Annotated in this window: 62 protein-coding genes, 1 pseudogene and 1 riboswitch (2 of these 64 running past the window's edge); of the genes and pseudogenes, 42 read left to right on the top strand and 21 right to left on the bottom strand. The window is 34.2% G+C overall.

Annotated elements, in window-relative coordinates; translation table 11 throughout:
* The 3 genes from mtnK to MKY90_RS20515 form a co-directional block, all read left to right on the top strand.
* Positions 1-332, top strand: the end of a protein-coding gene (gene mtnK, locus MKY90_RS20525) for an S-methyl-5-thioribose kinase (protein WP_002190558.1). The gene continues 847 nt to the left of window position 1, outside the view; only the last 332 of its 1,179 coding nucleotides appear in the window; its start codon lies off the left edge, out of view; it ends in the stop codon at positions 330-332.
* On the top strand, positions 329-1,384 hold the full coding sequence (mtnA, locus tag MKY90_RS20520; protein WP_078184382.1) for an S-methyl-5-thioribose-1-phosphate isomerase: 1,056 nt from the start codon (positions 329-331) through the stop codon (positions 1,382-1,384). The genes mtnK and mtnA overlap by 4 nt, the downstream gene beginning before the upstream one ends.
* Before the next feature lie 290 nt (positions 1,385-1,674).
* Positions 1,675-1,812 (top strand): YvrJ family protein, encoded by a 138-nt coding sequence (locus MKY90_RS20515; protein ID WP_002014881.1) that lies wholly within the window; start codon positions 1,675-1,677, stop codon positions 1,810-1,812.
* A gap of 150 nt (positions 1,813-1,962) precedes the next feature.
* Here the strand turns inward: MKY90_RS20515 and MKY90_RS20510 are convergent, their stop codons facing one another.
* Entirely contained in the window at positions 1,963-2,739 is a 777-nt protein-coding gene (locus MKY90_RS20510) for a 3-hydroxybutyrate dehydrogenase (protein ID WP_098167406.1), read from the bottom strand.
* A 196-nt stretch (positions 2,740-2,935) separates the two neighbouring features.
* Between MKY90_RS20510 and MKY90_RS20505 the strand changes: the two genes are divergently transcribed.
* From MKY90_RS20505 to MKY90_RS20490, 4 genes are read left to right on the top strand one after another with little or no spacing between them, the layout of a single operon-like run.
* On the top strand, positions 2,936-3,268 hold the full coding sequence (locus MKY90_RS20505; protein WP_002014879.1) for a PadR family transcriptional regulator: 333 nt from the start codon (positions 2,936-2,938) through the stop codon (positions 3,266-3,268).
* A complete protein-coding gene (locus MKY90_RS20500) occupies positions 3,268-4,035 on the top strand; it encodes a DUF1129 domain-containing protein (RefSeq protein ID WP_098167407.1) in 768 nt (255 codons plus the stop codon). The genes MKY90_RS20505 and MKY90_RS20500 overlap by 1 nt, the downstream gene beginning before the upstream one ends.
* 13 nt (positions 4,036-4,048) lie before the next feature.
* The gene (locus tag MKY90_RS20495) at positions 4,049-4,810 is read left to right on the top strand and encodes a DUF1129 domain-containing protein (RefSeq protein WP_341092425.1); all 762 of its coding nucleotides are present in this window, start codon (positions 4,049-4,051) and stop codon (positions 4,808-4,810) included.
* A gap of 51 nt (positions 4,811-4,861) precedes the next feature.
* The gene (locus tag MKY90_RS20490) at positions 4,862-5,161 is read left to right on the top strand and encodes a hypothetical protein (RefSeq protein ID WP_002128914.1); all 300 of its coding nucleotides are present in this window, start codon (positions 4,862-4,864) and stop codon (positions 5,159-5,161) included.
* A 15-nt stretch (positions 5,162-5,176) separates the two neighbouring features.
* On the opposite strand, the gene MKY90_RS20485 is transcribed toward MKY90_RS20490, so the two are convergent.
* Positions 5,177-5,794, bottom strand: coding sequence for an ImmA/IrrE family metallo-endopeptidase (locus MKY90_RS20485; RefSeq protein WP_002128913.1), 618 nt, complete (start codon positions 5,792-5,794; stop codon positions 5,177-5,179).
* A 177-nt stretch (positions 5,795-5,971) separates the two neighbouring features.
* Between MKY90_RS20485 and MKY90_RS20480 the strand changes: the two genes are divergently transcribed.
* The 3 genes from MKY90_RS20480 (at position 5,972) to MKY90_RS20470 (ending at position 8,291) form a co-directional block, all read left to right on the top strand.
* Positions 5,972-6,265: a DUF3928 family protein gene (locus MKY90_RS20480; RefSeq protein WP_002088390.1), complete on the top strand. Its 294-nt coding sequence runs from the start codon at positions 5,972-5,974 to the stop codon at positions 6,263-6,265.
* Positions 6,266-6,526: 261 nt separating this feature from the next.
* On the top strand, positions 6,527-6,976 hold the full coding sequence (locus tag MKY90_RS20475) for an NUDIX hydrolase (RefSeq protein WP_012261633.1): 450 nt from the start codon (positions 6,527-6,529) through the stop codon (positions 6,974-6,976).
* Positions 6,977-7,115: 139 nt separating this feature from the next.
* Complete coding sequence (locus MKY90_RS20470; RefSeq protein WP_002111558.1) at positions 7,116-8,291, top strand: acetyl-CoA C-acetyltransferase; 1,176 nt, start codon at positions 7,116-7,118, stop codon at positions 8,289-8,291.
* Positions 8,292-8,320: 29 nt separating this feature from the next.
* Here the strand turns inward: MKY90_RS20470 and MKY90_RS20465 are convergent, their stop codons facing one another.
* Entirely contained in the window at positions 8,321-9,046 is a 726-nt protein-coding gene (locus MKY90_RS20465) for an AAA family ATPase (protein ID WP_003191233.1), read from the bottom strand.
* Between the two features lie 10 nt (positions 9,047-9,056).
* Positions 9,057-9,316 (bottom strand): annotated as a pseudogene (locus tag MKY90_RS20460) (hypothetical protein).
* 148 nt (positions 9,317-9,464) lie between these two features.
* Between MKY90_RS20460 and MKY90_RS20455 the strand changes: the two are divergent.
* Positions 9,465-10,193, top strand: coding sequence for a DUF4184 family protein (locus MKY90_RS20455; RefSeq protein ID WP_002111554.1), 729 nt, complete (start codon positions 9,465-9,467; stop codon positions 10,191-10,193).
* A 36-nt stretch (positions 10,194-10,229) separates the two neighbouring features.
* Entirely contained in the window at positions 10,230-10,988 is a 759-nt protein-coding gene (locus tag MKY90_RS20450) for a hypothetical protein (RefSeq protein WP_098167408.1), read from the top strand.
* 44 nt (positions 10,989-11,032) lie between these two features.
* On the opposite strand, the gene MKY90_RS20445 is transcribed toward MKY90_RS20450, so the two are convergent.
* Entirely contained in the window at positions 11,033-11,464 is a 432-nt protein-coding gene (locus MKY90_RS20445) for a DUF3997 domain-containing protein (RefSeq protein ID WP_002128907.1), read from the bottom strand.
* A 131-nt stretch (positions 11,465-11,595) separates the two neighbouring features.
* Between MKY90_RS20445 and MKY90_RS20440 the strand changes: the two genes are divergently transcribed.
* From MKY90_RS20440 to MKY90_RS20430, 3 genes are all read left to right on the top strand, one after another.
* Positions 11,596-12,051, top strand: a complete 456-nt coding sequence (locus tag MKY90_RS20440; protein WP_002138152.1) for an RDD family protein — start codon at positions 11,596-11,598, stop codon at positions 12,049-12,051.
* A 270-nt stretch (positions 12,052-12,321) separates the two neighbouring features.
* Positions 12,322-12,420 (top strand): hypothetical protein, encoded by a 99-nt coding sequence (locus MKY90_RS20435; protein WP_002142992.1) that lies wholly within the window; start codon positions 12,322-12,324, stop codon positions 12,418-12,420.
* Positions 12,421-12,485: 65 nt separating this feature from the next.
* Positions 12,486-12,995 (top strand): SDR family NAD(P)-dependent oxidoreductase, encoded by a 510-nt coding sequence (locus MKY90_RS20430; protein WP_002033807.1) that lies wholly within the window; start codon positions 12,486-12,488, stop codon positions 12,993-12,995.
* Between the two features lie 69 nt (positions 12,996-13,064).
* Here the strand turns inward: MKY90_RS20430 and MKY90_RS20425 are convergent, their stop codons facing one another.
* Entirely contained in the window at positions 13,065-14,165 is a 1,101-nt protein-coding gene (locus MKY90_RS20425) for an ABC transporter ATP-binding protein (RefSeq protein ID WP_002066938.1), read from the bottom strand.
* Between the two features lie 278 nt (positions 14,166-14,443).
* Between MKY90_RS20425 and MKY90_RS20420 the strand changes: the two genes are divergently transcribed.
* Positions 14,444-16,120: a glycoside hydrolase family 13 protein gene (locus MKY90_RS20420; protein ID WP_098167409.1), complete on the top strand. Its 1,677-nt coding sequence runs from the start codon at positions 14,444-14,446 to the stop codon at positions 16,118-16,120.
* A 38-nt stretch (positions 16,121-16,158) separates the two neighbouring features.
* Here the strand turns inward: MKY90_RS20420 and MKY90_RS20415 are convergent, their stop codons facing one another.
* Positions 16,159-17,919, bottom strand: coding sequence for an alpha-glycosidase (locus MKY90_RS20415; RefSeq protein WP_098167410.1), 1,761 nt, complete (start codon positions 17,917-17,919; stop codon positions 16,159-16,161).
* Between the two features lie 324 nt (positions 17,920-18,243).
* Here MKY90_RS20415 and MKY90_RS20410 point away from each other — a divergent pair, with 324 nt between their 5' ends.
* The 4 genes from MKY90_RS20410 (at position 18,244) to malR (ending at position 23,038) form a co-directional block, all read left to right on the top strand.
* The gene (locus MKY90_RS20410; protein WP_002128900.1) at positions 18,244-19,503 is read left to right on the top strand and encodes an extracellular solute-binding protein; all 1,260 of its coding nucleotides are present in this window, start codon (positions 18,244-18,246) and stop codon (positions 19,501-19,503) included.
* A 76-nt stretch (positions 19,504-19,579) separates the two neighbouring features.
* Entirely contained in the window at positions 19,580-20,881 is a 1,302-nt protein-coding gene (gene malC / locus MKY90_RS20405) for a maltosaccharide ABC transporter permease MalC (protein ID WP_002088367.1), read from the top strand.
* Positions 20,882-21,724 (top strand): maltosaccharide ABC transporter permease MalD, encoded by an 843-nt coding sequence (gene malD / locus MKY90_RS20400; protein ID WP_002088365.1) that lies wholly within the window; start codon positions 20,882-20,884, stop codon positions 21,722-21,724.
* A gap of 282 nt (positions 21,725-22,006) precedes the next feature.
* Positions 22,007-23,038, top strand: a complete 1,032-nt coding sequence (gene malR, locus MKY90_RS20395; protein ID WP_002014809.1) for a maltose operon transcriptional repressor MalR — start codon at positions 22,007-22,009, stop codon at positions 23,036-23,038.
* Between the two features lie 4 nt (positions 23,039-23,042).
* On the opposite strand, the gene MKY90_RS20390 is transcribed toward malR, so the two are convergent.
* Positions 23,043-24,206, bottom strand: a complete 1,164-nt coding sequence (locus tag MKY90_RS20390) for an aminotransferase A (protein WP_002128899.1) — start codon at positions 24,204-24,206, stop codon at positions 23,043-23,045.
* Between the two features lie 234 nt (positions 24,207-24,440).
* The gene (locus tag MKY90_RS20385; RefSeq protein WP_000929276.1) at positions 24,441-24,641 is read right to left on the bottom strand and encodes a hypothetical protein; all 201 of its coding nucleotides are present in this window, start codon (positions 24,639-24,641) and stop codon (positions 24,441-24,443) included.
* A gap of 309 nt (positions 24,642-24,950) precedes the next feature.
* On the opposite strand from MKY90_RS20385, the gene MKY90_RS20380 reads away from it, so the two are divergent.
* The gene (locus MKY90_RS20380; RefSeq protein ID WP_002014814.1) at positions 24,951-26,225 is read left to right on the top strand and encodes a sensor histidine kinase; all 1,275 of its coding nucleotides are present in this window, start codon (positions 24,951-24,953) and stop codon (positions 26,223-26,225) included.
* 59 nt (positions 26,226-26,284) lie between these two features.
* Here MKY90_RS20380 and MKY90_RS20375 read toward each other — a convergent pair whose 3' ends face one another.
* Complete coding sequence (locus MKY90_RS20375; protein ID WP_002014816.1) at positions 26,285-27,028, bottom strand: DUF3967 domain-containing protein; 744 nt, start codon at positions 27,026-27,028, stop codon at positions 26,285-26,287.
* Between the two features lie 236 nt (positions 27,029-27,264).
* On the opposite strand from MKY90_RS20375, the gene nucA reads away from it, so the two are divergent.
* A complete protein-coding gene (gene nucA, locus MKY90_RS20370) occupies positions 27,265-27,699 on the top strand; it encodes a DNA-entry nuclease (RefSeq protein ID WP_002014817.1) in 435 nt (144 codons plus the stop codon).
* Between the two features lie 38 nt (positions 27,700-27,737).
* Positions 27,738-28,127: a competence protein ComJ gene (gene comJ, locus MKY90_RS20365; RefSeq protein WP_002088359.1), complete on the top strand. Its 390-nt coding sequence runs from the start codon at positions 27,738-27,740 to the stop codon at positions 28,125-28,127.
* A 41-nt stretch (positions 28,128-28,168) separates the two neighbouring features.
* Here comJ and metE read toward each other — a convergent pair whose 3' ends face one another.
* From metE to MKY90_RS20350, 3 genes are all read right to left on the bottom strand, one after another.
* A complete protein-coding gene (gene metE, locus MKY90_RS20360) occupies positions 28,169-30,457 on the bottom strand; it encodes a 5-methyltetrahydropteroyltriglutamate--homocysteine S-methyltransferase (RefSeq protein ID WP_341092421.1) in 2,289 nt (762 codons plus the stop codon).
* A 130-nt stretch (positions 30,458-30,587) separates the two neighbouring features.
* Positions 30,588-30,775: riboswitch (cobalamin riboswitch) on the bottom strand.
* A 223-nt stretch (positions 30,776-30,998) separates the two neighbouring features.
* Positions 30,999-31,556 (bottom strand): PadR family transcriptional regulator, encoded by a 558-nt coding sequence (locus tag MKY90_RS20355; protein WP_002128898.1) that lies wholly within the window; start codon positions 31,554-31,556, stop codon positions 30,999-31,001.
* Positions 31,557-31,647: 91 nt separating this feature from the next.
* Entirely contained in the window at positions 31,648-33,189 is a 1,542-nt protein-coding gene (locus tag MKY90_RS20350; RefSeq protein WP_002014821.1) for an MDR family MFS transporter, read from the bottom strand.
* Positions 33,190-33,741: 552 nt separating this feature from the next.
* Here MKY90_RS20350 and MKY90_RS20345 point away from each other — a divergent pair.
* The gene (locus MKY90_RS20345; protein WP_002033821.1) at positions 33,742-34,242 is read left to right on the top strand and encodes a hypothetical protein; all 501 of its coding nucleotides are present in this window, start codon (positions 33,742-33,744) and stop codon (positions 34,240-34,242) included.
* A gap of 31 nt (positions 34,243-34,273) precedes the next feature.
* Here MKY90_RS20345 and MKY90_RS20340 read toward each other — a convergent pair whose 3' ends face one another.
* Positions 34,274-34,507 (bottom strand): phage holin, encoded by a 234-nt coding sequence (locus MKY90_RS20340; protein WP_002014824.1) that lies wholly within the window; start codon positions 34,505-34,507, stop codon positions 34,274-34,276.
* Positions 34,508-34,669: 162 nt separating this feature from the next.
* Here MKY90_RS20340 and MKY90_RS20335 point away from each other — a divergent pair, with 162 nt between their 5' ends.
* Positions 34,670-35,323, top strand: a complete 654-nt coding sequence (locus tag MKY90_RS20335) for a diguanylate cyclase domain-containing protein (protein WP_002033822.1) — start codon at positions 34,670-34,672, stop codon at positions 35,321-35,323.
* Positions 35,324-35,873: 550 nt separating this feature from the next.
* Positions 35,874-36,536, top strand: coding sequence for a YkyA family protein (locus MKY90_RS20330; RefSeq protein WP_002014826.1), 663 nt, complete (start codon positions 35,874-35,876; stop codon positions 36,534-36,536).
* Between the two features lie 32 nt (positions 36,537-36,568).
* On the opposite strand, the gene MKY90_RS20325 is transcribed toward MKY90_RS20330, so the two are convergent.
* Complete coding sequence (locus MKY90_RS20325) at positions 36,569-37,027, bottom strand: YkyB family protein (RefSeq protein ID WP_002014827.1); 459 nt, start codon at positions 37,025-37,027, stop codon at positions 36,569-36,571.
* A 141-nt stretch (positions 37,028-37,168) separates the two neighbouring features.
* Between MKY90_RS20325 and MKY90_RS20320 the strand changes: the two genes are divergently transcribed.
* Positions 37,169-38,743 (top strand): Ppx/GppA family phosphatase, encoded by a 1,575-nt coding sequence (locus MKY90_RS20320; RefSeq protein ID WP_078421720.1) that lies wholly within the window; start codon positions 37,169-37,171, stop codon positions 38,741-38,743.
* 108 nt (positions 38,744-38,851) lie between these two features.
* The gene (locus MKY90_RS20315) at positions 38,852-40,960 is read left to right on the top strand and encodes a polyphosphate kinase (protein ID WP_002014829.1); all 2,109 of its coding nucleotides are present in this window, start codon (positions 38,852-38,854) and stop codon (positions 40,958-40,960) included.
* A gap of 166 nt (positions 40,961-41,126) precedes the next feature.
* On the opposite strand, the gene MKY90_RS20310 is transcribed toward MKY90_RS20315, so the two are convergent.
* The gene (locus tag MKY90_RS20310; protein WP_002014830.1) at positions 41,127-41,363 is read right to left on the bottom strand and encodes a hypothetical protein; all 237 of its coding nucleotides are present in this window, start codon (positions 41,361-41,363) and stop codon (positions 41,127-41,129) included.
* A 97-nt stretch (positions 41,364-41,460) separates the two neighbouring features.
* Positions 41,461-42,318 (bottom strand): metallophosphoesterase, encoded by an 858-nt coding sequence (locus MKY90_RS20305; protein ID WP_215599378.1) that lies wholly within the window; start codon positions 42,316-42,318, stop codon positions 41,461-41,463.
* A gap of 195 nt (positions 42,319-42,513) precedes the next feature.
* Here MKY90_RS20305 and fadH point away from each other — a divergent pair, with 195 nt between their 5' ends.
* The 3 genes from fadH (at position 42,514) to MKY90_RS20290 (ending at position 45,424) form a co-directional block, all read left to right on the top strand.
* On the top strand, positions 42,514-43,278 hold the full coding sequence (fadH, locus tag MKY90_RS20300) for a 2,4-dienoyl-CoA reductase (RefSeq protein ID WP_002142976.1): 765 nt from the start codon (positions 42,514-42,516) through the stop codon (positions 43,276-43,278).
* A gap of 256 nt (positions 43,279-43,534) precedes the next feature.
* On the top strand, positions 43,535-44,752 hold the full coding sequence (locus MKY90_RS20295) for an EAL domain-containing protein (protein WP_002033827.1): 1,218 nt from the start codon (positions 43,535-43,537) through the stop codon (positions 44,750-44,752).
* Positions 44,753-44,935: 183 nt separating this feature from the next.
* On the top strand, positions 44,936-45,424 hold the full coding sequence (locus tag MKY90_RS20290) for a DUF3993 domain-containing protein (protein WP_341092419.1): 489 nt from the start codon (positions 44,936-44,938) through the stop codon (positions 45,422-45,424).
* A 25-nt stretch (positions 45,425-45,449) separates the two neighbouring features.
* Here the strand turns inward: MKY90_RS20290 and MKY90_RS20285 are convergent, their stop codons facing one another.
* Positions 45,450-45,686: a glutaredoxin domain-containing protein gene (locus tag MKY90_RS20285; protein ID WP_002014835.1), complete on the bottom strand. Its 237-nt coding sequence runs from the start codon at positions 45,684-45,686 to the stop codon at positions 45,450-45,452.
* Positions 45,687-45,918: 232 nt separating this feature from the next.
* Here MKY90_RS20285 and MKY90_RS20280 point away from each other — a divergent pair, with 232 nt between their 5' ends.
* From MKY90_RS20280 to MKY90_RS20235, 10 genes are all read left to right on the top strand, one after another.
* Positions 45,919-46,155: a YkuJ family protein gene (locus MKY90_RS20280; protein ID WP_000055151.1), complete on the top strand. Its 237-nt coding sequence runs from the start codon at positions 45,919-45,921 to the stop codon at positions 46,153-46,155.
* Between the two features lie 185 nt (positions 46,156-46,340).
* Complete coding sequence (locus tag MKY90_RS20275; RefSeq protein ID WP_002033828.1) at positions 46,341-46,490, top strand: hypothetical protein; 150 nt, start codon at positions 46,341-46,343, stop codon at positions 46,488-46,490.
* A gap of 74 nt (positions 46,491-46,564) precedes the next feature.
* Complete coding sequence (locus MKY90_RS20270) at positions 46,565-47,083, top strand: ribonuclease H-like YkuK family protein (RefSeq protein ID WP_002033829.1); 519 nt, start codon at positions 46,565-46,567, stop codon at positions 47,081-47,083.
* Between the two features lie 127 nt (positions 47,084-47,210).
* Positions 47,211-47,402, top strand: coding sequence for an antirepressor AbbA (gene abbA / locus MKY90_RS20265; RefSeq protein ID WP_088040066.1), 192 nt, complete (start codon positions 47,211-47,213; stop codon positions 47,400-47,402).
* A 169-nt stretch (positions 47,403-47,571) separates the two neighbouring features.
* Positions 47,572-48,015 carry a cyclic-di-AMP-binding protein CbpB gene (gene cbpB / locus MKY90_RS20260; RefSeq protein ID WP_002066926.1) on the top strand — a complete coding sequence of 148 codons (444 nt, stop codon included), beginning with the start codon at positions 47,572-47,574 and terminating at the stop codon, positions 48,013-48,015.
* Positions 48,016-48,192: 177 nt separating this feature from the next.
* Positions 48,193-49,077, top strand: a complete 885-nt coding sequence (locus MKY90_RS20255) for a LysR family transcriptional regulator (protein WP_002014840.1) — start codon at positions 48,193-48,195, stop codon at positions 49,075-49,077.
* A gap of 71 nt (positions 49,078-49,148) precedes the next feature.
* Positions 49,149-49,871, top strand: a complete 723-nt coding sequence (gene dapD / locus MKY90_RS20250) for a 2,3,4,5-tetrahydropyridine-2,6-dicarboxylate N-acetyltransferase (protein ID WP_002014841.1) — start codon at positions 49,149-49,151, stop codon at positions 49,869-49,871.
* A 61-nt stretch (positions 49,872-49,932) separates the two neighbouring features.
* Complete coding sequence (locus MKY90_RS20245) at positions 49,933-51,063, top strand: N-acetyldiaminopimelate deacetylase (protein ID WP_002033831.1); 1,131 nt, start codon at positions 49,933-49,935, stop codon at positions 51,061-51,063.
* A 272-nt stretch (positions 51,064-51,335) separates the two neighbouring features.
* Entirely contained in the window at positions 51,336-52,202 is an 867-nt protein-coding gene (locus MKY90_RS20240; protein WP_002014843.1) for a hypothetical protein, read from the top strand.
* An 83-nt stretch (positions 52,203-52,285) separates the two neighbouring features.
* Positions 52,286-52,951: a potassium channel family protein gene (locus tag MKY90_RS20235; RefSeq protein ID WP_000504033.1), complete on the top strand. Its 666-nt coding sequence runs from the start codon at positions 52,286-52,288 to the stop codon at positions 52,949-52,951.
* 38 nt (positions 52,952-52,989) lie between these two features.
* Here MKY90_RS20235 and rnjA read toward each other — a convergent pair whose 3' ends face one another.
* Both rnjA and MKY90_RS20225 read right to left on the bottom strand, forming a co-directional pair.
* Positions 52,990-54,657 carry a ribonuclease J1 gene (gene rnjA / locus MKY90_RS20230; protein ID WP_002033834.1) on the bottom strand — a complete coding sequence of 556 codons (1,668 nt, stop codon included), beginning with the start codon at positions 54,655-54,657 and terminating at the stop codon, positions 52,990-52,992.
* A 4-nt stretch (positions 54,658-54,661) separates the two neighbouring features.
* Complete coding sequence (locus tag MKY90_RS20225; protein ID WP_000576436.1) at positions 54,662-54,874, bottom strand: DNA-dependent RNA polymerase subunit epsilon; 213 nt, start codon at positions 54,872-54,874, stop codon at positions 54,662-54,664.
* Between the two features lie 548 nt (positions 54,875-55,422).
* On the opposite strand from MKY90_RS20225, the gene MKY90_RS20220 reads away from it, so the two are divergent.
* Positions 55,423-56,196 carry a Cof-type HAD-IIB family hydrolase gene (locus MKY90_RS20220; protein WP_002033835.1) on the top strand — a complete coding sequence of 258 codons (774 nt, stop codon included), beginning with the start codon at positions 55,423-55,425 and terminating at the stop codon, positions 56,194-56,196.
* A gap of 62 nt (positions 56,197-56,258) precedes the next feature.
* On the opposite strand, the gene def is transcribed toward MKY90_RS20220, so the two are convergent.
* Positions 56,259-56,579: the 3' portion of a peptide deformylase gene (gene def, locus MKY90_RS20215; RefSeq protein ID WP_002014846.1), read on the bottom strand. 234 nt of this gene lie beyond the right edge of the window; the window shows 321 of its 555 coding nt (coding positions 235-555); its start codon lies beyond the right edge, outside the window; the stop codon is at positions 56,259-56,261.

The raw sequence follows: 56,579 nt of genomic DNA, 5'->3' as shown, positions 1-56,579 counted from the left end.
AGACATGGAGTTATTTTGTAGAAAACTTTACGAAGTTATGGATTGGAGAAGGTGTAGAAGCATATACGAAAGAAAAACAATGGTTACCAATTATTTTGCAAAATATCTTTACTGATGCCGTCGGATTTGCCGGATGTGAACTGATTCGTAGAACAATTGGCTTAGCTCATGTAGCGGATTTAGATGGGATAGCAAATAAAGAAAATAGAATTCAAGCTAAAAAACAAGCGTTATCCTTAGGTAGAGAACTAATAAAATATGAAGCCAAGTGTGCTGATATTCAACTGTTTCGAACATTATTTCAACAGACAGTTGGAGGCGTAAAAGCATGAGTACAATTATTACTATTCCGAGATCTGTAAGTTGGAAAGGCGATGCAATTGCAGTATTAAATCAAACAAAGTTGCCGCATGTCACTGAATACAAAACATTAACGAATATTGAAGAGGTATGGAAAAGTATCATTATGTTAGAAGTACGAGGAGCGCCTGCAATTGGAATTGTAGCTGCGTTTGGTTTGGCGCTTGCGGCAAAGAAATATGATGCTATAAATATCTATGAGTTTCAGAAGAAGTTTAATAGAGATTGTAACTATTTAGGAACATCACGCCCGACAGCAGTCAATTTATTTTGGGCAATCGATCGTATGAGAGCATCTATTCGAGAGATTACTACAATAAAAGAAGCTCAAAAAATATTAGAAGAAGAAGCGCTCCATATTCAGCAAGAGGATGAAATGGTGTGCCGAAGTATTGGAGAACATGCTTTAACATGTTTTAAAGACGGTGATAAAATTTTAACAATTTGTAACGCTGGAAGTATTGCAACTGCTAGATATGGAACAGCATTAGCCCCATTTTATATTGGGAAAGAGAAGGGTGTGCGTTTACATGCGTATGCGTGTGAAACGAGGCCGGTTTTACAAGGTGGTCGTTTAACGACATGGGAATTGAAACAAGCAGACATTGATGTAACGCTTATTACGGATAATACTGCAGCACATGCAATTCGAACGAAAGAAATTAATGCGATTATCGTAGGGGCAGATCGAATCGTTGAAAACGGTGATACTGCCAATAAAATAGGAACATTAAATTTAGCTATATTAGCAAAGTATTTCGGTATCCCATTTTACGTTGCAGCACCGTTATCTACATTTGATACTACGAAACAAACAGGCGCTGAAATTGTCATTGAAGAAAGAGATGAAACAGAAGTTACGAAAATTTTTGGGAAACAAGTGGCGCCACTTGGAACGCCTGTATTTAACCCTGCATTTGATGTAACACCGCATGAATTAATTACGGGGATTATTACTGAGAAAGGTATTTTACGTGGAGATTATAAGCAAGAAATTACATCATTATTTGAAAAAATAAGCTAACTGCTCAGTCGCTATATAAAAAAACGGTAGAAAAGCATGTTTTTAAATGGTCGAGAGGGACTGGCTATGTATAGGAGCGGTAAGTGCCTGTTCCTACCACGCGCAACGTTTTAAAACAAAGAAAGGTAGCAAGGTGTAGGACCATTTGTATCTTCATGGTAGCAATCTATATGCTGAAAAATGAAATGTATGGCTGAGTAGTTAAAAAACAAGCTAATAAAAAATAGCTTGTTTTTTATGCCTTAAGTCTTCGTTTCCTCTTATTTATGTAATGAAGGGAGGAGAGAAAGATGGAAGAGTGGATCGGGATGATAGGTAATGTGGGCTTTCCAATTGTTGTAACGCTATATTTACTCCATCGGATTGAAAGTAAATTAGACGGAGTGATTGTTGCAATTGAGAAACTCCCTAAACAATTACTAAAGTAGAAAGATCCTCGCGATAGAAAGTAAAATAAAGTTTGCTCGCGAAGAGCAAACTTTATTTTTTATCCCGCATTAACTGCCCGTAAAAGCCCGATTGGTGAAGGCTAATAATTAGTGGGGATGAACAAAACCCCCACTGATTAAAGTTTCACTTTATTGAGCAGTATAACCACCATCGATAACGACGGCTTGACCAGTTATACCTTTTGCTTTTTCACTCGCTAAAAACATAGCATAATCAGCAATTTCTTGTACTTGTAGCAAACGTTTCTGTGGTACAAGAGGATAAATGACATCTTCTAAAACATTTTCAAGTGGTACATTTCGCGTAGTTGCTAAGTCTTGTAGTTGATTTCGTACAAGAGGGGTATCAACATATCCGGGACAAAGAGCATTTACAGTAATTCCATGAGTTGCTCCCTCTAAAGCAGCAACTTTTGTTAATCCAATTACACCATGTTTCGCACTATTATAGGCAGCTTTTCCAGCGAATCCAACAAGTCCGTTAATCGAAGCAACATTAATAATACGACCATATTTTTGCTTTTTCATAATCGGAAAGGCATGTTTGATGGCGATAAATGGAGCGATTTGCATAATTTTAATAAGAAGCTCAAATTTATCAGTTGGAAAATCTTCAATCGGTGAAACATGTTGCATTCCTGCGTTGTTAATTAATACATCTAATGAACCGAAGTGAGTAACTGTTTGAGAAAGTGCTGCTGTAATTTCTTCTTCAGATGTAACGTCACATTTTAAACCAATGGCTTGATAGCCTTCTTTTTGCAATTGTTCAGCAGCTTCTTTTGCACGATCTTCAAGGCGATCACTAATCACAACTTTAGCACCCTCTTTGGCAAAAGCACTTCCCATTTCATAACCAATACCGCTCGCAGCACCTGTTAAAAAGACAACTCGATTTGTAACCATGATGAAAAACACTCCTTCATAATAAAAGTTCTCTTATTGCTCTATTTAGAGAGGTGATAATAAAATTCCTGCAAACATTTGGAAAAATATTGCTAGCTATCTTGTTTTGCAAAGTAGCGTTTGCTATACTATTTTGTAAAGCAAGATACTTACGCTTATCTATCTTGTAAAACAAGATAGTGGGAGGATTTGAAATATGTCGACAAGTCAAATGCTGAAAGGGATTTTAGAAGGATGCTTACTTGCTATTATTTCTGAAGGTGAAATATACGGTTATGAAATGAGTGAAAGATTAGCGAAGTATGGTTTCACAATGGCGAGTGAGGGAAGTATTTATCCGTTATTAATACGAATGCAAAAGGAAGGATTAATAACAAGTGTAATGAAGGAATCTCCATCTGGTCCAAAGCGAAAATATTATACATTAACAGAAAAAGGCGAGGAAGCACTGGATGAATTTATGGATCGCTGGGAAGCGATGCAAAGTAGTGTAGAGCGTCTACTTGAAGGGAAGGGGAGAAAAAAATAATGTTATCAAATGAAGCGCGAAATTTTTTATTAGAAATGAGATTATTTTTAGCGGCAAAGAGTGTGAAAGAAAGCGATATTGAAAATTTTATAGAAGATGCGGAACTCCATTTAATTGAGGGTGAGAGTGATGGGAAAAGTGTAGAAGATATTTTCGGAAGCTCACCGAAAGAGTATGCAAATGAACTTGTAAAAGTAATGGAAAGAGATAGACAGGAAACGTGGAAGCAAATTGGTTTTACAGTAATGAATATTGTATCGTTTTGGATTATTGCTTCTATCTTAATAGTGAATAACGGAATTCTACAGATTTCACTTATTCAGTGCATTGGCTATAGCTTTACATTGATCGTAGCTGTAATGGGTCCAAATTTTCTGCTTCGTAAAATGACATTTGTAACAAGTTTTACAAAAACGTGGTTTTCCATGTGGTTTTTAGTCATGATTGCGCCAATGTTTTTATTAGGAGCAGTTCCGATATTAGATATGATATATCCTACAACGATGTTTACGTTGACTCTAGTCCAAAGTTATATATTAGCTGGAGGGATCTTTATCCTCACGGTAGCTATAAATATATATTTTGAAGGATGGTTTAAAAATTTATATTTAATTATTCCGCTTTCTATTATGTTAGTTTTTAAAACGTTCACATCGGAAGATCTCGTGCCAATGTTATTTCAAATTATATGTTTATACGGAAGTTTGTTTATTTTAATCTTCCTTGAAATTATGATGAAGGCGAATAGAAAAGAAACGGTTAATTAAGGGAGGGATTCTAATGCAAGTTTCTAAAGAAGGAGAAAAGTTTTTAATCGATACGAAAGTGTATTTAATTACGAAGGGAATTAAAGAAGAAGATGTAGATGCTTTTCTAGAGGATGCAGAGCTACATTTAATAGAAGGTGAGAAAAAAGGAAAGACGGTAAGTGATATATTTGGTGATTCGCCAAAAGAATATGCAGAAGAATTAGCGAATGAGATGGAGCAGGATAAAGGCGGGAGTATAAAGACTATTTTAGGAATGATAATTGGGATAGGTGGATATTGGTTACTTACAAATATTTTATTTGAAAGTCCGAATCATGAATTTACATTAACGAATGTACAATTGATTGGGTACCCAATTGTTTTAATGATAACTATTGTGGCTATTATTTTTGCTTTTAAGATGTCATCATTTAAAAGCAAAATAAAAGAATTTAGCATTATTTATGTAGCAGCTTTGCTACCAATTTTATTACTAGTATTATTAATGTTTATGAATAAATGGTATGGGACACCTGTATTGCAATTAACTACTATGCAAAGTTATATACTAGCTGGAATTGTCTTATTAGTGTTGTTAATTGGTGAAGCTTTTATACTTGGATGGATTGGAATATTAGCTGTTATCGTACCGCTATTAATTATGTTTGTATTTAAAGAATTAGGGAAGCAAAACCCATATTGGGGAATACTAGAGCCTTTACTTCTGTACGGAAGTTTGTATGTATTAATGCGATGGTCTTTGAAAAATGAGGAGAAAAAAACTGTAAGCTAGCTTTATATTAATAGTGCACGAACTGAATTTTTTATTAAGGGGGGAACAAATATGCAAAGTATATTTCTAGGTATATTGTCTATTATATTTTTAGGGTTAACGATTTTTGGGCTATATACTACCTTTTCGAAAAAGGTACATGATGACTATTTCGATACTTTATTAGATGACACATCGGGTTATGTTTTGTTCTTCGGTTTAATAGGAAAAGGGCTGCTCTGGATATGCAAAAAAGTATTTCCAAAGAAATATTATATAGGGATTTTTAGAGGGATTACGTTTATCTTTAGTTGTATGTTTTTATTTCTAGCAGCCGGTATTTGGTTTGTTGATTGGAATATATTGTTGTAAACAGTAACAATATCGTTACTGTTTTTTTCTTTGTAATAAAGGACTTTGTAAAGAGAGCGCTTTTTGTTCATTTGTTAATAATGAATTGATGTGAACGTTATTAGGGCTAGGGACTATAGGGTACATAAGGTTCGATGGTGAATGGTGATGTTCAGAACCGGTTGGAGAGTGGGGATCTGCGTGCGTAAGTTTTCCATGAATTCGTCTTGTAAATAAAATATGACCAATTTCGTGAGCGAGGGTGTATATATTTTTCATTGGAGCAGCTGAGTTTGTTAAAACGATGTAACCAGTAAGTTGTTGTTGTTTCGCTAGAGAGTAAGCGCAAGCGATTACTGCGGTTTCTTTGAAATAATCACTACCAATATAACAAATATAAAGGTCGCATTCAGGAGCTTCGTTAACACAAGTTTGAAAAAAAGATGATAATTTTTCCTGACTTTGAATGGAGTTTTTATAACTAATTTCCCGATTAGAAAAACGGAAAAGGTCGTTTAGTACAATTACTTCTTTAATTTTAAATGTAATGGGATGCCAAATTGATTCTGCAACTGCTAAATCTTTTGCAATACGGTCGTCAGAAATATCGGCGCCTGGAGTAATGCAAACACATATATTAACGTATGAATTCATAAGGAACACCTCAAATGAAAAAATTCTTTCTATAATATATGTGGGGGAAAGGTCCTATGTATGGATAAACGCCTTGTTTATTACACGAATATATAGACTATAAGTCGAAAAAATTTCATAGTTCTATAACGTAGTATGGTCTGCTTTTTGATATAGTAAGGAAAAGGGGGAGAATATATGTATACATTAAAAATCGTTTCAGACAGAGAAGCTCTGTATCAATTTGCGAGCTATGTAAGAGTTGTGCAAGGGGTTGAAGATGTATATGTGGAGGTGGGAGAACCTTTATATGAACATCCATTAATGAAGTTTTATGTACATATTACAATTGAAGAAACATATGATCAGCATAAAGCATTGCAAGAAATAGCTAGGTTAGTAGAATTAGGGCGTTTTACATATGTCCATTATCATAATGAGGAAATTGAAGAAGCTTTTGAAGTTGTAAAATACGAAAGCTTTAAGAAATAAAGTGAAACTTTAATCAGTGGGGGCTTTGTTCATCGCCCACTGATTATCAGCCCTCACCAATAGGGCTTTTATGGGCAGCTCGATCCCCACCTAACTTCTTTACTTTCGCTGAATTTTGAGGTAGGGGTCTTACCGCCCGCAAATAGCAGGATAACGGTAAAAAAAGGAAGTGGAAGCTTCCTTTTTTATTGAAAATTACAGCAACAAAAGAAAGAGAATTTTGTTATGATAAGGAAGGGTGAGGAAAGGGGAGTTTACATATTGGGGTATATTGAAGAGTTACGCAAAGTAGTTGGTACGAGACCACTTATTTTAGTAGGATCAGCAATTATTATATTAAATGATAATCAAGAAGTATTGCTTCAATATCGTTCAGATACATATGATTGGGGCGTACCTGGTGGGGCAATGGAACTGGGAGAAACGACAGAAGAAACTGCTCGTAGAGAATTATTCGAGGAGACGGGACTAAACGCGAAAATTATGCAATTTCTTGGCGTTCTTTCAGGAAAGGAAGTTTATTTCCGTTATCCAAATGGAGATGAAATTTTTAATGTGATTCATCTGTATCAGGCACATCATGTAAGCGGAGAATTAAAGCTCGATCATGAAGGGTTAGAACTTCAATATTTTCCAGTAGATAAGTTACCAAAATTGAATGAAACGACAGAGAAGATATTACAAAAATTCTTATACGCATTGACAGAATAGAAGGTTAATTCCTTCTATTTTTATTATATTAAATATTTTGATTTTTTGGTATGTTTATAGTATGATAATTTTAGACATACAACTTATGGAATTTCACCTACAAACTTACTAGGGTACATAAGAGAGGGGCAAGTACAAAATGCATAATGTTGTCATTACAGCTGCAGTTCGTTCACCAATTGGAACTTTCGGAGGAGCACTAAAAAATATAACACCAGTAGAATTAGCTGTTCCTGTACTTCAGGAAGCTGTAAAAAGAGGCGGAGTAGAGCCACATGAAGTTGATGAAGTAATTTTAGGTCATTGTATTCAAAGAACTGATGAAGCAAATACGGCGAGAACAGCTGCATTAGCGGCAGGATTTCCTGACACAGTTACTGGTTATACAATTCAACGTCAATGTTCTTCAGGTATGCAAGCAATTATGTCTGCTGCAATGCAAATCCAATTAGGTGTAAGTGATATTGTTGTTGCAGGTGGAGTAGAAGCAATGAGCTCGAGCCCTTATGCATTAAAACAACACCGCTGGGGACAACGTCTACAGCACGGAGAAATTCGTGATACGGTGTGGGAAGTTTTAGAAGATCCGATTCACCATATTATGATGGGTGAAACAGCGGAAAATTTAGTTGAACAATATGAAATTACAAGAGAGGAACAAGATGAAGTTGCGCTTCGTAGTCATACATTAGCGTTGCAAGCAATTGAGTCTGGACACTTTGACGATCAAATTGTTCCTATTTCGATAAAAGAACGTAGAAAAGAAGTTGTATTTTCGAAGGATGAACATCCACGTGCAGATATTACAGCGGAAAAATTAGCAGGATTAAAACCAGCTTTCCGTAAAGATGGATCAGTAACTGCAGGGAATTCATCTGGTCTTAATGATGGAAGTGCCGTTTTAGTATTAATGAGTGAAGAAAAGGCGAAAGAAAAAGGTTTACAACCGTTAGCTCGAATTGTTGGATATTCAGTAGCAGGTGTAGATCCGAAAATTATGGGTATTGGACCAGCACCAGCAATTCGCAAAGGATTAGAAAAAGTAGAGTGGTCATTAGAAGATGCAGACTTACTTGAAATTAATGAAGCTTTCGCTGCACAATACCTAGCTGTAGAGAAAGAGTTAGGGTTAGACCGTGAGAAAGTGAATGTAAACGGTAGTGGGGTAGGACTTGGACATCCAATTGGTTGTACAGGAGCTCGTATTACGGTAAGTTTAATTCACGAATTAAAAAGACGTGGATTAGAGAAAGGTATTGCCTCTCTATGCGTTGGAGGCGGTATTGGAGTAGCTTTATTTATAGAAGCATTATAAAAAAAGAGGCAGCGATTGCTGCCTCTTTTTTATGACTCAAATAAGTGATGAAATAATCGATCGCGATTTTCAAAGAAAAGTTTTGTTGTTTGGTAATGCTCCGTTTCTTCTAATGTCGATTCGTGAATCCCCTCTTGAGTTAAAGAGTATATAGTAGATTCAGGATAAGCCATTAAAATGGGAGAATGCGTCGCGATAACAAATTGTGAACCTTGTTCAGCTAGTTCGTGCATGCGAATGAGCATTGAAAGTTGTCTCATCGGGGATAAAGCTGCCTCAGGCTCATCTAAAATGTATAAACCTTTTCCTGAAAAACGATTCATAAATAATGAGAAGAATGATTCGCCGTGTGATTGTTCGTGAAGTGAAACGCCGCCGTAAGATTTTATAGCATCTATTTCATCGATATAAGAAGCAACGTTATAAAATGATTCAGCGCGAAGAAAGAAACCGTCGTTTGGTGTATTGAAACTTTTTGAAATTCGAAGGTATTCATGTAAAGATGAATGGGAATCGTTTGTGCTAAATCGGAAATTTTTTGTTCCACCTTCTGCATTAAAACCTAAAGCCACTGCAATTCCTTCGAGTAATGTTGATTTACCTGTTCCATTCTCTCCAATAATGAATGTTACATTTGGGTGGAAAGCTAGTGATTGTAAAGTTCGAATAGCGGGTAGACAGTAAGGGTATGCGGAAAAGCTAGGGATATTTTCTTTTTTTAATGTGACATTTTTTAAAAAGGGTACGTCAATCAATATATAAACCTCAATTCATAACGGATTTTGATTCTAAAAAAGCGGCAAATACTAATGTAAGACAACTTGCTAATAGTATTGTATATTGAAGTGCGCCAAAACCGAGACCTTCCCAGCCGAAAGCCATTCTCTTTCCTATAAAAAATGATAAGAACGTTCATAAATCCATATATATTTTATAATTTTGTAGTGCTTCCATATAAAGAATCCGATGTATGTACTTAAAAACAATATAAACAAAACAAGAAAAAAGACAAGTGTTAATGACACGTGAACACTTCCTTATTTTCTGAATATTTTATGTGGATTATAACACGTAAACTATCATATTCCAATGTGAAAATAAACATTGCATCAAGATTAATTCTCTCGTTATGATAGATGGTATTATATTAGAAATATGAAGAGGAGTATTAATATGCCGTTTACATTTGCACATCCAGCAGCTGTTCTCCCTTTTGCTAAGAAACATTCTAGTTATATTTCGGTGACGGCTCTTATATTGGGTAGTATGGCACCTGATTTTGAATATTTTTTATATTTTAGGCCATACGGTATTATTGGCCATACATGGGCTGGTTTCTTCTATTTGAATTTACCACTCGTTTTTTTATTAGCATATGCATATCATTTTATTTTAAAAGGACCATTTATAACACATTTACCTAAGCCTTTTGCTAGTTACTATAAATATGTAGTAGATGCGAAGTGGGGGCTATATACTTGGAAGAATTTTTTTGTATTTTGCTATTCTGCTTTATTCGGTATGGTGACGCATGTCGTTTGGGATGCTTTTACTCATAAGACAGGCTATTTTGTTATGGAAATGCCGCTGTTACAGCAAGAAGTATATAGTATTCCAATTTATAAATTTTTACAACATGGGAGTACATGTTTTGGTCTACTATTACTAATATATGTACTATGGAAATATAGGAGGGAAACTGATCAAGATACTAGTTTAACTTCGGAAAAAAAGAAATATTGGGCTTCATCTATCGTTGTGGCGGCCATTATATTTATCGTTCACGCGTTATTAGACCCCTATTTTCATATTTTCCAAATAGGAGGTATAATAGTATCTGGACTGACAAGTTCGTTTTGTGGACTTCTTATTGTTTCTATAGTTTACAAATCAAGGGACTAATTTATATTAATGAATGATAGTGTTAGGAGAAATTAAATGATGAAAGCATGGAAAAGTATTTTTGTTTTATGCAGTTTTCTTCTTATGTTAAGTGGTTGCTTCCAGCAAGAAGAAAAGAAGGCAGAACCTAAAAAGAAAGAATCTATTCCAGAAACAAAAGAGTATGGTGGGCGTGAGCTTAAAAAAGTAGGACAAAAAGTGAAAGAAAAAGGGTGGGGGACATTTGAATTAGAACAGATTCATTCTGTGAATCAGACATTTGAAGTAGCCCCAATGAAAATTCACGTACAAGATGTTAAAGTTATCTCATTATCACAAATGAGCAAAGAGGCAAAAAATACATTGAAAGTGTATACTGCATTAACTCCTGAAGAAATAAAGCGTAGATTGGGAGATAAAGTGAGTCAAGAAGATGCTGAATTATATGCATCGTTAAGTGGAACAGAGATTAGCGATACGATTCGGTATGTTGAAATTACATATAAGGTAGAGAATAGTGGAGATAAGAACATGCAATTTTTCTCTATGAATGATGTTGCTATAAATGACAAACAACATTTTAATGTAGCGACTCAAAACTTTTTATATGATGAAGATACGCTCGTTGGTACAAAGAGTGTTTCAAGGGAAGATTATAGGCCTGGTGAGACACGAGAAGGAATTATCGGTTTAATACTTGATGATGGAAAAGAAAAAGTAAAGGATATTAAGTTTACGACAGATGATTTAGCAGCAGGAGACACAAATGAAGCTGTTAAAGAACCGCAAACTTTTAATATTTCACTCTCTAAATAAAGTGTCTTTATAATAATTTAAGCAAAAACAGTCAGCATAAAAAGTTATGCTGACTGTTTTTTTAGCTCTTTCACATATGAATCTACACTTTGAAAAGGCACTGTAATTTTAAAAGCATCTTTTTGCTCGTTAAATTGTTTTTCATTATAAGGACCAAATCGTTTATTATGCTTTACATCGATAATCCAATAATGTTCAATTTTTTTATTTGTAATTGCTGCGTCAGGATTGTTTGGATCTGATTTTTCCTCAATTTGCTTTGTGATAATGTATTTATCGTCCCAAGCAATTTCTGTAATTTTTGCAGGGATGTATTGTGTAGCATATACAGCATCCTGCGATGGGAAAAGTTCAAATGCATCTCCAGAAGTATGTATGAGTTCATATTCATCGTTAATTGTATAGGTTAAATGGTTTGTATTGCCTGTGCAACCTGTTAATAAGAGTGCGGCAAATAGGATTATCCATCTTTTCAATATGGGAACCTCCTTTATAATGCTGTTGTAACACATTGTACAAGAAAAGTAAGCGAAACGCCAGTTTACAATGTTTTTTAGAAGTGGTACGATGAAACGGGTAAAGAAGGATATGAAGGAGTCGACACAAAATGAAGTTAAAGATGCATCGTCCAGCGCTTGTAATGAATCGCATAGGTGCTTCCCTTATTGACATGTTTTTAATCTCGGTTACGTACGGTGCAGTAGTAGCTATTATTACAGGAAACTATAGTGCTATTTTTAATCGTTTTAATATAAGTTTAGGTGACTATAGATATGACCTTACACTTGTTTTCGTATTAATGGCTATAAATTTTATTCTGTTACCTTTTCTTTGGAACGGTTCTACACTTGGTAAAAAGGTAACAAGAACAAAAATAATCTCGTTAACAAGTGAAAAACTAACGTTACAAACATTAATAATACGATTTTTGGTATTATTATTACCAAGCATATTATTACTTGGAGTTCCATTAATATGCAATGTATATATGATGTTATTCCGCAAAGATAATTGTGGCTTCCATGATTTAATTGCAAAGACAAAAGTGATGAGTCTTGTATAATTAATATTTAGAGTATACGTGCTACTAATGAAATAAGACTTTTTATTGTTTGTATATAAAAAGTCTTATTTTTAATTTCATGAAAAATTCCATAAATGGAATTGATATAGGGCGGATATTTCCTATATAATACCCTCCATATTATTGATGGATGTTTAAAGAAGCTGTAGCTAATTCAAACATCCTATTTTCGTTTTGAATAGATTGAAAATTGAGAGAATGATATAATGGGTATAAATAATATCGTTATATAACAAAGGGGGATTTGGAATGACTGGAGGTAGCTTAATATTTTGGGGAATTCTTATTTTTATTGGTTTAACCTTCGATCAATATAATAGTAAGAAAAAAAAAGAAACAGAAAAGTAATCGCTTACAAGTTGTGGGGTAAACTTTTCCTGCTTGCGGACTAATCTAATAAAGGAGTATACTGAATGACGGTAAGACATATAGAAGGGGTAATGAAAATGAAGCTTGCAGGAAAAGTTGCCATTGTAACTGGTGGTGGCATCGGTATTGGACGTAGTACAGCTCTTTTGTTGGCTAAGCAAGGCGCAAAAGTAATTGTGACGGACATTGATCAAGAAAGTGGACAAGCAACAGCCGAGGAAATTACGGATTTAGGCGGAGAAGCACTTTTTGTATCCTACGATATGGGGAAGCAAGGAGATTGGCAACGTGTTATTAGTTTTGCTATGGAGGCATACAGTCGTATTGATATGCTTTTTCAAAATGCTGGTCTATATAAAATAGATTCTATTTTTTCTCGCCAACAAGAGAACGATTCCAATGTACTTTGTATTAATGACGTTTGGATAGAGATAAAACAATTAACGTCATCTTTTATGAAACAGCAAGAAGAAGTGGTGCTTAGTGATTTACCTGTTTTTGGTATTATTAGCACGAGAGGACAATCATTTCATACAATAGAAGCCCTAGTATAATAATGGAAAACCGCCCCCAGTATATATGTGGACGGTTTTTTTGTATGTTCTATTATAGAACTTTATTTTTTAACGAATACGTTGTTCGGTTTGGCTATCAAAGAAATGTGCTTTATTCATATCAAAAGCAAGTTTAATTTGGTCACCAGGTGAAAAAGTATGTCTTGCATCAACACGTGCTGCAAAATCTTGATTTCCAAGTTTCATATATAAAATGGATTCAGCCCCTAACAACTCTGCAACTTCAATTTTCGTTGTGAAAGTAGTAGCTTGTGAAGCTTCTAAAAATAATAGTTCATCATGAATATCTTCTGGACGAATACCTAAAACAATTTCTTTATTTACATAGCCTTGTTCGCGTAATAACTTCATTTTTCCTTCAGATACTTTAAACTTTAGTGAACTGTCTATAACGAAATCGGTTTCAGTTAATTTTCCACGGAAGAAATTCATTGCGGGTGAACCGATAAAACCACCAACGAAAATATTTTCAGGTGTTTCATATACTTCTTTTGGAGTTCCAATTTGTTGGATTTTGCCGTCTTTCATAACAACAAGGCGTGAAGCCATTGTCATTGCCTCAGTTTGATCATGTGTTACATAAATTGTCGTTGTGCCAAGGCGGTGGTGTAATTTAGAAATTTCTGATCGCATTGCAACACGTAGTTTAGCGTCTAAGTTTGATAATGGTTCATCCATTAAGAAGACTTTTGCGTCTCGAACAATTGCTCTACCTAATGCAACACGTTGACGTTGTCCACCTGATAAAGCTTTGGGTTTTCTATCTAAATATTGTTCAAGCCCTAAAATTTGAGCTGCATGTTTCACTCGACGGTCGATTTCATCTTTCGGTATTTTTCGAAGTTTTAATCCAAATGCCATATTATCATACACACTCATATGTGGATAAAGAGCGTAGTTTTGGAAGACCATTGCGATATCTCGATCTTTTGGAGGAACATCGTTCATTAGCTTACCATCAATTGAAAATTCTCCTTTTGAAATATCTTCAAGTCCAGCTACCATTCGTAGTGTTGTAGATTTTCCGCATCCAGAAGGACCAACGAATACGATAAATTCTTTATCTTGAATGTGTAAGTTAAAATCTGTTACGGCTGTTACGTTATTATCATATATTTTATAAATATTTTCTAATTTAAGTTCTGCCATGATATTTCCCCCTAGAAAGTTTATGCAAACGTTTTCTTTGAATTTATTATAAACGAATAGATTCAAAAAAGAAATAAAAAACACTATAAAAAAATAAAACGTTTTCATTATTCCTATGAATATATAATAAGTTTCACATGTTTTATTAGAAAAAGAAAATAAATATTGTAAGCGCTATTTTAAATTTGGATAGAATCTGTTATCATTCAGTAATGAAAACGTTTGCGCCTTAAAAAAAGAACAAAGAATCAATAGTATAGATGAAATGGGGTAGCATAATGGGAAAACAATGGTGGAAAGAAAGTGTAGTATATCAAATTTATCCTCGTAGTTTTATGGATAGTAATGGTGATGGTATAGGTGACCTTCGTGGTATTCTTGCGAAGCTAGACTACTTAAAAGAATTAGGTATTGATGTAATTTGGTTATCACCAGTCTATGAATCTCCAAACGATGATAATGGTTACGATATAAGTGATTATTGTAAAATTATGAACGAGTTCGGAACAATGGAAGATTGGGATGAACTATTACATGAAATGCATAAACGTAATATGAAACTTATGATGGACTTAGTTGTTAATCATACTTCAGATGAACATAATTGGTTTATTGAATCATGTAAATCGAAAGATAATAAATATAGAGACTATTATATATGGCGCCCTGGAAAAGAAGGGAAAGAGCCGAATAACTGGGGAGCAGCATTTAGTGGATCTGCATGGCAATATGATGAGATGACAGATGAATATTATTTACATCTGTTTTCTAAAAAACAGCCAGATTTAAACTGGGATAATGAAAAGGTAAGACAAGATGTTTATGACATGATGAAGTTTTGGTTAGAAAAAGGAATTGATGGGTTCCGTATGGATGTTATTAATTTTATTTCTAAAGAAGATGACTTACCATCTGTTGAAACGGATGAAGAAGGATATGTTTCAGGGCATAAACATTTTATGAACGGTCCGAATATTCATAGGTATTTGCATGAAATGAATGAAGACGTATTGTCTCAGTATGACATTATGACGGTTGGGGAAATGCCTGGTGTAACGACAGAAGAGGCTAAATTGTATACAGGGGAAGCTAGAAAAGAACTACAAATGGTATTCCAATTTGAACATATGGATTTAGATTCCGGAGAAGGTGGGAAATGGGATGTAAAACCATGCTCACTTCTTACTTTGAAACAAAATTTAACAAAGTGGCAAAAAGCATTAGAACAAACAGGATGGAATAGCCTTTATTGGAATAACCATGACCAGCCTCGCGTTGTATCTCGTTTTGGTAATGATGGAGCTTATCATACTGAATCAGCAAAAATGTTAGCGACAGTACTTCATATGATGAAAGGGACACCATATATTTATCAAGGAGAAGAAATCGGAATGACCAATGTTCGATTTGAATCAATTGATGAATACCGAGATATTGAAACACTAAATATGTATAAAGAAAAAGTTATAGAGCGCGGCGAAGATATAGATAAAGTGATGCAGTCTATATATATAAAGGGCCGAGATAATGCTAGAACTCCGATGCAGTGGGATGATAGAGAACATGCTGGATTCACAACGGGTAAGCCTTGGATTGAGGTAAATCCTAACTACAAAGAGATTAATGTGAAACAGGCAATCCAAGATGAAGAATCGATTTTTTATTACTATAAAAAATTGATTGAATTACGTAAAAACAATGAAATAGTTGTGTATGGAACATATGATTTAATATTAGAAAATAACCCTTCTATTTTTGCTTATGTAAGAACATATGGAGAAGAAAAGCTTCTGGTGATTGCAAACTTTACTGCAGATGAATGTGTATTTGAATTGCCTGAGGACATTATTTATAGTGAAGCAGAGTTATTAATACACAATTATGATGTAGAAAATGTATTGATAGAAAACATTACATTACGACCGTATGAAGCAATGGTATTTAAATTGAAATAAGAAAAGCCTTATGCCACCCTGGCATAAGGCTTTTACTATTACCATTTTAAAATAGAGAATCCATACGGTGGAAGTGTAACTTGTAATACACTTGCTTCCGCTGAAAATTCTTCGTTTGTATAAATGTTAATTATTTTCTTCCTGGTAATATGAAGAGGGAGTGAAGTTGTAACTTCACTGTTAGTAGGATTTAAAACGAAAAAGATAGTTTCATCTTCATATGTTTTTGTATAAGAAATATAATTATGTTCATCATTTGCCTCAATGAATTGAAAAGTACCATTTCCTCCAAATGCTTTATGTTGTTTCCGTAATGAAATTAATGTTTGTATATGTGTAAATAAAAGAGTATCTTGTTCTTTTTCATCCCATATCATACATTTGCGGCAGTCAGGATCCATTCCACCATCCATACCGATTTCATCGCCGTAATAAATACAAGGAGAACCGATGAAAGAAAGGTGAAATACATAGAGTAACTTTAACTTATTTTTATCCCCGTTACATGTTGCTAAAATTCTAGGTGTGTCATGACTGTCTAATAAATGAAATGCCGCTTCATTTACATTCATAGAGTAGGAATGTAGAGAATCGGTAATTTGTTTCATAAATTCACTTGCATGAATGGATTCGTTAGCAAAGTAAGAAAGTAGAGCGTTTGTAACAGGATAGCTCATTACAGCATCAAATTGGTCACCTTGTAGCCATGGGAGTGCATCGTGCCAAATTTCACCTAAAATATATACTTCAGGATTTAATGCTTTTATTTCACTTCGGAATTCTCTCCAAAAACTGTGATCGACTTCATTTGCTACATCAAGGCGCCAACCGTCTATATTGAATTCTCTTACCCAATAACGCCCTACTTCAAGTAAATATTCTTTTACATCTGGGTGTGCTGTATTTAATTTAGGCATATACGGTGTAAATGCGAAAGTATCATAATTGGGAAGTGGATCGGTTATAATTGGAAATTCATGAATATGGAACCAATCTTTATAGGCGGAATTTTCACCTTGTTCCAGCACGTCTTGAAATTTATCAAAGAAGTACCCGCTATGATTAAAAACAGCGTCGAGCATTACTTTTATACCATGTTTATGACACTCCTGAACGAGTTCTTTGAAAGTTTCTTTCGTCCCAAATTGTGGATCGATTTCCATGTAATCAATTGTGTCATATTTATGATTCGAATGAGCTTTGAAAATAGGAGTGAAATATATTCCGGAAATTCCAAGCTTCACAAGGTAATCAAGGTTTTGAATAATACCAGCAAAATCTCCGCCGAAAAAATTAGTTGGAGTTGGTTCGGTACTTCCCCAAGGGAGGGTGTTTGCTGGATTTAATGTGTTATCCCCGTTAGCGAATCGTTCCGGGAAAATTTGATACCATACTGTGTCTTTAATCCAGGATGGTGCCCTGAAAACGTCTTTTGCATGAACAAATGGAAAGCAGAAAAAGTTACCGACATCGTCATTTGGGATATTAGAAAAAAAGCCTCGTTCTGTATAAATAAAAGTTTCTACGTCGTTTTTTAATTCGAATCCATAACGTAAGCGTTTAAATTTTGGTTTGATTGAAACGGACCAATAATCAAATAACTCAGTAGATCCAGTTTTTTTCATCGGTGTACTCGCTGTAATCCATTTCCCGTCCTGCCATTCGTACGGGTCACCGTAGATGAGAGCGGCGTTGTGAACATCATCTCTTTTTGTGTGTATTCGGATGTGAATTGTTTTTTCGTCGTAAGCGTATGCATAATTATCTTTTGGCCTATGATAGATCGCTTCTTTAAGCATATAGAAAATCCCCCTTTAATATCTCTATACATATAGTTCCCTTAAACGAAATAATAAAGATTATGTTGCAAACGATTGCCTTCCACATAACTTTAATATTGCTTATAAGAGTAGTATTCATTTTATGTAAAGTCAATGAATAAAGAGTATGATAAGATTATTTTGAAAATTAATATTTGCAAAATGAATAAAAGGATGTATAATGATAGACAAATAGCGCAAACGTTTTCATAGATTTAGATATTGTTTGCGCTTCTATTAAACAATCAAATGCAAACGTTTTCAATTAAAGAGGTACATAGACAATTTAGGGAGGTTTTTGGGATGAAGAAAGCATTATCACTATTAACGATTTCAGCATTGTCAATTGGCATGTTATCTGCATGTGGACCGAAAGATTCAGGAAAAAAAGAGGAAAGTAAAGCGAAGAAAGACTATGATCTTCTCGTTTGGGAAGATGATAAAAAAGGTGTTGGTTTAGAACCAGCAGTGAAAAGCTTTGAGGAAAAATATAAAGTAAAAGTAAAAGTTGTTGAAATGCAAATGACAGATCAAGTGAAAAAGTTACGTCTTGATGGACCAGCGGGGACGGGACCAGATGTTGTAACATTGCCACACGATCAAATCGGAAATGCAGTAACAGAAGGCTTAATTTCTGAAGTAAAAGCAGATGATGCTGTGAAGAGTAAATTTACTGACTTATCAATAAAGGCACAAACATACAACGGGAAATTATATGGTTTACCAAAAGCAATTGAAACACCAATTTTTATTTACAATAAAAAATTAATGCAAAAAGCTCCAGAAACGATGGACGAGCTATTTAACTTCTCAAAAGACTTTACGAAGGATGGCAAGTACGGATTTTTAACATTAGGAGATAACTTCTACTTTGCTAACGCGTTTATGGCAGGTATGGGCGGATATGTATTTGGTGAGAAAGACGGAAAGCCAAATGCAAGTGATGTTGGATTAAATAATAGCGGAGCAGTACAAGGTGCTGAATATCTTCAAAAATGGTACAAAGAAAAGTTATTCCCGAAAGGTATTATCGGTGAATCTGGTGGACCTGCTGCTGACGGATTATTCAATGAAGGAAAAGCAGCATCTATTATGAATGGACCGTGGGCGTTCCAAGCGATGGAAAAGAACGGAATTGATTATGGTGTTGCTCCAATGCCGAAATTACCAAATGGTCAACCGATGAAAACATTTGTTGGGGTAAAAGGATGGCATGTAACAAGCTTCTCTAAACAAAATGATTTAGCTACAAAGTTCACTGAGTGGGTAACAAATGAAGAAAATGCAAAAATTCGATTTGAGAAGACAAAAGAGATTCCTCCAGTAAAATCAGTAATGGAAGATCCAATTATTAAAGATAATGAAGCTGCAAAAGCAGTTGCAACTCAATCAGAAAATGGAATTCCAATGCCGAATATTCCAGAAATGCAAGAAGTATGGAAACCAGCTGGAGACGCTCTTCAGTTAGTTGTTACAGAAAAAGAGGCACCAAAATCCGCGCTTGATAGTGCAGTGAAACAAATTAAAGGAAATATTGAGGCAAATCATAGTAAGAAAAAATAAGGTGAAATTCGTGCCTCTAATAGGAGAGGCACGAATTCTCTCCCTTCCAAGTAGGAAGAAAAAAGGGGGAAGGAACATGCAAACATCTATGGAACCAATGAAAGATATGAATGGTTCGAAACATAGGAAAATGGCGACCATGTTATCTATTATTCCAGGCATGGGCCAAATATATAATAAACAATTTGTAAAAGGTCTTATTTTTCTAGTATTAACAGGTTCATTTATTGTAGCATTTGCTGATTTGTTAAATATGGGATTATGGGGAATTGTAACGCTCGGTACAGAAGTTCCACGTGACCATTCTGTCTTTCTATTAGTAGAAGGGATTTTGGCACTTATTGTCATAGTGTTTGGACTCGGAATATATGGATTTAACCTATATGATGCATACCAAAATGGGAAGAAACGTGATATAGGAACACCATTAAACTCAGTAAAAGAGCAATACCGTAACTTATTAGATCAAGGTTTTCCATATTTAATGGTTTCACCAGGATTTCTATTACTAATCTTTGTAGTTGTATTTCCAATCATTTTTGTAATCTTAATTGGATTTACGAACTATGACTTATATCACTCTCCTCCAGCTAAATTAGTAGATTGGGTGGGCTTTAAAAACTTTATTGATATTTTCACATTACCAATGTGGAGAGAGACATTTTTAAGTGTATTTTCTTGGACTGTCATTTGGACATTTGTTGCAACAACATTACAAGTTGCACTTGGTATTTTCTTAGCGATTATCGTAAATCAGCCTGGTATTAAAGGTAAGGCAATTATTCGAACAATCTTCATTTTACCGTGGGCTGTTCCAGCATTCGTATCTATTCTTGTCTTCTCGGGTATGTTTAATGAAACATTTGGAGCAATTAATAATCAAGTATTAGCTTTATTCGGGATTGAAAAGATTGCTTGGATGACAGATCCGTTTTGGGCGAAGATTGCTTTAATTATGATCCAAACGTGGCTCGGTTTCCCATTCGTATTTGCAATGACAACAGGTATATTGCAATCGATTCCAGGAGAATTATATGAAGCGGCTACAGTAGATGGAGCAACTGCTTGGCAACAGTTCCGCAAAATTACATTGCCACTTGTTTTATACGCAACAGCACCAATTTTAATTACACAATATACGTTTAACTTTAATAACTTTAGTATCATTTATCTATTTAACGGCGGAGGTCCTGCTGTAGCGGGGCAAGATGCAGGTGGAACGGATATTTTAATTTCATGGATTTATAAGTTAACGATGACTTCAGCGCAGTACGGAAAAGCAGCAGCTCTTACAATGATTTTATCGTTAATCGTTATTACAGTTGCGTTATGGCAATTTAAGAGAACAAAATCATTCCAAGAAGAGGATATGATGTAAATGAATATTAAACGACAAAAGATGTTACGTCTTTCATTAAGTTATTTGGTTATCTTCATAATGTGTGCGATTATTTTCTATCCATTACTATGGATTATTGGTTCATCGTTTAATCCAGGAGATAGTTTGTCTGGTTCTAGCATTATTCCAAAAAATGCTACGTTAGATCATTATCGTAAGCTACTTGATCTTGATTCAAGTAATTACTTACTTTGGTATAAAAATACGTTAAAAGTTAGTGTTATGACGATGATTTTTTCGGTGTTAGCAATTAGCTTTACTGCTTATGCATTTTCGAGATATCGTTTTGTCGGAAGAAAAAATGGTTTATTAACATTTTTAATTCTACAAATGATTCCGAACTTTGCAGCGTTAATCGCACTATATGTATTAGCGCAGTTAACAGGATTAATTGATACACATCTTGCATTAATTTTAATTTATGTAGGTGGAGCAATTCCAATGAATACTTGGCTTATGAAAGGGTATTTTGATACGATTCCGAAAGAGTTGGATGAGTCAGCCCGCATGGATGGAGCAGGACACTTCCGTATTTTTTGGCAAATCATTATGCCGCTTGCAAAGCCAATCGTAGCGGTTGTAGCATTATTCACTTTCATCGGTCCATTTACAGATTTCATTTTAGCAAGTATTATTTTACGCACGCCGGAAAATTACACTTTAGCAGTTGGACTCTATGAAATGGTAGCGAAGAAATTTGGTAATGAATTTACGACGTTTGCGGCTGGTTCCGTATTAATTGCAATCCCGATTTCGATTTTATTCTTATCATTACAAAAATACTTTATTTCTGGTTTAACAGCTGGAGGTACGAAAGGATGAGAAATGGGACATTATGTCCCATTTTTCTTTTCATCTCTCTATAAAAAAATTATAGAGAGATGAAAAGAGATTTGACATCGCATATGAAAAGAAGTGAAATAAATAGTATATTATAGTATAGGAAAAAAGAGCTATATCCCTTACAATACATGGAGAGGGAGAATATGATAAGTTTTGCAAGATAGAATAAATAAATGACAGTTTATGACTTCTCCTATGACTTGCAACGGGTGCAAGATAAAATATATGAAAATGGCAGAGAAGTGAAAGGAGGGGATTTTTATGACAGTTACAATTAAAGATGTGGCGAAGAAGGCGAACGTAGCACCATCAACTGTTTCTCGTGTAATTGCTGATAATCCAAGTATAAGTGAAAAGACAAAGCGCCGTGTTCGAAAAGTAATGAGTGAATTAGGGTATCATCCAAATTTAAATGCAAGAAACCTTGCGAACCAAACGACGAAGACACTTGGTCTTGTTATGCCGAGTTCTGCAAGTAAAGCTTTTCAAAATCCATTTTTCCCAGAAGTTATAAGAGGAATTAGTTCATTTGCACATGTGGAAGGGTATGCGCTTTATATGTCGACTGGTGAAACGGAAGATGAAATTTTTAATGGTGTTGTAAAAATGGTACAAGGGCGTCAAATCGGTGGTATTATTCTTTTATATTCAAGAGAGAACGATCGGATTATTCAATACTTGCATGACCAAAACTTCCCGTTTGTTTTAATTGGAAAACCATATGATCGAAAAGATGAAATTACATATGTAGATAATGACAATTATACAGCTGCAAGAGAAGTAGCGGAATATTTGATTTCATTAGGCCATAAACAAATCGCATTCATCGGCGGTGGATCAGATTTACTTGTAACGAGAGATCGTTTGGCGGGGATGAGTGATGCTTTGAAACTAGCAGATATTCTATTGCCGAAAGAGTATATTTTACACTTTGATTTTTCAAGAGAGAGTGGTCAACAGGCTGTTGAGGAATTAATGGGACTAAAGCAACCACCGACGGCAATTATGGCAACGGATGATTTAATTGGACTTGGCGTGTTAAGTGCGCTTTCTAAAAAAGGATTTGTTGTACCGAAAGATGTTTCGATTGTAAGCTTTAACAATGCTTTATTATCAGAAATTGCTAGTCCACCACTTTCGACAGTTGATGTGAATATTTATCAATTAGGGTATGAAGCGGCAAAAGCTTTAGTTGATAAGGTGGAGCATTCTGAATCTACTTCAAAATGCATTATTATTCCGCATAAATTATTGAAGCGTCAAACTTGTGATCATTATGCAACAAAAAGCTAAGAGTTTAACTCTTAGCTTTTTTCTTTAGAAAGGCTTCTAAACGGTCACAGCCTTCTTTTAAAGTTTCAATACTGTAAGCATAGGAAAGGCGAAGGTAGCCTTCACCGTATTCGGAAAATGCGGTTCCAGGAACAACGGCTAGCCCAGCCTCTTTTACAAGATCAAGTGCAAAATCAAATGATGAAGATGTTAAATGTCCAACATATGGGAATAAATAAAATGCACCTGTTGGCTTCTCAACCGTTAAACCCATTTGAATGAGTCTATTATATACGTAATCACAGCGTTTTTTGTATTGATAGCGCATCATCTTCGGGGCATCTTTAGCAGCTGTTAAAGCTTCGATTGCAGCATACTGAGCGATTGAAGTAGCGCATGTAACATTGTATTGATGAACTTTTAATATGTGTTTTGCTAAATATTCTGGAGCAAATAAAAGTCCGATACGCCAGCCGGTCATAGAATGTGATTTTGATAAGCCGTTAATGACAATCGTCTTATCACGCATTTCTGGGAAATGAGCGATAGATGTGTGTTTTTCTTCATATACAAGTTCACTATAAATTTCATCAGAAAGAACGAAAATATTTTTATCTTTTAAGACAGATACAATATCTTCTAATTCTTCTTTTGATAAGGTAACACCAGTTGGATTAGAAGGATACGGTAAAACGACGCATCTTGTTCGTTCTGTAATTGCATGTTGCAATGCTTCAGCTGTTAAACGAAATCCAGTTTCGCGAACATCTATAAAAATAGGAGTTGCACCACATAGTCGAATAATCGGCTCGTAACCAGGGTAAATAGGAGCAGGTAAAATTACTTCCGTTCCTGGTTCTAAAATAGTTCGGAATGCAACATCGATCGCTTCACTAGCACCGATTGTAACAATGGTTTCGTTTTCAGGTGAATAATGTAAATTGTAGTTGTCCTTTACAAAGTTACAAGCTGCCTTGCGTAATTCTAGTAAACCAGCGTTATGTGTATAGCTTGTATAATTTTCTGTAATGGCCCGTTTAGCTGCTTCTTTTACTAGAGAAGGTGTAGGGAAATCGGGTTGCCCAATTGTTAAAGAGATAAGATTATCATAGTTTTGAATCATATTAGAGAACTGACGGATTCCAGAAATTTGGATGTCCTTCACTCTAGGATTAATGAATTGTTCCATTGTATCTCCCTTTCTTCCGTTTGAAAATTAAGTTCATTTTATCATATTTTCAACTATTACGCTTTGTTTATAAAATTTCCCCCGCTATTTGTGAAAGATAAGAATCGTATCTTAAAATTCAGTGGAAGTAAGAAATTATGTGAGGGTTCAAATGTCTATAAGAGTATAAGCTGTGTGAGTTAATTAAAGTTTCACTTAAGCATAAACACAAAAAAAGCCGCTGCAAGCGACTTTTTAATAACCGTATTCCCAATCTATTTCATCTTCGTTCCAAAGTACGGAAGATACTTTGCCAAGATGGACAACGGATTCATTTACAGCACATGTACAGTCTTCGTCCCCTGCTTTATGTTGCAATTCTTCGTATACTGATTTTTCAACGTTTTCTAGCACAACCAAATTTTCTTCTTTTAAAACAAGCGTAGTACCCGCCATATTTATCTTCCTCCTACTAAAGTAATGATCACTTATTTGTAAACATAGATAGTATGGATTATATGCTGTATTTTGCGATAGTTGTCCGTCTAGTGAAGTGTTTTTTATTTTCTTTGTAATCCGTATTCATTGTATACTGCACGAAGGAAATTTGGTACAGGGTTTACAATCATTTCGGAAATTTGTAACATTTATTATTAGTTGTTAACAAATAATTAACAAAGATGTTAAGAAAAATCAAAATTTTGAAACAAATAGACTTATAAAATGATATAATCATATCAAAATACATATAGGGGATGAGAGGCTATGGAGCTGATTCGTGATTTAATGATCCAAATTGCCATCATTATTTTACCACTATTTTTATATGAAGCGATTCGTTTAAATCGTTATCAAGGAATGCTTCCGAAGCCTAATCGCTACTTTATTATGTTTTTATCTAGCGTTACACTCGTTCTCTCCATGACATACTCTATTTGTTTTGGTACCGTTTGCGGATACAATTTTCATCCAGTCCCAATTGTTAGTGGTTTTTTATATGGTGGGATTGTTGGGCTCATCCCTGCCATTATTTATGTTGCATATGAATGGATTTTTAAGGGGCTTAGTTGGTTGCCTATGGTAGAAGTTATATTTCTTTCGATAATTCCATTATTTTTGTCAAAGAAATGGTCTCTTTTTTCAAGAGATAAGAAGCTAATATTAGCTTTTATGATTGCATCATTTTATGTTCTTGTTTCATTAGTAGTCGGGATGTTGAATGTCCTTTTAGAAACAGGTTTTACACCGTACATATCTAATCTATATAGTGGGTATATATTTGCATCACTTATTATGGTTATGACAATGGTATTTCAAGTGTATTTGACTGAGTATTTAAACGAAAATGCATTATTGCGTACAGAAATGCAAAAATCAGAAAAACTTAATATTGTAAGTGAGTTAGCTGCAAGTGTTGCACATGAAGTTCGAAACCCTCTCACTGTTGTACGAGGGTTTATTCAATTGCTAGAGAGTACGGAAGACGTAAAAAACAAAGATTATATGCGTCTCGTATTAGCTGAACTGGATCGTGCTGAACAGATTATTTCAGATTATTTAAATTTAGCAAGGCCTCAAATTGAAAAAAAAGAACATATTTGTTTATCAGCACAATTAATTGAAATGACAACTCTTATGTCATCATTTGCAGCGATGCAGGGCGTTTATTTGCAAGTTGAGATTTCTGAGAGCCTTTATACTATCGGCGATAAGACGAAATTGAAGCAAGCTATTATGAATGTTGTTAAAAACGGTATTGAAGCAATTCAAGGAAACAAAGGGTATTTAAAAGTAACAGCTATTCAAAAAGATGAATTGATAATAATAAGAGTTAAAGATAGTGGTGTTGGAATGACAAAAGAACAGTTAGTAAGGCTTGGACAACCGTATTATTCTTTAAAAGAAAAAGGAACAGGATTAGGCCTTATGGTAACATTTAGTATTTTACAAGCGCATAATGGCACATTGGAATATAAAAGTGAAAGCGGAAAAGGAACTGAAGCTATTATTATATTGCCAGCTGTACGATATAAGGAATAAAAGTTACCGATAGAAGGTAACTTTTTATTTTATCGTGCATTAGAAAAAGATACAAAATTTCATTCATTTATTTTTTCTTGTTTTGTTCGAACGAATAAACTTTTAAATGATTGAAAGAAGCTTTGCTCTTTTGAGGCGGCGACTAATCTTTTTGTTTCTTGAATTTCGCGAATAACTTGCATAAGTTGTGTATCACGGTTGCTATCTTTATTGTAAATTTGATTGACAAGTTTATTCATTTTTTCTTCTTGTTTGGATTCTCGCTTATACATATGATTCATTAATAAGTCCATCTTTTCTTTTTGGAGTGCATCTGTTTGAGCGGCGTGAACAACTAGATCTTGTAACATTTTTTCTTGTGAGCCTTCTTTTACATAAACTTGTTGCATTAGTTCATCTAATTTCTCGTCTTTTAAACGATTTTGTGTAATGAGAGTAGAGTTTTGATGAATAATTGCTTCATTTAATTGAGCAAGCATTTCAAGTTTTAGCATGAACTCCTCAAAGTTACGCCCATCTTCTTTTGGTTGCACTTCTTGCTTATCTTGAATAACAGGTACAGGTGGGGCCTCTTTTTCTTTTAAAATAATAGGTATTGTTTCTGAAATGTCCTCTTGTAATGTAGCAGCTCTTTCATGTATAGATTTCAATAGTTTTAAATCATCCAATTTATAAATACGAGCATCAGCTGTTTTTGAAATGATATAACCGTGTTCCTCTAAGAGTTGGCTATATTTTCGGACTATATGTTTTGGGATACCTGTTTTATTTGTAACATCTTTCGTTTTATAAATAGCTTCCATGATAGTTCCTCCCCAAAAAGTATCGTATATATCATTTCAACCTTTTATGTGGACTTCCTTTGAAAAAGAATGTCGGAAGGTTATTAGTTTTCTACAGCATTAGTGAAAAGATGAAGAAAAATGAATGTTTTTGGCGGAATGGAGAGGAAGAGCTAAAATAATGTCTGAAAACATACATAGAAGAAGTTTGTTATAATAACTGAGGAAAAGAAATTGGTAGGAACACGGAGGTACACATGAAGCAATTTAAAGGTATTATCATTTCAATTATTGCAATTCTTTCTCTTTTGGTAGCGGTATATGAAGTACTTGTGCCAGAGGAGACAAGTACTAAAAAAACAACTACGTATGATCAAATTCTAGAGTTCCCGAAAGAACGATATCCAGAGACCGGGAAACATATAACGGATGCTATAAAAGAAGGACATTCGGAAATGTGTACAATTGATCGTAATGGTGCAGCGGATAGAAGGAAATTATCGTTAGCGCCATATCCGACGAAGAAAGGTTATGATCGTGATGAATGGCCGATGGCGATGTGTAAGGAAGGCGGAAAAGGAGCTCATATTGAATATATAAGTCCAGCAGATAACCGCGGTGCAGGTTCTTGGGTAGGGAATAAGCTAGACAAATATCCAGATGGTACGCGTGTGAAATTTGAAGTGAAATAGTAATTGGCATACATTTCATAGTGGAGAGAGGGATAGTTATGGAATTAACAATTTCATATTCGCAATTAATGATAATGAACTATGATGGTCAGCAGCCTTATGTAGATTGGACTCCTGAAGATTTTGAAAGAGGCTATGCTGAGGTGGATGGAGCTATTATTTTTGAAGCAATCTCTGACTATACTTGTGAAGTGGAAGTTACTTGTGGAAATCATATTGAGAAAGAAGAAGTGGTTAGAACGATATCAGTTCCTTTCACAGTGAAGAATGAAGAAGTATATATAACAAGTATTCTTTCTAATAAATATCATATTCCTATTCCGAACGGGGAATATATGATAGTCTTGCAGGCAACTCCTCTTGAAGAGCCATCAGACGATGAATTGTATAAAGTACAATACGACTTCTATTTTGAGAGTGTAGAATAAAAAAACGTGTTATCCTTTTTGAAGGATAACACGTTTTTTTATTATGCGTTTGTTTTTAGGAGAGAACGAGCGTCTTTTGCTGCCTGAACCATGTGCTCTAAAGCAGGTATAACTTCCTCAGTTCTTCGTGTTTTTAAACCACAGTCTGGATTAATCCAGAAATATTTAGGGTCACATACTTGTAAAGATTGTTCTACGATTGTGAACATTTCATCTTTACTTGGGACACGTGGGCTATGAATATCATATACCCCTAGACCAATTCCTTTTTCATATGTTGTATGCTTTAATGTATTAATAAATTCTCCATGACTTCTTGATGTTTCGATAGAAATAACATCTGCGTCTAACGCTCGAATTGCATCTACAATATCTTCGAAGTTACTATAACACATATGAGTATGAATTTGTGTTTCATTTTCTACAGAAGATGTTGCTAAAAGGAATGATTGAACTGCCCATGTAATGTATGCATCCCAATCTTTTTCTTTTAACGGCATACCTTCACGAAGTGCAGGTTCATCGACTTGGATTACTCTAATTCCGGAAGATTCAAGTAACTCAATTTCATGACGAAGTGCTAATGCAATTTGATATGAAACTTCTTTTCTTGAAATATCATTTCGAACGAATGACCAATTTAAAATAGTGACAGGTCCAGTTAGCATACCTTTTACTACTTTCTCTGTTAAGCTTTGTGCATATACAGTTTCTTTAATAGTCATTCCACTTATAAAGGCAACATCACCATAAATAACAGGTGGTTTTACGCAACGAGAACCGTATGATTGTACCCATCCGTTTTTAGTAAAGGAGAAACCAGCAAGTCTTTCTCCAAAATATTCCACCATGTCAGTTCTTTCGAATTCACCATGTACTAGTACATCAAGACCAATATCTTCTTGGTAACGAATCCACTTTGCAGTTTCTTTTTCAATGAATTGATTATATTGTTCATTTGTAATATCGCCGTTACGCCACTGTTTACGTGTTTGACGAACTTCAGATGTTTGCGGGAAGCTACCAATAGTTGTTGTTGGTAACAACGGTAATTGTAAAGCTACTTGCTGTAGTTCATATCGTTTTTCAAATGGAAGAGGACGTGAGAAATCATCTTCTTTAAGTGATGTACGTGCCACTTTTACATCTTCACGATTACGTGCAGCTGATGAGCGGATTGCATGATGTGCATTACGATATGTTGTTAAATCGCTACTGATGCTTTCTACACCTTTAGTAAGAGCAGAATGGATAAGGACTAGTTCTTCTAATTTTTGATTAGCAAATGCAAGTGCATCAAATAATTCACTTGTTAAGTGCGTTTCTTCCGTTTTATCAATTGGAGTATGCAATAAGCTACAAGAAGGTTGAACAATTAAACCTTTTGCTGTGATTTGATTTTGTAATGTTGTAAATAAAGAAAGTACATCATCAAGATCAGCTCTCCAAATGTTACGGCCATCTATACAACCGATAACTAAAATTTTATCAGCTGGGAATCCGTATTTTGAAATAGCATTTACATTACCTTCTTTGCCATGAACAAAGTCTAATCCAATACCAGAAACAGGGAATGCAATAATTTCTTCATAGTTCTCTTCTACACTGTCAAAATATGTTTGTAGAAGAAGATTAGCATTTGGAACCTGTTTATGAATAGCTTCGTAAAGTTCTTTCGCTTGATTAATTTCATCTTTTGTTAAAGAGGCGAAGATTGGTTCGTCAACTTGAATAATTTGTGCTCCAGCTGCGTGTAATTCAGAGAATAATTGTACATAAGGTGCAACTAGCTCTTTTAAAATAGTGGCAAATTGCTCTTCGTTATAACCTTTTGCTAGTTTTAGGAATGTATAAGGGCCTAAAATAACTGGTTTTCCATCAACGCCTAACTCTTTTTTCGCTTCTTCATATAAACGAAGAGGACGATTGTCTTTTAAAGAGATTTGTAATCCTTCTTCATATTCAGGAACAATGTAATGATAGTTTGTGTTAAACCATTTTGTCATTTCAGAAGCAACGTGATCTTTAGAGCCGCGTGCCATTGCAAAATATACATCAAGGTAAGAGGTAAACTCTGAAAAACGTGACGGGATGAATCCTAACATGTAGGCCGTATCCAGAACGTGGTCATAATATGTAAAATCGCCAACTGGAATTAATTCAATTCCCTTTTCTTGCTGTACTTTGACGTGTTGAAGGCGAATTTCTTTCATTGTCGTTAAAAATTGTTCTTCATCAATTTTATTGGACCAAAAAGCTTCCAATGTTTTTTTCCACTCTCGTTGTAGTCCGATACGTGGATAACCTAAGTTACTTGTTTGAATTGCCATTTTAAATTCCTCCCTAATTGAAAGTAAGCATTTCCGTTTACTCGGAAATACCTATAACAAAAAGCATAAAGGCATAGAAAAATAAGCCTTCCTTTTTGTTCTTAACACCTTATCATCATCCGTGAGTCTATCAGTGTTGTTAAAATAGGCAGGTATCCTGACTTATGCTTCATATAATTTCTTTCACCTTCCCGTTTTCACAGTGGCACAAAAAAGAAATCTCAGCATTTACAGTGGCGGGACCGTGTTGGAGTTTCACCAAACTTCCCTTTTAAACACGAAGTGAAATATTCGTGTACCTATTTTCCTTTTGAAAGGAATTTAACAAGCGATATGATATTGAAACAAATTCTAACACAATTTTCGGAATTTTGTCCACTGTTTTAAAATAAGAAAATTCTAAAGTTTTTCATTTCTTTTTATTCGGAAAATTAAGTTTTTTTAATGTTTATTTATTATTAAAATGAGGGTGTTTTGAGTTGCGAGGAATAATTATAGTGTTAAGTTTTTCTAGAAGAGGAGGCACCTCTTTTAGAAAAACTTAATCATTATCTACACCTATTTCTGAAAGACGACCTGCAGTTGCATCTTGTAAGAGCGTGTTTAGCCAACGTAATTCAACATTAATATGCTCAATGACGCTTTGTAGAATATATAGTTGAGCACGAGGAACTAGTTGTTTATTATGATCGTATATCGTTTGCATTGTATGTAAATAGAGCATTGTATCATCTCTCTTTTTTTTCAAAATAGGAACTAGAGCTTGTTCGTCGCTAAAGTGAGCGAAAGAGAGCGCTGAATAAATAGGTTTATATATTTGGTTTTTCGCTTCAAATTGTTTTAATAATAAGGTGTGGAAAAGGGCTTTTCCTTCCTCTGTTATATGGAAGATTGTTTTATCTGGTCTATTCGTATCTCTAACAATATTGGTAATGCTAATCGCACCTTGTTTTTCTAATTGCTCGAAGGCGTAGTATAGCGATCCCTTGGCATATTTAATATAACAATCCATTTGTCTTTCTTTCATTATGTGCTGCACTTCATAGGGATGTTTATCTCCTTCGAGTAACAAGCCGAGAATGACTAACTTCATGCTCATGCTGTCTCAACTCCTGTATATAGAAACTTTATATATATTATAAACGGTATATCCTCTTTCATAAAGGGATATACCGTTTCGTTTTTCTATATTAGCTTACTTGTTTTTGTTTTTGCTTTGTTTTTGGTCCTGTTAAAAGACGTTCATTTCCCATAAGTAAAATACAAATTATACTTAGCGTAGCTGGGATAAGTGCCCAGAAAAATGTATTAGCAATAGATGTTGCAAGAGCCTCTTTAATTCCGCTCAGTACTTCAGGAGGTAGCTTTTCAGTAGCATTTGGTGATAATAAAAAGCTTGTGTCTCCACCTTTAGGAGCCATTTTTTCTAGTTCAGGAGGGAAGACTGCTTTTAATTTATCAGTGAAAACATGATTTTGAATCGTACCGAAAATCGTGACGCCAAGGGTCATTCCAAGTGAACGGAAGAATGAGTTCGTGGATGTAGCAGAACCGCGATCTCTCATTTCTAATTTGTGGATAGATGCCATACTTAAAACTGAGAAGGAGAATCCAACTCCAAGTCCAGCAAGCACCATAAACATTGTTACGAGTGTACGAGGTGTTTCCATAGTTAAAGTACTTAGTAAATAAATACCAAGAACGAAGAAAACTCCAGATACTGTCATGATGTTACGATAACTTGTTCGTGAAGCTAATTGTCCACCAGTTTGACTTCCGATTACAGATCCTACCATCATAGGTGTCAAAATTAACCCAGCATTTGAGGCTGAACCACCGAGAACACCTTGAACGAAGATTGGAATATAAACTGTACAGATGATAAAAGCTGCGCCATAGAAAAAGGCAACACCTTGGCTAGCTGCAAATAAAGGTTTTTTAAATAAATGGAAAGAAATAATAGGCTCGGTTGCGTTTCTTTCTACGAAGAAGAAAATAATAAGCAGAATAACAACAGTTGAAAATAAACCAATAATCACATTAGAGTCCCATGCATATTCTTTACCACCAAGTTCTAAAGCAAACATTAAGCAAACGATACTAATGACAAGCGTAATAGCACCAGCCCAGTCAATTTTTTGTTTTCGATATTCTAGAGACTCGCTATAGTATTTAGTAATGAAGAAGAAGGAAATAAGTCCTAACGGAATATTAATATAGAAGACCCAGTGCCAACTTATATAATCTGTAATGTAAGCACCTAATAAAGGTCCGAAAACACTAGATGTTCCGAAAACAGCACCAAATAGTCCGGTCATTTTTCCTCGTTTTTCAGGCGGGAATATATCATACATAATTGTAAATGCGATAGGCATAAGAGCGCCGCCACCAATTCCTTGAATGGCTCTATAAATACTTAGTTGTTCAATACTTGATGCTGTCCCGCAAAGTGCAGAACCAAATAAGAAGAGAATTAATCCGCCAATAAAAAAGCGTTTCCGTCCGTACATATCAGACAGCTTACCGAAAATAGGCATTCCGGCCATTGTTGCTACCATGTAGGCGGATGTGACCCAAACGAATTTGTCGAACCCTCCTAAGTCTCCGACAATCGTTGCCATCGCAGTTGCGACGATTGTGTTATCCATTGCTGCCATTAGAATACCAAGTAGTAAACCAGCAACAACAAATTTTGTTTTACTTGAATCGTTTTTTGATAGTTGTGCTTCCAAAAGTAGCCCTCCTTTAATAAAAATTAAACTAACTTAAGTTTTTTAGTGCAATGCATAAAAAAACTTTATGTACAGTTTGTATAGTTCCTCTTCATTTTATAAAAAATTGCACTGACATGATATAAAGGATGGAAATCATAAATTATATTATAGTCAAATTTGACTAAAAGGCAAATGTTTTCTACCGCCAAATTATTTTATCCCGCTTTAACTGCCCGTTAAAGCCTGATTGGTAAAAGCTAATAATCAGTGGGGGATGGACAAAACCCCCACTGATTAAAGTTTCACTTTATTATATTGACCAAAAGAGAGTAAGAATTTATTTTGTTATGTAGTCAAGGAAGGAAATTGTAAAAAAATATTTAATAAAGTATAACCTGTGTCAACCTATTAAAAATGGTTTTTTCTTTATATTGTCGAATAGGATAAAAGGAAAAGAAAAATTTAATATGATTTGTAACAAGCTAAATATTTTTTCTAAGTGTAGTTCATTGCATCGAGAGGCAGAATACAGTTGTATAGATGATATATCTGGAATGAGGTGAATATATTATGAAAATATGGAAACGAATTTCGGATCAAGGAAGGTATTCTATACCGTTACAGCCGGTTTTGTGGATTGATGGTTCTAAAAAGGACACGGAAGCATCCGATGTAGCAGTCACATTGCAAATCCGTAGTATGTATAAAGAAAAATTTTCGTATGAGATGATCTATGATGTTAATGACATACTAATTATTCGACTTGAAGTTGAAAATAAAGGCGTTGAAATGATTTCGCGAGTAGTTGTAAGTCATATGATTCGTGATTATTTCGCGTATATCCCAAACTCTTTAAAAGCAGATAAGGGAATAAGTGAGTTTTTATTTCAGCTTGTAAGGTGGCGAATCGATAATTTATCACCGAATGAAAAGGTAGAATTAATTTGTCAAATAAAAGCAAATAAAGATAAAGCTCCTCCCAATTCATTATTTCAGGCTACATATACATTTCAATATAAAGGTGTATCATATGGACCGCTACAAACAAATGAAGTGGTTGTCAGAAAATGATAAGAAGGAACCTGTGCGAAAGGTTCCTTCTTTAATGAAGATTGTGCTTCTTGAGTAATTTCTTTTGTTCCACTCCCTTTTTTCCAATATAGTTATTTTTGTATCCAAAATATAGAATGAATAGAAATGAAATAACATTTACTATAGCGTCAATTTGATCGTTTGTAATGAAGTTTATTCCGAAAGAGTTAAATAGTAATTTTAATGATAACAAAAAGCCAGCTAGTAAGCGCATAATATCTAATAGATTTTCTTTTTGAGGCATATAGGTCACTCCTTCCTAAAAACGATATATAGTATATATATGAAATAAAATAGAAAAGGTATACAAGCTTAAGTAGAAATGTACATTAAATATGTACATTTTTTATTTTATAGAAAAACATTATTGTTATAGAAACATATATTGGTATAAAAGGGGGAGAGTATGAAACATAAAGGGAAAATTAGTGGGTTATTACTTGGGAACACAGTTGCGGTTACAGAATGGATTGCACTTCAGGATGTAATTGCTAAGCTAGATTCGAGATCATTTTTAACCGTCTTTATTATTTATATATTGCAAATGATACTAAGCTATTATTTTGGACATTGGTACGATAAAAGAACGAATACGCGTGTAAATATTGAAGTAGGAGGAATGACGAATAACGATTTTGTCGTTGATTTTTTTGGAAAAGTAGCTGCTTTATCAGAAAGAGATTCTCGTAATATTACAGTGTATATTCTTTCCGTAAAAGAATGGGATGTATTAAAAGACACAGTGCAAGAAAAAAAGTTAGATGAGCTAGTCCAAAGAGTAGAACGTACAATTGTAAAGACAGTTCGAAAAGGCGATGTAGTTACGAGGTGGGATGAAAATAAATATGTTATCGTAGCTGTTGATAATGGCTATGAAAAGTCAACAATAACAAGTAGATTAATCAAAAATATTCAAAATGAAATAGCGAATGATTTATTAAGTGTCACACTATTATTTGGGGCTGCAAGTTATCCTATAGAAGGGAAAACTTTTGAAGATTTGTTTAGAAAGGCACAAAATCAATTGTATAATTATAGAAACTTGCAAAGTCATGAATGAAACTTTGATTTAAAGAAGTATGATATAAAGATTTTTTGTAACATTTTTTTGTCTTTTGTTACAAGAAAACTTTTTTTTGTAACAAAAGTCTTTAAAAATATATGAAATCAGCATATAATTGTGTGTGGATGTGTCAATGCATTTTGCACAATGTTTTCAGTTTAAAAGTGTAGAGGAAAACATGCTCTACACTTTTCCTTTTTAAGAAATTAAAAGAATCTTTGTAAGAGTTGCGAGGTCCCCTTTGCACTATGTAAAATGGACAAAGAGATTATTTGATAGAAAGTGAGAAAGGGAATGATAGACGTGAGAGGTCAACGATCATCTTTTATCAGGTGAAACATTATAGTGTTTCTTGCAGTAGGTAAGATTAAGGAAAATACCTTTATGTTTTAAGACATTACATAATTTTAAGTACGAAAATTGTACAAGCAGTATAAATAATTATTGATGATCTTCGTAAAAAGATGCGAGCGTGAAATAGCTAACGAAGTTACATGTTTTTCATGGGATTTTTGGCACGATGGTCGTTTATTAATAGGGGGAAAAGATGTTGAAATATAATAAATTAGCAATTGTAACTGCATTATCAATGACTTTACTAGCTGGTTGTTTTGGCCCAAAACCAGAAGAGGAGCTATATGTTGCATTTGAAAATGCTGCCAAGCAAGAAAAAACAATGTTTGAAGATGCGAAAAAATTAGAGTCATTAGAGAAAGAGGGTCAAGTATTATATAATCAAATTGTCCAAGAAGGAAAAGATAATAATCAGGCTGTTAAGGATAAGCTTGATCAAGCGGTGAAAAATACAGCTGAACGAGAAAAAGTTCTTATTAAAGAAAAAGAGGCGTTAAATAAAGCGCAAGAAGAAGTGAAGTCAGCTGATAAGCATGTGAAGAAAATTGAAGATAATAAATTAAAAGAACAGGCTGATAAAGTAAAGAGTACTTATGAGAAACGACATGATTCATTCCAAAAGATGTACGATAGCTATAATAAATCTTTAAAGCAAGAAAAAGAATTATATACAATGCTACAAGATAAAGGTACAAAATTAAAAGATATTAGCGAGAAAGTAAAGGTAGTAAACCAAGCATATAAAGATATTGAGACAGAAAAAGATAAGTTTAATGAATATACGAAATCATATAATACAGAAAAAGTTGCATTCTATAAACAAGCTAATATTAAAATTAAGGAAGATAAAAAATAAAACAGTTTGGCCTAATATTAGGCCAAACTGTTTTATTTTTTTGTATAGGTACGGCTATACCATGGAACTGGTTCGCTTAATTTTTTTTCCTGTTTTAATGCTTCAGGACCAATATAATCTTGAAGTGTTTTTTTTGCTATTGTTAAAGATAAGGTTGTTTTCGGATTTCGATAGGAGGATTCAAGGTGACCAAGATGCGGTAGGGTGCGAAAATCATCTTTCGTAGGAGGGATATGGAAAAAATAATCACCTAAACGTATAAGAACATCGGATTGTTGTTGACTAAAACGTGGATTTCTAGAAAAATGTAATCCTTCTTTGATAGCCTTTTTTTCAGTAATTAAGCGTTCTAAAGCAGTCTTTTTTAACCAATATAAGTACTTAGGGTTAGTTGCAGCTTTAGCATGACGATTCACAACGAAAATAGATTGAGCTAGTCTATTAATAGAATGTTGATTATGCAATGGAGATTGTGGTTGTGAAGGTTTCATATTGACTCTCCTTTCAATTTTTCCTTATTATAGCATAAATAAAATGGGTTTTTATTATATGCAAAAAGTAATTGTATATATTTTCAATATTAAAGCAATATTGTTACAAAAAACAACTATTTTGTATAATAGTGATAGAATATGTTTCAGAAATTTGATAATGAAAGAGTGAGAAGTTTGAAAGAAATATTAAAATTACAATATGCCATTATAGATATTGGATCTAATACAATGCGTTTAGTTATTTATGAAAAGCAAAATGGAGGTTTTTATAAAGAAATTGAAAATACGAAAGTGGTTGCTCGGTTAAGAAATTATTTAATCGATGGTGTTTTGAATGAAGAAGGTAAAGAAGTATTGTTACAAACATTATTTCAATTTCAAGAAAGTACAAAATTCCATCAGTTGCATCATGTACTTTGTGTTGCAACGGCAACAATTAGACAGGCTGAGAATCAAGAGGAGATTAAAAAACTTGTTGAAGGACAAACAGACTTTACTCTTAGAGTATTATCAGAATATGAGGAAGCACGTTACGGCTATTTAGCAGTTATGAATTCTACTTCGTTTTTGGAAGGAATAACAGTAGATATTGGTGGCGGAAGTACGGAAGTTACATATATTAAAAATAGAGAGATTTTAGAGTACCATAGTTTTCCTTTTGGTGCGCTTTCTTTAAAACATCTATTTATTAAAGGTGATATTCCTACTAAAGATGAATTAGAGGAAATTCGAGAGTATTTAGAGTGTCAATTTCGAACGTTACCATGGTTAATTGATAAGAAATTGCCTCTTATTGCAATTGGTGGTAGTGCGAGAAACTTAGCCAAAATCCACCAAAATTTAACAAACTATCCTATAGCGGGAGTACATTTATACAAAATGAAAGAAGAAGATATTGAAAATGTAAAAGGTGCATTGGAAAAACAATCGTTTATCGAACTTCAGAAAATGGAAGGATTGGCAAAAGATCGAGCTGATACAATTATTCCAGCGGTTGAAGTATTTCATAAACTTGTAAATATTACAGAAGCAACGGCATTTGTATTAAGCAAAAAAGGATTAAGAGAAGGTGTTTTCTATGAAGAGTTGACGAAAGATTTAGGGATTTCATATTATCCGAATGTAGTTGAAGAAAGCTTACATTTGTTATCACACGAATATGAAATGGATATGGAATTTGTCATTCAACTTATTAAACATGGAAGATTGATTTGTAAACAACTCGAAGAAATGGGACTGATTTCTGTTTCAATAAAAGACTGGGAAGCATTCCATCAAGCAGCGAAAGTATTTAATATTGGAAAATATATAGACGAAGAAGCGAGTCGTTTACACACGTTTTATTTATTGGCAAATAAAACAATTGACGGCATGATGCATAAAGATCGAGTGAGGTTAGCGCTTATTGCATCTTATAAATCAAAAATGCTATTTAAACAACATTTATCTCCATTTGAAGGTTGGTTTGATAAAAGCGAACAAAAAAAAATCCGCCTATTAGGCGCTGTTTTACAATTTTCAGCTGCTTTAAATGTAAGACAAAGATCGCTTGTTGATACGATATCCATAACAGAAAATAAAGAAGGATTAACGTTTAGAATTTTATGTGAGCAATCGGCATTAGCAGAAAAAGTACAAGCGGAAAAACAAAAAAAGCAGCTAGAAAGAGTATTGAAAACAAATATTCACTTATCATTCGAATCAAAACGTTAAGTTGTACGGATGTCTTTACAGAAAATTAACACTTTGGAATATTGTAATTTGATAAAATGAAAGTAACTAAATTATAGTGAAAAAGTTTCAAAGGGAAGTGTGAAGAGAATGGAATTGCTAAAGGGGAATTTAGTAAATTTAAATGATACAGCGTATTATAATAATCGTGAATTAAGCTGGCTAGCATTTAATGAACGTGTATTACAAGAAGCGCAAGATGAAAATAATCCACTATTAGAAAGACTAAAGTTTATTAGTATTTTTAGTTCGAATTTAGATGAATTTTTTATGGTGCGCGTAGCAGGTTTGAAAGATCAAGTAAGTGCGGGATTTAATCAGCCAGAAAATAAAGCAGGTTTAACACCAAAGAAACAGTTAAATAAGATTGCGATAAAATCGCATGAGTTAATGACTGTGCAGTATGAAACGTTTAAAAATTATGTATTGCCAGCGCTTGAACTAGAGGGGATTGAGCGTTTAACATTCCATGATTTGACGAAAGAGCAAAGGGAATTTATCGAGGAGTATTTTGATGAACAAATATTTCCGGTTTTAACCCCTGTATCTATTGATGCGTATCGTCCATTTCCAATGTTATTAAATAAAAGTTTGAATTTAGCTACTATTTTATATGATGAGCAACAGGCTGAGGAAGAAAATCGTACGAAGTTAGGAATTGTACAAGTGCCTTCATTACTGGAGCGTTTCATATTTTTACCGAGTGAAGGGCAAAAACATAAATTTATTTTATTAGAAGATGTAATTAGTGGTTTTACTCATAAACTATTCACAGGATATAACGTATCACCTGTTACTCGTTTCCGTATTACACGTAATGCGGATTTAACGATCCATGAAGAAGGTGCACGCGATTTATTAAAAGTAATTGAAAAAGAATTGAAAAAGCGTAAGTGGGGAGCTGCCGTTCGTTTAGAAGTTGGTAAAGAACACATTGATGAAAGAGTGTTAGCGTTATTGTATGATGTGTTAGAAGTAAAAGATGAAGATGTGTACATGATGGATGGACCGTTAGATTTAACATGTTTATTCTCCTTATATAAAAAATTAGCGCCTTTATATGAACATCTAGTATATCCGGCTCTTATTCCTCAACCTCCTCAAGATTTAGGTGATGAGGAAGATGTATTTGAAAAAGCGATAGAACATGATATTTTATTACACCATCCCTTTGAGTCGTTTCAGCCAGTCGTTGATTTTGTCCGTGATGCGGCAGATGACTCGAATGTACTTGCGATCAAACAAACATTATATCGTGTAAGTGGAGATTCTCCAATAATTCAGGCGCTGAAGGTAGCAGCTGAAAAAGGAAAACAAGTGACGGTATTGGTTGAGTTAAAGGCAAGGTTTGATGAAGAGAATAATGTTCATTGGGCTAAAGAATTGGAACAGGCCGGATGTCACGTTATTTACGGAGTAAGTCACTTGAAAACGCATAGTAAAATTACGTTAGTTGTAAGAAGAAGAAACGGAAAAATTGAAAGGTTTGTACATCTTGGAACCGGAAATTATAATGATGCAACAGCGAAGTTGTATACCGATTTTGGATATATTACATCGCGAAAAGACTTTGGTGTAGATGCAACAAATTTCTTTAATTATTTGAGTGGTTATACAAAAAAACCGCATTTTCATCATTTATCTGTTGCCCCGTTTGATATAAGAGAGCAGTTTATGGAGTTAATAGATGAGGAAATCCGTTATCATAGACAATATGGAAATGGATATATTATCGCTAAAATGAATTCGTTAACAGATAAACCGTTAATAAAAAAAATGTATGAAGCATCACAAGCTGGGGTAAGGGTAGAGCTCATCGTTAGAGGGACATGTTGTTTAAGACCTGGGATTCCGAATGTAAGTGAAAATATTCGTGTAGTTAGTGTTGTTGGAAGATATTTAGAACATAGTCGTATTTATTATTTCCATCATAATGGAGATGAAAAAATATATTTATCTTCAGCTGATTTGATGACGCGAAATATGGAAAAACGAGTAGAAATATCCTTCCCAATTTTAGATATTGAAATGAAAGCGAGAATAAAGGCAATTTTACAGCTGGTTTTAGCTGATAATGTGAAAACACGTGAACAAAATAAAGATGGTGACTATTATTATATAATTAATAGTAGTATAGAAGAAATTGATAGCCAAGTGAATTTATTTAAGATGGCGTATCAAAATACAGACGCTGAATAGTGTGAAAAAAGTAAAAACCTCTTATTGAATTTAAGAGGTTTTTACTTTTTTTCTCTACTCATATATTCTCAAAATGGAAGGATGAGTAGAGAGAATAGTTTTTATTATAGGCGTGTGATGAGTTGGTTCGTTGAGAGAAAAACATTAGAAGAATGGTTGGTTTAAATTAATAATAGTATGGTTGTTGACAAGGCCCTCCGTAACAAGGAAAAGGTGCTGGTGGTGGGAAAGGCGGTGGATAAGGCGGATAAAACGGTCTAGGCCCGAAAGCTAATGCTCCACCGAGCAATCCTCCAGCAATTCCAGCTAGAAATGGAACACCGAAAAATGGAAAGAAGCGTGAGTCGCCTGCTGGGCCAAAAGGTGCTGAACGAACTGGGATTGGTTGATAATATGGATACATGAACAAACCTCCTTTACTGGACTCATTTTTATCATATGGTGGACCAAGCGTGGATGAGCGAGTACAAGGAAGGATATGTAAGGAAATAGGCGAATTGTTACGAATGTTGTAGGATGAAGAGTGTAATTTCAGGTTTTGACATAAAGCGGAATGGGACACGTGTTCTTCCAATACCTCGATTGACATAGAGAGTCAAACCTTGAATGTTATAGAAACCTTCAATATATTCTTTTGCAAGCGACGGGGTAATAATAGCACCTAAAAAAGGAATTTGTACTTGTCCCCCATGGCTATGACCAGAAAGTTGAAGATTGATTGGATATGTAGCGATTTGTGGCGCGATATCTGGTTCGTGAACGAGAACAATTGTATAAATATTTTGTTTTGCATGTTGTAAAGTTTCCGCTATTTTTGGTTTACCCAGTAGCATATCATCGAGTCCGAAAATAGAAATTTCACTATTATCCAGTAAACGAATTCGCTTTTCGCTATTTTGCAAAAGTTCAAATCCAGATTCGCGCATGATGTGATCATAGTATTCAGTTCCATATCCACCATGGTCGTGGTTACCATAAATAGAAAATTTACCGAAGGGTGCCTTTATATTCTTTAAAATGGATGCAACAAAAGAAGCCTCGGTATATGTTTGGTAATCATCAATGAGGTCACCAGTAAAAAGGACAATATCTGGCTTTTCAGCATTAATCTTGGAAACGATTTGAGATAAATGTTGGAGAGAGAAATAGTATCCTAGATGCAAATCGCTAAATTGAAGGATCTTCATACCATGAAAACCTTTTGGTATGAGCGGTGATTTAAGTGTGTGTTGCGTAAAAGAAAGCAAATAGGGCTCTATATATTTAGCATAATAATAGCCGATGCTTGCGGTTATAAATGAATATAGACAAGTGCGTATTCCAGATTTTAAAAAATTTCTTCTTGTAATTTTCTTCATATACAGGTTACTCGAACCTCCCTTCAGTTTTTTAAAAATATATTTTAAATACTAAAAAAGTAGTATAGATTACGAAAAAAATGAACGAAAAGAAACCTCTTTACGTTAAAATATCAGAAAAATTGAAAAATATAAAGATTTCTATCAAATAAAGTGATAAAATGAATATGTATTCATTTTTTGGAGGGGATGTATGTGAAAGAGAAGGTAGTTATTATAACAGGTGGATCAAGTGGAATGGGAAAAGGGATGGCGATACGTTTTGCGAAAGAAGGGGCACGTGTTGTTATTACAGGGCGTACAAAAGAAAAGCTAGAAGAAGCAAAGTTAGAAATTGAACAGTTTCCAGGGCAAGTATTATCTGTACAAATGGATGTACGAAATACTGATGATATTCAAAAAATGATTGAACATATTGATGAGAAGTTTGGACGAATTGATATTTTAATAAATAATGCAGCTGGAAACTTTATTTGTCCAGCAGAGGACTTATCTGTGAATGGCTGGAATTCGGTAATTAATATTGTATTAAATGGTACATTTTATTGCAGTCAGGCTATTGGGAAATATTGGATTGAAAAAGGTATAAAAGGAAATATTATTAACATGGTGGCAACATATGCATGGGATGCAGGCCCAGGGGTTATCCATTCGGCAGCAGCTAAAGCTGGTGTATTAGCGATGACAAAAACTCTTGCTGTTGAGTGGGGACGTAAATATGGAATACGAGTTAACGCTATCGCACCAGGACCAATTGAACGTACAGGTGGTGCCGATAAATTATGGATTTCAGAAGAAATGGCTAAGCGTACAATACAAAGTGTCCCACTTGGTAGGCTGGGGACACCAGAAGAAATTGCGGGTCTAGCTTATTATTTATGTTCAGATGAAGCTGCATACATAAATGGAACTTGTATGACAATGGATGGTGGCCAGCATTTGCATCAATATCCATTTTAAAAGGGATGAAAAAAACGAATGATTTATTCATTTCTTTGTGGTAAAATATGACGAAATTGTGACACTTAAAAGAAATGTGTTTACAAGAGGGGATATATACGTTATATTTAAGACCTCTTTTTTCTTCATAGTAGAATTGCTAATTCCCCTTAGCATTTTACCCCTCTAATCCCTTCAGGAAAACTGAAGGGATTTTTTATTATTTTTCCGTAAATATCGTGTTATAATTTTTGAAAAGTAAAGGGAGGGAAGCACGTTGATAGATGCATTAGATGTAATGAGTAACTTGGATAAAGTCCTTCCTTATTATCAAGCTATTTTTAGTGCTGATGAGCATACAATAATTGGATATGAAGTTGTAGGACGTATTCAAACAGAAGAGGGCATACAAAGTTTAGCATCTTTCTTCCATGATGATTCTATTCCGAGTGAGTTCCAACTTGAAGCGGATAACATCATCGTAGAAAAAGCGTTAAATAGGTATTTAGAAACGGATCAAAAATTATTATTATTTATACATCGGAATGCTAATGTATTAATGAATGATGAAGATGAAAGTTTACTTCAACTTTTGCTGATGTATGAAGAACAAGGTTTGAACTTACAACGCATTGTTCTGGAAATAACAGAACATGAATGTAAAGAAGATATAGAACAATTTAATCATTTACTCATGTATTATCGTACATATGGTATTCAAATTTCGATTAATAAAGTCGGAACGGGTACAAGTAATTTAGAGCGTATTAGCGTGTTAGCACCGGATATTTTAAAAGTAGATTTAACAAATTTAAGGCAAACTGCACTTTTACAATCTTATCAAGATATTTTATATTCCTTATCTTTACTTGCTAGAAGAATTGGTGCGACATTGTTATATGAAGAAATTGATGCTTTTTATCAACTACAATATGCTTGGAAAAACGGTGGTAGATATTATCAAGGTAATTATTTGAAAGAATGTTTACCTGATTTTATTGAAACGAATGTTTTAAAAGAGCGACTTGGTAATGAATGTCATCAATTTATTCTGCATGAGAAGAAGAAGTTGCAAAAAATTTATAATTTAACAGAGATGTTACGTGATCGAATTGGTGATGTTCTGTCAAAACAAAAAAAGAATGAAGATATAAATGATTGGTTATTACAATTTAGCCAAAGCATATCACAATATAGTTTTCGGATATTTATTTGTAATGAAGATGGTTTTCAACAATCGGGTAATATTATGAAAAAAGATGGTGGATGGATCATTATGCCAGAGTATTATATGAAGAACTGGAGCTGGCGCCCTTATTTTCTAGAAAATATAATGAAAATGCGTTTTGAGAATAAGGCAAGACTTTCAGATTTATATGCTGATATCGAAACTGGTGAAATGGTACGAACATTTTCATTCCCGATTGATGATGAAAACTTTTTATTTATAGATTTATCGTACGAATATTTATATGAAGAAGATGTTTTATTTTAATGCACGAAGAGATTCGTGTATTTTTTTGTTTGTTTTTATCATAAATTGGTAATAGTGAAAATGATGATGAAAATGCTGTCTATCGTTGTAAAGATTTTACGAACGAAATCATCCCTTTCTTTGCATAATCATTGTTACAATGAATACTACAAAGACAAGCTCTTTTAAAAGGAAGGTGAAAAAATGAAGAAATATGGAATATGGTTTGTTCTATTTATATGTGTTGCCTTTCTAGTTTGCTATAGTGTCACAACTGTTTTAGGAAAAGAAGAAGTGAAAGTGGATCGGAAAGAAGTGTTTACAACGATACAAAAAGGTTATGAGACGCAATTTTCAATCCGCGGGAAGCAAATACCTATGAATAAGATGATAGAGACGTTATCACCATATTTTACAAATAATTTCCTTCAAGTTTTTACAGATGAAAACAGTAGAAATGAAAAACAAAGTGGTGAATATTTACTTCCAGCAAAAGAAGCTCCGTTTTCTTTTAATTCAGAAACAAAAATGTCTTATGATGAAGAACATAAAAATTTATATGTCTATGAGCGGACAAAGAGTGGACAATATCAAATTGTGACATTGCAAAAGGATAATGGAAAATGGAAATTAGCAGGGTATCATGAAAGTCAGGAACTGTTGACTGAAATAAAAAGGTTACAACAATTATGAGAATAGGAATAGGTGTCGCCTATTCCTATTCTATACCGAGTAGCTGTTGCAATTTTTCAATTTGAAAACCTGCCACAACTTCTTCGTCAATTACAACTGTTGGAGTTGAATAGGATTCATAGTCATATAAAAGACGATTGCGTGCAGCAGCGTCTTTTTTTATGTCAAATTCTTCATATACAACGTTATTATGTTTTAAAAATTCTTTTACAATGGTACAAGGCGGACAATCAGGTTGTGTATAAACCTCAATTTTTTTCATTGTAATTCCTCCCTTTTTCTGTTGTTTATTATATTCTGCCAGTATAAAAAGCGCAATAAAGAAGTAAAAAGATGATCTTTCATCTTTTTACTTCTTATTTCGACAAATTTTAGTTGAGTTTCTGGCCAAGAACCTTTATCCTAGATTGTGGAACGTTTTTTCTGTTATGACGGATAGAATGAGTATAGCTGTAAAACCTATTGGTAGGAAGATCAGAGAAAGGAGAGATTTCATGTCTCTACTCCAAGGAATTTTAACTCGACTTGTTAGTCTACAAGAACAAGCTGAAAGCGGTGAAGTAGCACAACGCTATTTTGAAGTGAACGGTGAGCGCAAATGTAGCGTGAAATTTTTCGATAAAAGTGAAATGTATGAGTTAGAAGTGTATCAACAAGGTGAAAAACCTCAAGTGTATCAATTCGATAACATCGATATGGTTGCAATTGAGATTTACGATATCATTTCTTGATACATATAAAAAAGGTACTGCCAAATGGCGGTACCTTTTTTAGTTATATTAATTAATGGGCTATATAGGTAGTAGAAGTTGTAATTTAAGTCGCGATTAAATAAAAGAGTTTTTACAAATGTATATGTATAGGAATTTTTTATTTTTCCTACAATGATAGTAAATATTAATAGGAGGTGCAAAGGATGGAACGCTTACCGATTGTTATTTGTCCTAATTGTCACAGTCATGCTGAAATTAATCACGTATTAACCGCCCAGTCTAATCAAAATGTAATATATACATGTAGATTTTGTAATTATGTAATTCGAAATATTGAAACGAATAAAGGGTAGTAAGTTATAATTTTTGTTTTTGTCCCATACAATGAGAATACGAAAAGTCTGTCTAATTGAAAGGACGTGACTATGTGGACGGTGAGCATACATTTTATAATGTTTCAGAGAGACATTTGAATTTTGATATGGTATTTAACCGTATTTGTAGTTTCATTGAAAAGGATCCGCGAAATTTATATCGATTATCTATTGGGACAGACTCACAAGCGCATCAAAAGGATACGAGGTTTATTACAGCGATACATATTCATCGTGTTGGAAAAGGAGCATGGGGATGTTTACATCATAAATCAGTGAAAAATAAGCCAGCAACGTTGCGAGAGAAAATATATTTAGAAACACAGTTTAGTCAAGAAATCGCCTATCTATTTACTCCCAATCATATACAAGCGATATGGGATTTATTGCACCCATACGCTCAAGATGGAGCAGGATTCATAATGGAAATTCATTTAGATATCGGGAATGATGGTTTAACAAAAGAATTTATTTTAGATATGACGATGAAAATTCAAGCAATGGGATTAACAGCAAAAATTAAACCAGATGCTTATGCGGCATTTAGTTATGCAAACAGATATACGAAATAATGTGAAATGATGTCTATATATTCGCAGTCGTTAAGTATTTCTAACAAAAACTGAATATTACATCTGTTAAATAGACTGAAAAATTTATATAATGAGAGTGATGATGCGAGTGCAAGGAGAGGAGCATATGGAAAAGGAATTTGTTTTAACAAGAGAAGAAGAAAATTTATTGTTGGATATTCTGTTTCAGCAAAATTACGCGAGCGAAATTTTAGCGGTGGAGCTTACAGACATTGAGAATGGTTTAAAACAGACAGATGTGACGCAATATAAAAAAATCACAAGATTGTTTTACCGATTAAAAAATAAAGGGTTTTAAGCACTACCGGAATGGTAGTCTTTTTTTTATGTTATATGCTAAAATAGTTATGTATTTTTATTTTTATTAGAAGAATGTCAGGACAAAATAATAATATGAAAACGCTATCATAAAATGTGAATAGGATTGGAGAATATTAGCAGGAAAAAGGGGAAATGGGGGATGTAACATGATTAGTATTCCGAAAGACGAGTTTCAACAAATTCTTGTGAAGGATTTAATGATTTCATCAGATAAAGTAGCACATGTACAAATAGGGAATGGTCTAGAACATGCTTTACTCGTTCTTGTTAAATCTGGATATTCGGCGATTCCTGTTTTAGACCCTATGTATAAATTACATGGGTTAATTAGTACTGCTATGATTTTAGATGGTATTTTAGGATTAGAGCGCATTGAGTTTGAAAGACTTGAGAATATGAAAGTGGAACAAGTGATGAAGGAAGAGATTCCAGTTCTTATGTTAGAAGATTCTTTTGCAAAAGCTTTAGAAATGACAATTGATCATCCTTTTATTTGCGCTGTCAATGAAGAAGGTTACTTCGAGGGTATTTTAACACGGCGGGCTATTTTAAAATTGTTGAATAAAAAAGTGAGACAGCATAATCGATAACGTAGGGAAAGTGACTTCACAGAAAAGGCGAAGTCACTTTTTTTCGTGCATATCAGTTGTGTATGTATTATATTTAAAAAGACATAAAGCATAAGAAAAGTTTGAACTAACAAACCGTTCTAATGTATAAAAGTATGCAATTAAATTAAGGATGAAATACTTATTAAAATTAGGTGTATGGAAGCTAAGGAAAGAGGGAGAAAGTTGCAAATTGATGATTTTCAAATGATGGTTGTGTTAGCTCAGGAATCAAATATGAGAAAAGCGGCGGAACGTTTATTTGTTTCCCAACCTGCGCTTAGTCAACGATTACAATCTATGGAGAAACAATGGGGAATGAAATTTTTTATTCGTTCACAAAAAGGATTAACAATTACACCTGAAGGGGAAAAAGTTGCAAATTATGCAAAAGAAATGTTACAACGGGAAGAGGGTATTAAAAGTGAACTGGCTCTTTTTAGAACCGAAACATACGGTACGTTAAAAATAGCTGTTGCATCAGTCATTGGGCAATATTGGCTTCCACCTGTTTTGAAAAAATTTGTGCATAAGTATCCTTCTGTGAAGATATCTCTGTTTACTGGCTGGAGTAGTGAAGTGCAAAAGCAATTTTATGAAGGAGACGTTCATGTTGCTATACTGAGAGGATCACAAGAATACAAAGGGCAGAAACAACAATTATTTGAAGATGAATTATATTTAGTTGATAAAGAAATAAAAGATATTTCGATGTTAAAAGAGACAAATAGACCATTTATTCAATTTAAAAGTGATTCGACCTACTATGGACAAATACAAAATTGGTGGTATGGATTATTTTCAAATCCACCTAAGCGAACGATTGTAGTTGACCAAATTGAAACGTGCAAACAGCTTGTTTTAAATGGAATAGGCTATGCTCTTTTACCTTCGACTGTTTTAAAAGAAGTGCAGGAAAATATGTATAAAACACCTGTTCAATTAACGAGAGAAACATGGTTATTGACGAGTGACTCTGCAAGGCAGTTGAAGCAAGTACAAGCATTTTTAGAAATTATAGAAGAAATTCAAATGGAAAAATAAGATTATTGTCTTGCTACTCGCTCTATCGTTTGGTAGAGTAACATTATAAATGGATTTAGGAGGCAACAAGAATGAAAATGATGGACGCTAACGAAATTATTTCGTTTATTCAAAACAGTGAAAAGAAAACTCCTGTAAAGGTATACATAAAAGGGGATTTAAAAGAGGTAACATTCCCTGAAACAGTACAAGCATTTGTAAATAAAAAATCTGGTGTATTATTCGGAGAATGGTCTGAAATTAAGACAATTCTTGATGAAAATAACAAGCACATTGTTGACTATGTAGTTGAGAATGACCGTCGTAATTCTGCAATTCCAATGCTTGATTTAAAAGGTATTAAAGCTCGTATTGAGCCAGGCGCGATTATTCGTGACCATGTAGAAATTGGTGACAACGCTGTTATCATGATGAATGCAACAATTAACATCGGTGCTGTAATTGGTGAAGGTACTATGATCGACATGAACGCAGTGCTTGGTGGACGTGCAACAGTTGGTAAGAACTGTCACGTAGGTGCAGGTGCTGTACTTGCCGGTGTTATTGAGCCGCCTTCTGCAAAACCAGTTATCGTTGAAGATGATGTTGTAATTGGTGCAAATGTAGTTGTTCTAGAAGGCGTTACAGTAGGTAAAGGTGCAGTTGTAGCAGCAGGAGCTGTTGTAACAGAAGATGTGCCTCCATATACAGTTGTTGCGGGAACTCCGGCACGTGTAATTAAAGAAATTGATGAGAAGACAAAAGCAAAAACTGAAATTAAACAAGAGCTTCGTCAATTAAACCCAGAGAAATAAAAAATAAAAAGCGTAAGAGCATGAATGTGCTCTTACGCTTTTTATAGATAGAGGTGCAAAAATGACAGTAAGCAAATTTGTCCAAGTTCGTAGAGATTTACATAAAATTCCGGAGATCGGATTTAAAGAGTGGAAAACACAACAGTATATTTTAGATTATATAGGAACGCTTCCTAATGAATATTTGGAAGTGAAAACATGGAAAACAGGTGTAATTGTTAAAGTAAATGGAAAAAATCCAGAAAAAATAATAGGTTATCGTGCAGATATAGACGGTCTACCAATTACAGAGGAAACTGGATATGAATTCTCTTCTGTCCATGAAGGAATGATGCATGCATGTGGACATGATTTGCATGCAACAATCGGTTTAGGACTTCTAACAGCGGCTGTAAGCGAAAGAATAGATGATGATCTTGTGTTTATATTCCAACCAGCTGAAGAAGGTCCAGGTGGTGCACTTCCTATGTTAGAAAGCGATGAGTTAAAAGAATGGAAGCCTAATATGATTCTTGGACTTCATATTGCGCCTGAATACTCTGTGGGAACAATTGCGACAAAAGAAGGTTTATTATTTGCGAATACATCAGAGCTATACGTTGATTTAAAAGGAAAAGGTGGACATGCTGCATATCCGCATACAGCAAATGATATGATTGTTGCAGCGAGTCATCTCGTTACACAACTTCAATCAGTTATTAGTCGTAATGTGAACCCTCTTGACAGTGCGGTAATTACAATTGGGAAAATTACAGGTGGTACAGTTCAAAACATTATCGCAGAAAAGTCTCGTTTAGAAGGAACAATTCGAACGCTATCAGTGGAATCAATGAAACGTGTTAAAAGCCGAATTGAGGCAATTGTTGCGGGAATAGAAGCTTCTTTTCAATGCGAAGCTGTTATTGACTACGGAGCGATGTATCATCAAGTGTATAACCATGAGGAGCTAACGAGAGAGTTTATGCAATTTACACGTGAACAAACGACTATGGACGTAATTACGTGTACGGAGGCAATGACAGGTGAAGACTTTGGTTATATGCTTCGAGAGATACCTGGATTTATGTTTTGGCTTGGAGTAAATTCAGAATATGGTTTACATCATGCGAAATTAAAACCAGACGAAGAGGTTATTGAGAAAGCAATTGTATTTTTAAATCAATATGTGAAGTGGAAGGGAAATAGAAAGTGAACTTACTCGCTAATTGTGCAATAGTTTAGAGTGGGGACTTCTTAGTTCAGAGACGAAAACATCTTTCGTATTCGTTCGTGTTAGACATCTTCATACAAATGAGTAAAGTTAAATTTGACGTCTTAATAATGAGCAGGGGGTTTTTAGCCACTGCTCATTATTAATTATTGCTAATAGGGAAGATAATTATTTAACTACCCTATATATGTTTACTTTTAGTATGAAAAGTGTGTAAAATCAATGTGATACATAGAAAAAGGGTGGGGAATTACGTGCAAATTAGCAGTGCGATTTTATGTTTCGTCTTATATGCATATGTTATTATTGCGGCGGTTTATTTTGGGATAAGTTTTTACGCCTATCGTTTAGCAAATAATAGTGAATATGAAGAAACATACAAATGGGTGAAAAGATATTTGTCACCTGTACTAGAAATTATGAATGGATTTGTTCTTTTTTTATTTATTGGATTAATTGCTTTCTCGACGAGTTTAGTAGGGAATAAGACTACGTTATTTGTACTAGGTATCATTATTTTTATGCTATTAGGAATTCGGATTGGTAATACGGTGTTTTGGAACGAAAGAAAAATAGATGGTTGGACAGGGATGTTTATTCCATGTATGTTAGCTGCAATTGTGACGAATATAGAACATGAATATTATCAATTACATTTTTGGCTTATCATTGTTTTAACAATCCTCTCTGTTTTGTATATAAGTACTGTCGTGCTAACATACATCGCAAATGAAAAAGGAGATGCAAAAGGTGCGCACTTCTTTAGAGGGCGTGCATTATTATGGAGTGTGCCGACGATGGCAGTTATAGGGATTATTGCGATATTAGTAAATGGATATCAATTTACTAATTGGCAATTGTTTTTAGAAACTTGGTGGATCTTCATTGTTTCGCTTGTAGCTTTTTTAGGCGCAACACATTATTTATTCCATCAACATCATTACATATTGGCACTGTTATTCGCATTTACACAACTTTTATTTGCTTTTTTCGGACAAGAAACGCTATTGTTCGTTTTTGAAACATTTAGTTCATTTGGAAATATATTTGTATTTGGTATGTTAATTTTCGGTATCGCGTTTTATTTACAACAGTATTTTTATATGCAAAAACAAAAATAAGAAGTATGTACAGGTTTTTGTAGCGAATTTAAAGTATGTTACAATAAAAGTACATAGTATTTGATGTTATTGGAGGAATTCCTGTGGGCGAAAAAGAGAAAGAATTTGCTGTTATTGGGCTTGGCCGTTTTGGTGGAAGTATTTGCCGTGAATTAGCTCAATTAGGTATGGAAGTAATGGCAATTGACTCAGATGAGGATAAAATTAATGAGTTTGCAAATATAGCTTCGCATGCTGTAATTGCAGATTCAACAGATGAGATGGTATTAAAAAGTCTTGGTATTCGTAATTTTGATCATGTAGTCGTTGCTATTGGAGATAATTTGAATTCAAGTATTTTAACAACGTTAATTTTGAAAGAATTAGGTGTGAAAAATATTACTGTAAAAGCTCAAAATGACTATCATGAAAAAGTGTTAAGTAAAATAGGGGCAGATCATATTGTGCATCCAGAACGAGATATGGGAAAAAGGATTGCTAATAATATCGCATCAAGTAATGTGTTAGATTACCTAGAGCTTTCAGATGAGCATAGTATTGTAGAGATTATCGCAAATAAAAAAATTGATGGGCACTCTTTAATTGAATTAGATATTCGTGCGAAGTTTGGTTTGAACATTGTAGCAATTAAACGTGGAAAAGAAGTTATCGTATCTCCTCGAGCTACAGAAAACGTTCAGGCGGGAGATATATTAATTGTAATTGGTCATGACGATGAAGTAGATCGTTTTAAGCATTTTTTAAGATAAGAGAAAAGGACAATGCCGAGGAGGCATTGTCCTTTTTCTTATATTTCCATAATGATTGGTAAAATCATTGGACGACGTTTCGTTTTTTCGTATAGGAATGGTGCTAATGTGTCTGTAATCTCATTTTTAATTTCAGACCATTGTGTTGTTTTTCGCTCCATTACTTTTTCTAAATGTGTTGTAATTAATGTTTGAGCATCGTTGATTAAATCGCTGCTTTCACGCATATAAACGAAACCACGCGAGATGATATCAGGTCCTGCTGCAACTTTAAATTCTTTCATATCAATGCTTACAACTACAATAACAAGTCCTTCTTCAGAAAGAATGCGACGATCACGTAATACGATATTACCGATATCTCCAATACCATTTCCATCGATATAGACAGAGCCAGATGGGATTTTCCCAGCTACGCTTGCTTCATCAGAACGTAAAGCAAGAACATCTCCATTATCCATAATGAAACAATTTTCTTCTGGAATACCACAATCATTCGCTAATTTCATATGCATACGTTGCATACGATATTCACCATGAATTGGCATGAAATATTTCGGCTTAATAAGACGTAGCATTAACTTTTGTTCTTCTTGTCCACCGTGTCCACTCGTATGAATATTTGAGAGTTTACCATGGATTACATCAGCACCAGCGCGGTACAACATGTTAATTGTACGACTTACACTAATTGTATTGCCTGGGATTGGTGAAGAAGAGAAAACAACTGTATCGCCAGGGATAATTTGAATTTGACGATGTGTACCATTGGCAATACGTGAAAGTGCTGCCATCGGCTCCCCTTGACTACCTGTACATAACATAACAACTTTATTAGCTGGTAGGCGGTTTAGCTGAGCTGTGTCTATGAATGTATCCTTTGGACACCGGATATAACCAAGGTTTTGTCCGATTTCAATAGCTGCTTCCATACTTCGACCGAATACAGCTACTTTACGATTGTTTTCAACAGCAGCCTCAACAACTTGTTGTAAGCGATGGATATTCGATGCAAAGGTTGCGAATATAATACGACCGTCTACTTTGCGGAATATATCTTGAATACTATCACCAACGCGGCGCTCAGACATCGTAAAGTTTGGCACTTCACTGTTTGTACTATCAGATAAGAGACAAAGTACACCGTCTTTTCCGATTTCGGCCATTTTTGTTAAATCTGCTGGCTCACCTACTGGTGTGAAATCAAATTTGAAATCACCTGTATGAACGACTTGTCCTTGAGGTGTTTTCACAACAACTCCGTATGAATCCGGAATACTGTGAGTTGTACGGAAGAAGGAAACAGATGTCTTTTTAAATTTAATAACATCATCTTCTTGAATTTCATAAAGTTTTGCTTTACGAAGTAATCCGTGCTCTTCTAATTTGTTTTTTATTAGGGCAATTGCTAATTTTCCGCCGTAAATTGGAATGTTTACTTGACGTAATAGATAAGGAATTCCACCGATATGATCTTCGTGACCATGTGTAATGAATAATCCTTTAATTTTATCTTCGTTTCGCACAAAATAAGTGTAATCTGGTATTACATAATCGATCCCGAGGAGTTCGTCTTCTGGAAATTTAATTCCAGCATCAATTATAATAATTTCATCTTGAAATTGAACAGCATATGTATTTTTACCGATTTCACCAAGACCACCGAGGGCAAAAACGGCAGCTTGATCATTTTTTAGGAATTTCATATGACTATACGATCTCCGCTAATATTAAATCAGCGTTTTGTTTTTCATATTCAAGATGAGCACCAGTAACAGACTGAACGAACTCGATATTATATGCGAACTTATTTAATTTTTTACGAACATCCTTTTGAGACGTAGCCTCTAAATATAAAACTTTTGTATTTTCACGTACTGGAACCTCAGTTAATTTTTCTTGATAAAATACTTTAAAAATCATTTGGAAAACCTCTCCTTGTCTATGTTTTGCATTATCTGTTACTTATTATAAAGCAAACAGTCACGATTTTCATGTTTTTTCGAATGAGAATGAAGAAAAAGCCCGAAATGGGCACAATTTAAGCGATTGTCTTCTTACGGACTAAATCGTTTAAATAACGCTTGAGCTTTTTCTTCAGCTTCTTCAGCATGATTACTCCTTCCTTTCCTTATTTAAAACATGCATATTACTAATGATAACTCTGTCTCCCATACAAGAAAGAAGATTAGAAGTGAATAGTGAATCTTGTTCTTTTTAGTATAGTGTAAGTTATCTTGTAGTAACGATTAGTAGCCGTTAGTTATAGATATAGTATGAGGAAGAATAGAAAAGAAAATTCATCCGAACAAGTATCCACATTTTTTCACTAATAGTATATGCACATTTCATAAATAAGGTCAGAAAGTGAACGCTTTCTTCACAGATGTTTAATATGTTATACTTTTTTTTGAAATTTGAAAAGTGATAATCAAAATAGGAATATAGAGTGCCAGAAAGGATTTTGACAAATGAATGATAAAATTGTCTTTTTTGATATTGATGGAACATTATTAGATCATGATAAGAAAATTCCGCAATCTACAAGAGATGCAGTAAGAGATTTACAAGAAAAAGGTGTGCATGTAGCGATTGCGACAGGGCGTGCGCCATTTATGTTTGAAGATATTCGTGAGGAACTCAATATACATAATTATGTTAGTTTTAACGGGCAGTATGTTGTATTTGAGGATGAGGTATTATTTAATAATCCATTACATCCTGATGCTCTACATAAGTTTACTCAGTTTGCAAAACAAGAAGGATATCCACTTGTATATCTTGACCATCAAGAAATGAGAGCGTCAGTGGAATATCATGATTATGTAAAAGAAGGTTTTGGAAGCTTACAATTCGATCATCCGGCATATGAACCTGATTTTTATGAGAAACGCGATATTTATCAAACGCTTCTTTTTTGTGAAGTAAACGAAGAAGAAAAGTTTATTCATCATTATCCAGATTTTCATTTTATACGCTGGCATGCATATTCAATGGATATTATCCCTAATGGTGGTTCTAAGGCAAAAGGGATTGAGAAGTTTATTGAGAAAATAGGATTTAATCGTGAACAAGTATATGCATTTGGGGACGGATTAAATGATTTAGAAATGATTGAAGCAGTAGGAACGGGCATTGTGATGGGGAATGGTCATGAAGATTTGAAAAAACTTGCTAATTATGTGACAAAAGATGTTAATGAAGACGGTATTTATCACGGATTAAAGTGGGCTGGCTTGTTATAAGTAAGTGTGGAACCCATTTCATATAATAAAAAGGCGGAAGGTTAACTTCCGCCTTTTTATTATTATCGCTCGAGAGGTTTTGAATCATCGGGAGCCACAAATGGATTGTCTTTATTAATATGGTCATAGAACATAACACCGTTTAAATGGTCGATTTCATGTTGGAATACAATTGCTGGTAAACCTTTTAATCGCAGTTTTACGTCTTCACCGTTAATCGTTGTTGCCTTTACTGTAATTCTCGTGTAACGAGGGACATAACCAGGTACTTCACGGTCTACAGATAGACAGCCTTCACCATTTTGTAAATATGTACGTTCAACAGAATGACTAATGATTTTTGGGTTAAATAATGCGTAGCTATATAACGTATCGTTCGTATC

The sequence above is a fragment of the Bacillus sp. FSL P2-0099 genome, from assembly GCF_038007445.1.
In the GTDB taxonomy this organism is placed as follows: Bacteria; Bacillota; Bacilli; order Bacillales; family Bacillaceae_G; genus Bacillus_A; species Bacillus_A mycoides.
The sequence above is the reverse complement of the archived record's forward strand: the minus strand, read 5'-3'. Positions and strand labels throughout refer to the sequence as shown.

What these genes read in the sequence shown, in the direction of transcription:
- mtnA (WP_078184382.1), top strand. Translation starts at nt 329, where the DNA reads ATGAGTACAATTATTACTATTCCGAGATCTGTAAGTTGGAAAGGCGAT.
- MKY90_RS20515 (WP_002014881.1), top strand. Translation starts at nt 1,675, where the DNA reads ATGGAAGAGTGGATCGGGATGATAGGTAATGTGGGCTTTCCAATTGTT.
- MKY90_RS20510 (WP_098167406.1), bottom strand. Translation starts at nt 2,739, where the DNA reads ATGGTTACAAATCGAGTTGTCTTTTTAACAGGTGCTGCGAGCGGTATT.
- MKY90_RS20505 (WP_002014879.1), top strand. Translation starts at nt 2,936, where the DNA reads ATGTCGACAAGTCAAATGCTGAAAGGGATTTTAGAAGGATGCTTACTT.
- MKY90_RS20500 (WP_098167407.1), top strand. Translation starts at nt 3,268, where the DNA reads ATGTTATCAAATGAAGCGCGAAATTTTTTATTAGAAATGAGATTATTT.
- MKY90_RS20495 (WP_341092425.1), top strand. Translation starts at nt 4,049, where the DNA reads ATGCAAGTTTCTAAAGAAGGAGAAAAGTTTTTAATCGATACGAAAGTG.
- MKY90_RS20490 (WP_002128914.1), top strand. Translation starts at nt 4,862, where the DNA reads ATGCAAAGTATATTTCTAGGTATATTGTCTATTATATTTTTAGGGTTA.
- MKY90_RS20485 (WP_002128913.1), bottom strand. Translation starts at nt 5,794, where the DNA reads ATGAATTCATACGTTAATATATGTGTTTGCATTACTCCAGGCGCCGAT.
- MKY90_RS20480 (WP_002088390.1), top strand. Translation starts at nt 5,972, where the DNA reads ATGTATACATTAAAAATCGTTTCAGACAGAGAAGCTCTGTATCAATTT.
- MKY90_RS20470 (WP_002111558.1), top strand. Translation starts at nt 7,116, where the DNA reads ATGCATAATGTTGTCATTACAGCTGCAGTTCGTTCACCAATTGGAACT.
- MKY90_RS20455 (WP_002111554.1), top strand. Translation starts at nt 9,465, where the DNA reads ATGCCGTTTACATTTGCACATCCAGCAGCTGTTCTCCCTTTTGCTAAG.
- MKY90_RS20450 (WP_098167408.1), top strand. Translation starts at nt 10,230, where the DNA reads ATGATGAAAGCATGGAAAAGTATTTTTGTTTTATGCAGTTTTCTTCTT.
- MKY90_RS20440 (WP_002138152.1), top strand. Translation starts at nt 11,596, where the DNA reads ATGAAGTTAAAGATGCATCGTCCAGCGCTTGTAATGAATCGCATAGGT.
- MKY90_RS20435 (WP_002142992.1), top strand. Translation starts at nt 12,322, where the DNA reads ATGACTGGAGGTAGCTTAATATTTTGGGGAATTCTTATTTTTATTGGT.
- MKY90_RS20430 (WP_002033807.1), top strand. Translation starts at nt 12,486, where the DNA reads ATGACGGTAAGACATATAGAAGGGGTAATGAAAATGAAGCTTGCAGGA.
- MKY90_RS20425 (WP_002066938.1), bottom strand. Translation starts at nt 14,165, where the DNA reads ATGGCAGAACTTAAATTAGAAAATATTTATAAAATATATGATAATAAC.
- MKY90_RS20420 (WP_098167409.1), top strand. Translation starts at nt 14,444, where the DNA reads ATGGGAAAACAATGGTGGAAAGAAAGTGTAGTATATCAAATTTATCCT.
- MKY90_RS20415 (WP_098167410.1), bottom strand. Translation starts at nt 17,919, where the DNA reads ATGCTTAAAGAAGCGATCTATCATAGGCCAAAAGATAATTATGCATAC.
- MKY90_RS20410 (WP_002128900.1), top strand. Translation starts at nt 18,244, where the DNA reads ATGAAGAAAGCATTATCACTATTAACGATTTCAGCATTGTCAATTGGC.
- malC (WP_002088367.1), top strand. Translation starts at nt 19,580, where the DNA reads ATGCAAACATCTATGGAACCAATGAAAGATATGAATGGTTCGAAACAT.
- malD (WP_002088365.1), top strand. Translation starts at nt 20,882, where the DNA reads ATGAATATTAAACGACAAAAGATGTTACGTCTTTCATTAAGTTATTTG.
- malR (WP_002014809.1), top strand. Translation starts at nt 22,007, where the DNA reads ATGACAGTTACAATTAAAGATGTGGCGAAGAAGGCGAACGTAGCACCA.
- MKY90_RS20390 (WP_002128899.1), bottom strand. Translation starts at nt 24,206, where the DNA reads ATGGAACAATTCATTAATCCTAGAGTGAAGGACATCCAAATTTCTGGA.
- MKY90_RS20385 (WP_000929276.1), bottom strand. Translation starts at nt 24,641, where the DNA reads ATGGCGGGTACTACGCTTGTTTTAAAAGAAGAAAATTTGGTTGTGCTA.
- MKY90_RS20380 (WP_002014814.1), top strand. Translation starts at nt 24,951, where the DNA reads ATGGAGCTGATTCGTGATTTAATGATCCAAATTGCCATCATTATTTTA.
- MKY90_RS20375 (WP_002014816.1), bottom strand. Translation starts at nt 27,028, where the DNA reads ATGGAAGCTATTTATAAAACGAAAGATGTTACAAATAAAACAGGTATC.
- nucA (WP_002014817.1), top strand. Translation starts at nt 27,265, where the DNA reads ATGAAGCAATTTAAAGGTATTATCATTTCAATTATTGCAATTCTTTCT.
- comJ (WP_002088359.1), top strand. Translation starts at nt 27,738, where the DNA reads ATGGAATTAACAATTTCATATTCGCAATTAATGATAATGAACTATGAT.
- metE (WP_341092421.1), bottom strand. Translation starts at nt 30,457, where the DNA reads ATGGCAATTCAAACAAGTAACTTAGGTTATCCACGTATCGGACTACAA.
- MKY90_RS20355 (WP_002128898.1), bottom strand. Translation starts at nt 31,556, where the DNA reads ATGAGCATGAAGTTAGTCATTCTCGGCTTGTTACTCGAAGGAGATAAA.
- MKY90_RS20345 (WP_002033821.1), top strand. Translation starts at nt 33,742, where the DNA reads ATGAAAATATGGAAACGAATTTCGGATCAAGGAAGGTATTCTATACCG.
- MKY90_RS20340 (WP_002014824.1), bottom strand. Translation starts at nt 34,507, where the DNA reads ATGCCTCAAAAAGAAAATCTATTAGATATTATGCGCTTACTAGCTGGC.
- MKY90_RS20335 (WP_002033822.1), top strand. Translation starts at nt 34,670, where the DNA reads ATGAAACATAAAGGGAAAATTAGTGGGTTATTACTTGGGAACACAGTT.
- MKY90_RS20330 (WP_002014826.1), top strand. Translation starts at nt 35,874, where the DNA reads ATGTTGAAATATAATAAATTAGCAATTGTAACTGCATTATCAATGACT.
- MKY90_RS20325 (WP_002014827.1), bottom strand. Translation starts at nt 37,027, where the DNA reads ATGAAACCTTCACAACCACAATCTCCATTGCATAATCAACATTCTATT.
- MKY90_RS20320 (WP_078421720.1), top strand. Translation starts at nt 37,169, where the DNA reads ATGTTTCAGAAATTTGATAATGAAAGAGTGAGAAGTTTGAAAGAAATA.
- MKY90_RS20315 (WP_002014829.1), top strand. Translation starts at nt 38,852, where the DNA reads ATGGAATTGCTAAAGGGGAATTTAGTAAATTTAAATGATACAGCGTAT.
- MKY90_RS20310 (WP_002014830.1), bottom strand. Translation starts at nt 41,363, where the DNA reads ATGTATCCATATTATCAACCAATCCCAGTTCGTTCAGCACCTTTTGGC.
- MKY90_RS20305 (WP_215599378.1), bottom strand. Translation starts at nt 42,318, where the DNA reads ATGAAGAAAATTACAAGAAGAAATTTTTTAAAATCTGGAATACGCACT.
- MKY90_RS20290 (WP_341092419.1), top strand. Translation starts at nt 44,936, where the DNA reads ATGAAGAAATATGGAATATGGTTTGTTCTATTTATATGTGTTGCCTTT.
- MKY90_RS20285 (WP_002014835.1), bottom strand. Translation starts at nt 45,686, where the DNA reads ATGAAAAAAATTGAGGTTTATACACAACCTGATTGTCCGCCTTGTACC.
- MKY90_RS20280 (WP_000055151.1), top strand. Translation starts at nt 45,919, where the DNA reads ATGTCTCTACTCCAAGGAATTTTAACTCGACTTGTTAGTCTACAAGAA.
- MKY90_RS20275 (WP_002033828.1), top strand. Translation starts at nt 46,341, where the DNA reads ATGGAACGCTTACCGATTGTTATTTGTCCTAATTGTCACAGTCATGCT.
- abbA (WP_088040066.1), top strand. Translation starts at nt 47,211, where the DNA reads ATGGAAAAGGAATTTGTTTTAACAAGAGAAGAAGAAAATTTATTGTTG.
- cbpB (WP_002066926.1), top strand. Translation starts at nt 47,572, where the DNA reads ATGATTAGTATTCCGAAAGACGAGTTTCAACAAATTCTTGTGAAGGAT.
- MKY90_RS20255 (WP_002014840.1), top strand. Translation starts at nt 48,193, where the DNA reads ATGGAAGCTAAGGAAAGAGGGAGAAAGTTGCAAATTGATGATTTTCAA.
- dapD (WP_002014841.1), top strand. Translation starts at nt 49,149, where the DNA reads ATGAAAATGATGGACGCTAACGAAATTATTTCGTTTATTCAAAACAGT.
- MKY90_RS20245 (WP_002033831.1), top strand. Translation starts at nt 49,933, where the DNA reads ATGACAGTAAGCAAATTTGTCCAAGTTCGTAGAGATTTACATAAAATT.
- rnjA (WP_002033834.1), bottom strand. Translation starts at nt 54,657, where the DNA reads ATGAAATTCCTAAAAAATGATCAAGCTGCCGTTTTTGCCCTCGGTGGT.
- MKY90_RS20225 (WP_000576436.1), bottom strand. Translation starts at nt 54,874, where the DNA reads ATGATTTTTAAAGTATTTTATCAAGAAAAATTAACTGAGGTTCCAGTA.
- MKY90_RS20220 (WP_002033835.1), top strand. Translation starts at nt 55,423, where the DNA reads ATGAATGATAAAATTGTCTTTTTTGATATTGATGGAACATTATTAGAT.